General features: G+C 61.8%; 57 protein-coding genes and 2 pseudogenes (2 of these 59 only partly in view). 32 read left to right on the top strand and 27 right to left on the bottom strand.

Translation table 11 applies throughout. The features are described from left to right. Nucleotides 1–383, top strand: the end of a protein-coding gene (locus IB248_RS15510; protein WP_192241183.1) for a S9 family peptidase. Its footprint begins 1726 nt before the window's first position; the window shows 383 of its 2109 coding nt (coding positions 1727–2109); its start codon lies off the left edge, out of view; it ends in the stop codon at nt 381–383. Nucleotides 384–399: 16 nt separating this feature from the next. After that, nucleotides 400–924, top strand: a complete 525-nt coding sequence (locus IB248_RS15505; RefSeq protein WP_192241182.1) for a DUF1697 domain-containing protein — start codon at nt 400–402, stop codon at nt 922–924. A 6-nt stretch (nt 925–930) separates the two neighbouring features. On the opposite strand, the gene IB248_RS15500 is transcribed toward IB248_RS15505, so the two are convergent. Next, nucleotides 931–1554: a TetR/AcrR family transcriptional regulator gene (locus tag IB248_RS15500; protein WP_169682860.1), complete on the bottom strand. Its 624-nt coding sequence runs from the start codon at nt 1552–1554 to the stop codon at nt 931–933. Nucleotides 1555–1754: 200 nt separating this feature from the next. Between IB248_RS15500 and IB248_RS15495 the strand changes: the two genes are divergently transcribed. Next, a complete protein-coding gene (locus tag IB248_RS15495; protein ID WP_192241181.1) occupies nt 1755–2711 on the top strand; it encodes a homocysteine S-methyltransferase family protein in 957 nt (318 codons plus the stop codon). Between the two features lie 25 nt (nt 2712–2736). Here the strand turns inward: IB248_RS15495 and IB248_RS15490 are convergent, their stop codons facing one another. Next, on the bottom strand, nt 2737–4188 hold the full coding sequence (locus tag IB248_RS15490) for a DHA2 family efflux MFS transporter permease subunit (RefSeq protein WP_169682862.1): 1452 nt from the start codon (nt 4186–4188) through the stop codon (nt 2737–2739). A 248-nt stretch (nt 4189–4436) separates the two neighbouring features. On the opposite strand from IB248_RS15490, the gene IB248_RS15485 reads away from it, so the two are divergent. The 4 genes from IB248_RS15485 to IB248_RS15470 all read left to right on the top strand — a co-directional run bounded on the left by IB248_RS15485 (nt 4437) and on the right by IB248_RS15470 (nt 9579). Next, complete coding sequence (locus tag IB248_RS15485; protein ID WP_025661049.1) at nt 4437–5939, top strand: protein adenylyltransferase SelO; 1503 nt, start codon at nt 4437–4439, stop codon at nt 5937–5939. 132 nt (nt 5940–6071) lie between these two features. Then, on the top strand, nt 6072–8411 hold the full coding sequence (locus tag IB248_RS15480; protein ID WP_192241180.1) for a glucose/quinate/shikimate family membrane-bound PQQ-dependent dehydrogenase: 2340 nt from the start codon (nt 6072–6074) through the stop codon (nt 8409–8411). Nucleotides 8412–8526: 115 nt separating this feature from the next. Then, nucleotides 8527–8985 (top strand): hypothetical protein, encoded by a 459-nt coding sequence (locus IB248_RS15475; protein ID WP_192241179.1) that lies wholly within the window; start codon nt 8527–8529, stop codon nt 8983–8985. A gap of 183 nt (nt 8986–9168) precedes the next feature. Beyond that, nucleotides 9169–9579, top strand: coding sequence for a hypothetical protein (locus IB248_RS15470; RefSeq protein WP_192241178.1), 411 nt, complete (start codon nt 9169–9171; stop codon nt 9577–9579). A gap of 198 nt (nt 9580–9777) precedes the next feature. Here the strand turns inward: IB248_RS15470 and bla are convergent, their stop codons facing one another. The 3 genes from bla to dmeR all read right to left on the bottom strand — a co-directional run bounded on the left by bla (nt 9778) and on the right by dmeR (nt 12010). After that, on the bottom strand, nt 9778–10668 hold the full coding sequence (gene bla / locus IB248_RS15465; protein WP_169682871.1) for a class A beta-lactamase: 891 nt from the start codon (nt 10666–10668) through the stop codon (nt 9778–9780). Nucleotides 10669–10735: 67 nt separating this feature from the next. Then, nucleotides 10736–11713: a CDF family Co(II)/Ni(II) efflux transporter DmeF gene (gene dmeF, locus IB248_RS15460; RefSeq protein ID WP_192241177.1), complete on the bottom strand. Its 978-nt coding sequence runs from the start codon at nt 11711–11713 to the stop codon at nt 10736–10738. A 24-nt stretch (nt 11714–11737) separates the two neighbouring features. After that, the gene (gene dmeR, locus IB248_RS15455) at nt 11738–12010 is read right to left on the bottom strand and encodes a Ni(II)/Co(II)-sensing transcriptional repressor DmeR (protein WP_018116571.1); all 273 of its coding nucleotides are present in this window, start codon (nt 12008–12010) and stop codon (nt 11738–11740) included. 51 nt (nt 12011–12061) lie between these two features. On the opposite strand from dmeR, the gene IB248_RS15450 reads away from it, so the two are divergent. Genes IB248_RS15450 through IB248_RS15440 form a run of 3 tightly spaced genes read left to right on the top strand, consistent with a single transcriptional unit; the run spans nt 12062 to nt 13533 of the window. After that, entirely contained in the window at nt 12062–12388 is a 327-nt protein-coding gene (locus tag IB248_RS15450; protein WP_113471771.1) for a hypothetical protein, read from the top strand. A gap of 31 nt (nt 12389–12419) precedes the next feature. Then, the gene (locus IB248_RS15445) at nt 12420–12914 is read left to right on the top strand and encodes a GNAT family N-acetyltransferase (RefSeq protein WP_018116573.1); all 495 of its coding nucleotides are present in this window, start codon (nt 12420–12422) and stop codon (nt 12912–12914) included. A gap of 40 nt (nt 12915–12954) precedes the next feature. Next, complete coding sequence (locus IB248_RS15440) at nt 12955–13533, top strand: type 1 glutamine amidotransferase family protein (RefSeq protein WP_018859477.1); 579 nt, start codon at nt 12955–12957, stop codon at nt 13531–13533. Nucleotides 13534–13551: 18 nt separating this feature from the next. Here the strand turns inward: IB248_RS15440 and IB248_RS15435 are convergent, their stop codons facing one another. From IB248_RS15435 to IB248_RS15420, 4 genes are all read right to left on the bottom strand, one after another. Beyond that, nucleotides 13552–14517: a hypothetical protein gene (locus IB248_RS15435; protein ID WP_192241176.1), complete on the bottom strand. Its 966-nt coding sequence runs from the start codon at nt 14515–14517 to the stop codon at nt 13552–13554. Between the two features lie 128 nt (nt 14518–14645). Beyond that, nucleotides 14646–15563 carry a cytochrome c gene (locus IB248_RS15430; RefSeq protein WP_113471772.1) on the bottom strand — a complete coding sequence of 306 codons (918 nt, stop codon included), beginning with the start codon at nt 15561–15563 and terminating at the stop codon, nt 14646–14648. Nucleotides 15564–15660: 97 nt separating this feature from the next. Next, the gene (locus IB248_RS15425; protein ID WP_018116350.1) at nt 15661–16110 is read right to left on the bottom strand and encodes a cytochrome c; all 450 of its coding nucleotides are present in this window, start codon (nt 16108–16110) and stop codon (nt 15661–15663) included. A gap of 144 nt (nt 16111–16254) precedes the next feature. Continuing rightward, nucleotides 16255–16893, bottom strand: coding sequence for a LysE family translocator (locus IB248_RS15420; RefSeq protein ID WP_018859480.1), 639 nt, complete (start codon nt 16891–16893; stop codon nt 16255–16257). A 130-nt stretch (nt 16894–17023) separates the two neighbouring features. Here IB248_RS15420 and IB248_RS15415 point away from each other — a divergent pair, with 130 nt between their 5' ends. Then, nucleotides 17024–17725 carry a YafY family protein gene (locus IB248_RS15415; RefSeq protein WP_018859481.1) on the top strand — a complete coding sequence of 234 codons (702 nt, stop codon included), beginning with the start codon at nt 17024–17026 and terminating at the stop codon, nt 17723–17725. A gap of 70 nt (nt 17726–17795) precedes the next feature. Here IB248_RS15415 and IB248_RS15410 read toward each other — a convergent pair whose 3' ends face one another. Both IB248_RS15410 and xth read right to left on the bottom strand, forming a co-directional pair. Next, on the bottom strand, nt 17796–18065 hold the full coding sequence (locus IB248_RS15410; RefSeq protein ID WP_113471774.1) for a hypothetical protein: 270 nt from the start codon (nt 18063–18065) through the stop codon (nt 17796–17798). 31 nt (nt 18066–18096) lie between these two features. Beyond that, nucleotides 18097–18891, bottom strand: coding sequence for an exodeoxyribonuclease III (xth, locus tag IB248_RS15405; protein WP_018859483.1), 795 nt, complete (start codon nt 18889–18891; stop codon nt 18097–18099). Nucleotides 18892–19084: 193 nt separating this feature from the next. Here xth and IB248_RS15400 point away from each other — a divergent pair, with 193 nt between their 5' ends. Together IB248_RS15400 and IB248_RS15395 are read left to right on the top strand one after the other, a co-directional pair. Next, nucleotides 19085–19639: a hypothetical protein gene (locus IB248_RS15400; RefSeq protein WP_192241175.1), complete on the top strand. Its 555-nt coding sequence runs from the start codon at nt 19085–19087 to the stop codon at nt 19637–19639. A 145-nt stretch (nt 19640–19784) separates the two neighbouring features. Then, nucleotides 19785–20021 (top strand): hypothetical protein, encoded by a 237-nt coding sequence (locus tag IB248_RS15395; RefSeq protein WP_018859485.1) that lies wholly within the window; start codon nt 19785–19787, stop codon nt 20019–20021. A gap of 47 nt (nt 20022–20068) precedes the next feature. On the opposite strand, the gene IB248_RS15390 is transcribed toward IB248_RS15395, so the two are convergent. Both IB248_RS15390 and IB248_RS15385 read right to left on the bottom strand, forming a co-directional pair. Then, a complete protein-coding gene (locus tag IB248_RS15390) occupies nt 20069–20920 on the bottom strand; it encodes a metallophosphoesterase (protein WP_169682879.1) in 852 nt (283 codons plus the stop codon). Nucleotides 20921–21028: 108 nt separating this feature from the next. Further along, a complete protein-coding gene (locus IB248_RS15385) occupies nt 21029–21631 on the bottom strand; it encodes a superoxide dismutase (protein WP_018116360.1) in 603 nt (200 codons plus the stop codon). Between the two features lie 200 nt (nt 21632–21831). Between IB248_RS15385 and IB248_RS15380 the strand changes: the two genes are divergently transcribed. The 4 genes from IB248_RS15380 to IB248_RS15365 all read left to right on the top strand — a co-directional run bounded on the left by IB248_RS15380 (nt 21832) and on the right by IB248_RS15365 (nt 26158). Beyond that, complete coding sequence (locus IB248_RS15380; protein ID WP_025661062.1) at nt 21832–22161, top strand: hypothetical protein; 330 nt, start codon at nt 21832–21834, stop codon at nt 22159–22161. Nucleotides 22162–22372: 211 nt separating this feature from the next. Continuing rightward, nucleotides 22373–23863 carry a hypothetical protein gene (locus IB248_RS15375; RefSeq protein WP_169682881.1) on the top strand — a complete coding sequence of 497 codons (1491 nt, stop codon included), beginning with the start codon at nt 22373–22375 and terminating at the stop codon, nt 23861–23863. A 193-nt stretch (nt 23864–24056) separates the two neighbouring features. Beyond that, nucleotides 24057–25358 carry a hypothetical protein gene (locus tag IB248_RS15370; protein ID WP_018116222.1) on the top strand — a complete coding sequence of 434 codons (1302 nt, stop codon included), beginning with the start codon at nt 24057–24059 and terminating at the stop codon, nt 25356–25358. Beyond that, nucleotides 25355–26158, top strand: a complete 804-nt coding sequence (locus tag IB248_RS15365; protein WP_113471778.1) for a hypothetical protein — start codon at nt 25355–25357, stop codon at nt 26156–26158. The genes IB248_RS15370 and IB248_RS15365 overlap by 4 nt, the downstream gene beginning before the upstream one ends. A gap of 183 nt (nt 26159–26341) precedes the next feature. Here the strand turns inward: IB248_RS15365 and IB248_RS15360 are convergent, their stop codons facing one another. After that, complete coding sequence (locus tag IB248_RS15360) at nt 26342–27169, bottom strand: oxidoreductase (protein WP_192241174.1); 828 nt, start codon at nt 27167–27169, stop codon at nt 26342–26344. Nucleotides 27170–27247: 78 nt separating this feature from the next. Here IB248_RS15360 and IB248_RS15355 point away from each other — a divergent pair, with 78 nt between their 5' ends. Further along, nucleotides 27248–28192: an AraC family transcriptional regulator gene (locus IB248_RS15355; RefSeq protein WP_169682885.1), complete on the top strand. Its 945-nt coding sequence runs from the start codon at nt 27248–27250 to the stop codon at nt 28190–28192. Nucleotides 28193–28243: 51 nt separating this feature from the next. Here the strand turns inward: IB248_RS15355 and IB248_RS15350 are convergent, their stop codons facing one another. Next, nucleotides 28244–28924 (bottom strand): redoxin domain-containing protein, encoded by a 681-nt coding sequence (locus IB248_RS15350; protein WP_192241173.1) that lies wholly within the window; start codon nt 28922–28924, stop codon nt 28244–28246. Nucleotides 28925–29094: 170 nt separating this feature from the next. After that, nucleotides 29095–30529 (bottom strand): annotated as a pseudogene (locus IB248_RS15345) (amidohydrolase family protein). 168 nt (nt 30530–30697) lie between these two features. Between IB248_RS15345 and eco the strand changes: the two are divergent. Beyond that, nucleotides 30698–31201: a serine protease inhibitor ecotin gene (gene eco / locus IB248_RS15340; protein WP_169682889.1), complete on the top strand. Its 504-nt coding sequence runs from the start codon at nt 30698–30700 to the stop codon at nt 31199–31201. A gap of 130 nt (nt 31202–31331) precedes the next feature. On the opposite strand, the gene IB248_RS15335 is transcribed toward eco, so the two are convergent. Continuing rightward, a complete protein-coding gene (locus tag IB248_RS15335) occupies nt 31332–31676 on the bottom strand; it encodes a nuclear transport factor 2 family protein (RefSeq protein ID WP_169682891.1) in 345 nt (114 codons plus the stop codon). Nucleotides 31677–31844: 168 nt separating this feature from the next. Between IB248_RS15335 and IB248_RS15330 the strand changes: the two genes are divergently transcribed. From IB248_RS15330 to IB248_RS15320, 3 genes are all read left to right on the top strand, one after another. Continuing rightward, entirely contained in the window at nt 31845–32675 is an 831-nt protein-coding gene (locus IB248_RS15330) for a helix-turn-helix domain-containing protein (RefSeq protein ID WP_192241172.1), read from the top strand. 87 nt (nt 32676–32762) lie between these two features. Beyond that, a complete protein-coding gene (locus IB248_RS15325) occupies nt 32763–33440 on the top strand; it encodes a YbhB/YbcL family Raf kinase inhibitor-like protein (RefSeq protein WP_169682893.1) in 678 nt (225 codons plus the stop codon). Beyond that, complete coding sequence (locus IB248_RS15320) at nt 33437–34666, top strand: multidrug efflux MFS transporter (RefSeq protein WP_192241171.1); 1230 nt, start codon at nt 33437–33439, stop codon at nt 34664–34666. Before IB248_RS15325 ends, IB248_RS15320 begins: the two co-directional genes overlap by 4 nt. Before the next feature lie 3 nt (nt 34667–34669). Here the strand turns inward: IB248_RS15320 and IB248_RS15315 are convergent, their stop codons facing one another. Both IB248_RS15315 and IB248_RS15310 read right to left on the bottom strand, forming a co-directional pair. Further along, nucleotides 34670–35596: a bestrophin family protein gene (locus IB248_RS15315; RefSeq protein WP_192241170.1), complete on the bottom strand. Its 927-nt coding sequence runs from the start codon at nt 35594–35596 to the stop codon at nt 34670–34672. Between the two features lie 110 nt (nt 35597–35706). Further along, a complete protein-coding gene (locus IB248_RS15310) occupies nt 35707–36594 on the bottom strand; it encodes a branched-chain amino acid aminotransferase (protein WP_025661077.1) in 888 nt (295 codons plus the stop codon). A gap of 249 nt (nt 36595–36843) precedes the next feature. Here IB248_RS15310 and IB248_RS15305 point away from each other — a divergent pair, with 249 nt between their 5' ends. After that, nucleotides 36844–37884, top strand: a complete 1041-nt coding sequence (locus tag IB248_RS15305) for a zinc-dependent alcohol dehydrogenase family protein (protein WP_192241169.1) — start codon at nt 36844–36846, stop codon at nt 37882–37884. A gap of 56 nt (nt 37885–37940) precedes the next feature. Beyond that, nucleotides 37941–38072 carry a hypothetical protein gene (locus tag IB248_RS32190; protein ID WP_281419717.1) on the top strand — a complete coding sequence of 44 codons (132 nt, stop codon included), beginning with the start codon at nt 37941–37943 and terminating at the stop codon, nt 38070–38072. Between the two features lie 30 nt (nt 38073–38102). On the opposite strand, the pseudogene IB248_RS15300 reads toward IB248_RS32190, so the two are convergent. Beyond that, nucleotides 38103–38315, bottom strand: a pseudogene (locus IB248_RS15300) (cupin domain-containing protein); the annotation flags it as partial. 177 nt (nt 38316–38492) lie between these two features. Between IB248_RS15300 and IB248_RS15295 the strand changes: the two are divergent. From IB248_RS15295 to IB248_RS15275, 4 genes are all read left to right on the top strand, one after another. After that, the gene (locus IB248_RS15295) at nt 38493–38960 is read left to right on the top strand and encodes a cupin domain-containing protein (RefSeq protein ID WP_192241168.1); all 468 of its coding nucleotides are present in this window, start codon (nt 38493–38495) and stop codon (nt 38958–38960) included. A 213-nt stretch (nt 38961–39173) separates the two neighbouring features. Then, nucleotides 39174–39944: a trans-aconitate 2-methyltransferase gene (tam, locus tag IB248_RS15290; protein WP_192241167.1), complete on the top strand. Its 771-nt coding sequence runs from the start codon at nt 39174–39176 to the stop codon at nt 39942–39944. A 139-nt stretch (nt 39945–40083) separates the two neighbouring features. Then, on the top strand, nt 40084–41592 hold the full coding sequence (gene zwf / locus IB248_RS15285; protein ID WP_192241166.1) for a glucose-6-phosphate dehydrogenase: 1509 nt from the start codon (nt 40084–40086) through the stop codon (nt 41590–41592). Nucleotides 41593–42282: 690 nt separating this feature from the next. Beyond that, nucleotides 42283–42714, top strand: coding sequence for a hypothetical protein (locus IB248_RS15275; protein ID WP_113471599.1), 432 nt, complete (start codon nt 42283–42285; stop codon nt 42712–42714). 53 nt (nt 42715–42767) lie between these two features. Here the strand turns inward: IB248_RS15275 and IB248_RS15270 are convergent, their stop codons facing one another. Continuing rightward, nucleotides 42768–43160, bottom strand: a complete 393-nt coding sequence (locus IB248_RS15270; RefSeq protein WP_169682907.1) for a hypothetical protein — start codon at nt 43158–43160, stop codon at nt 42768–42770. Between the two features lie 230 nt (nt 43161–43390). Here IB248_RS15270 and IB248_RS15265 point away from each other — a divergent pair, with 230 nt between their 5' ends. Further along, on the top strand, nt 43391–44950 hold the full coding sequence (locus tag IB248_RS15265) for a helicase HerA-like C-terminal domain-containing protein (protein ID WP_169682909.1): 1560 nt from the start codon (nt 43391–43393) through the stop codon (nt 44948–44950). Nucleotides 44951–45007: 57 nt separating this feature from the next. On the opposite strand, the gene IB248_RS15260 is transcribed toward IB248_RS15265, so the two are convergent. Next, the gene (locus IB248_RS15260; RefSeq protein ID WP_018859604.1) at nt 45008–45310 is read right to left on the bottom strand and encodes an alkylphosphonate utilization protein; all 303 of its coding nucleotides are present in this window, start codon (nt 45308–45310) and stop codon (nt 45008–45010) included. Nucleotides 45311–45714: 404 nt separating this feature from the next. Between IB248_RS15260 and IB248_RS15255 the strand changes: the two genes are divergently transcribed. Both IB248_RS15255 and IB248_RS15250 read left to right on the top strand, forming a co-directional pair. Next, on the top strand, nt 45715–47235 hold the full coding sequence (locus tag IB248_RS15255; RefSeq protein ID WP_192241165.1) for an ABC-F family ATP-binding cassette domain-containing protein: 1521 nt from the start codon (nt 45715–45717) through the stop codon (nt 47233–47235). A gap of 89 nt (nt 47236–47324) precedes the next feature. After that, entirely contained in the window at nt 47325–47765 is a 441-nt protein-coding gene (locus IB248_RS15250; protein WP_169682913.1) for a hypothetical protein, read from the top strand. Nucleotides 47766–47958: 193 nt separating this feature from the next. Here IB248_RS15250 and IB248_RS15245 read toward each other — a convergent pair whose 3' ends face one another. Next, nucleotides 47959–49206 carry a hypothetical protein gene (locus tag IB248_RS15245; RefSeq protein ID WP_169682914.1) on the bottom strand — a complete coding sequence of 416 codons (1248 nt, stop codon included), beginning with the start codon at nt 49204–49206 and terminating at the stop codon, nt 47959–47961. 322 nt (nt 49207–49528) lie between these two features. Between IB248_RS15245 and IB248_RS15240 the strand changes: the two genes are divergently transcribed. Next, the gene (locus IB248_RS15240; RefSeq protein WP_246733752.1) at nt 49529–50392 is read left to right on the top strand and encodes a transglutaminase-like cysteine peptidase; all 864 of its coding nucleotides are present in this window, start codon (nt 49529–49531) and stop codon (nt 50390–50392) included. 69 nt (nt 50393–50461) lie between these two features. On the opposite strand, the gene IB248_RS15235 is transcribed toward IB248_RS15240, so the two are convergent. The 4 genes in view from IB248_RS15235 to IB248_RS15220 are tightly spaced (at most 19 nt apart) and all read right to left on the bottom strand, a layout consistent with a single transcriptional unit that may run on beyond the window. Beyond that, nucleotides 50462–51121: a ribbon-helix-helix domain-containing protein gene (locus IB248_RS15235; RefSeq protein WP_113161963.1), complete on the bottom strand. Its 660-nt coding sequence runs from the start codon at nt 51119–51121 to the stop codon at nt 50462–50464. 1 nt (nt 51122) lies between these two features. After that, entirely contained in the window at nt 51123–52418 is a 1296-nt protein-coding gene (locus IB248_RS15230; protein ID WP_169682918.1) for an HlyD family type I secretion periplasmic adaptor subunit, read from the bottom strand. Beyond that, a complete protein-coding gene (locus IB248_RS15225; RefSeq protein WP_169682920.1) occupies nt 52415–54577 on the bottom strand; it encodes a type I secretion system permease/ATPase in 2163 nt (720 codons plus the stop codon). The genes IB248_RS15230 and IB248_RS15225 overlap by 4 nt, the downstream gene beginning before the upstream one ends. A 19-nt stretch (nt 54578–54596) precedes the next feature. Next, on the bottom strand, nt 54597–54898 hold the 3' portion of the coding sequence (locus tag IB248_RS15220; protein WP_112666360.1) for a TolC family outer membrane protein. 1060 nt of this gene lie beyond the right edge of the window; 302 of the gene's 1362 nt are visible here — the last part of the coding sequence; its start codon lies off the right edge, out of view; its stop codon occupies nt 54597–54599.

The following is a 54898-nucleotide window of genomic DNA, read 5'->3' as shown; positions in this document are numbered from 1 at the left end:
CCGCCGTTCCCTTCGTCGACGTGCTGAACACCATGCTCGACGACACGCTACCGCTGACCCCGCCGGAATGGCCGGAATGGGGCAACCCGATCGAGAGCAAGGAAGACTACGAGCAGATCGCCGCCTATTCGCCCTACGACAATGTCGGCGCCAAGGCCTATCCGCCGATCCTGGCGCTCGGCGGCCTCACCGATCCGCGCGTCACCTATTGGGAGCCGGCAAAGTGGGCGGCGCGGCTGCGCGAAAAGACCACCGGCTCGGCACCGATCCTGTTGAAGACCAACATGGATGCCGGCCATGGCGGCGCTTCGGGGCGCTTCCAGCGCCTCGAGGAGATCGCCTTCGAATATGCTTTCGCGATCAAGGTCGCGGGCAAGATATAATCGGCTGGAGGAGCCCGTGACGGTCTATGTGGCGCTCCTGAGGGCGATCAATGTCGGCGGCACGGGCAAGCTGCCCATGGCGGAGCTGAAGGCGGTCTGCGAAGAGCTCGGCTTCAGCGACGTGAGGACCTACATCCAGAGCGGCAACGTGCTGTTTCGCGCCGATGCAGCAGAGGTCGAGGTCGAGCAGAAGCTGGACGACGCGCTGGGAAAGCTGCTCGGCAAGAAGCCCGGCGTGATGCTGCGCAGCCGCAAGGAGTTGGAAGCGATTGCCGCCAACGCGCCCTTCCCAGATGCCAAGCCCAACTATCTCCTGGTAAGCTTCCTACCGGAAGCGGCGCCTGATGATGCGCTGGACAAGATGGTGGCCCCCGATGGCGAAGAGGCCGTTCTCGCCGGGCGCGAAATCTATGTCCACTTCCCTGTTGGCTCCGGCAAATCGAAGCTCAAGCTGCCGGCCTTGAAACCAGGAACGGCGCGCAATCTCAATACCGTGCGCAAGCTCGCCGAGATGGCGGCTGCCATGGAAGACGACCGCTAGGCCGGATCACTGGCGAACGATCTGCGGCTGAAACAGCAGCTTCACGAAGCTGCGCAGCACGAGAACCTGGTCGGCGAGCCCCTGCGGTTCCTTCAAGGCCTTCGACAGGACGATGCCGCCCTCGAGCACCGTCGAAACCATGTCGGCCAGTTGGTCGATCTCGATCGGTTCGCGCGGCGTGTAGACTACCATGATCTCCTCGAACATGCCGCGGAACCGCCGTCGCCAGGCGAGCACCGCCTGCTTGTTGGTTTCCTGGATGTCGCGGTCGAACAGGCGTTCATAGTAGCAGACCGTGGCCACGAGGCAGCCCGGATGGCCGTTCGGCAGGTCGGACAGCAGTTCGGCAAGCAGCTTCAGACCGAGCATGAAGGATTGCAGCGGATCTTCGGTCAGCTCGCGGGCGCGGGTGAATATCTCGTCGTAGATTCGTTCGTCGTTTTCGATGTACCGCTCGAGCAGCGCCTTGGCGAGCGCGTTCTTGTCCCGGAAGTGGTAGAAGAAGCCGCTCTTGGTGATGCCGGTCTCGGCGATCAGCTCTTCGATCGAGGTGCCGCCGAAGCCCTTCTGCAGGACGGCAGTTTCGGCCACATCCAGGATGCGGGTTCTGGTCTCCTGGCCCTTGCGCATCAAATTCCCTGTACCGCCGGTACGGTTTTTGCCCGCCAGCTCTGGTCTATATGGAGGCCTTTTGTCATCCGCCCCGCGGAAGCGGCTGAAATCAAAGGCAAACATCATGCGATGCCCAACTATACCGCAAGTCGTCTAGTTTCGCAGCCCGGAAGCGGAGAACTTGTTCGTGAGAATTGCTTGCACATAGAGGGATTGTCATGGCCAAGTACAGACACAGTCTGCCGCAACTCAAGGGCGGCGCATTCGTCACCGACGGCGGCATGGAAACGACCTTCATCTTTCATGACGGGCTGCAGCTGCCGCACTTCGCATCCTTCGTGATGATGGCTTCAGAAGAAGGCCGCGACCGGCTGCGCGCCTACTATCGCCGTTACCTCGACATCGCCCGCAAGCATGGCGCCGGCTTCATTCTCGACAGCCCGACATGGAGGGCGAGCCCCGATTGGGCGGAAAAGCTGGGTTACACGCCGGAGGCGCTGCATGACGCAAACGTTCAAAGCATTGCCCTGCTTGCGGGATTGCGCGAGCGGCACGAGGAGCCGGGGCGGCCGATCGTGCTCAGCGGCGCGATGGGGCCACGCGGCGATGGGTACAAGGCCGGCCGGATGAACGCGGCCGAAGCCGAGGATTATCACAGCGTCCAGATCGGCAGCTTTGCCGAGAGCGATGCGGACATGATCTCCGCCGTCACGCTGAACAACATCGACGAGGCAATCGGTATCGCCCGGGCGGCCTCGGCCCGGGATATGCCCTGCGTTATCTCCTTCACGGTCGAGACCGACGGCAAGCTGGTGACCGGGCGCAGCATGCAGGAGGTAATCGAGACGACGGATGCGGCGACGGGCGGTTCGGTGGCCTATTACATGATCAATTGCGCGCATCCGACGCATTTTGCCGAGGCGCTGGATCATCGCGCGGGATGGACAAAACGCATTCATGGGCTGCGGGCAAATGCCTCGCGCATGAGCCATGCCGAACTGGACGACAGCGAAACGCTGGATGCCGGCGATCCGGTCGATCTCGGGCAGCGGTACAGGGAGCTGATGCAGAGAATGCCGCAAATCAGGATCGTCGGCGGCTGCTGCGGCACCGATCACCGGCATGTTGCCGCGATCTGCGAGGCTTGCCTGCCGGCGCTTCCGAGTGCCGCGTGACGGTCAGTTCTCTGCCGCGTCGCGGTCAGTGTTCTGCGGTGTGCGCAGCCTTGCCGGCGTTATGACCGCTGATGTCGGCGCCGGCGCTGCGCGAAAAGCGCAGGTTCCAGAAGGTCGCCGTGATCGAGATCGCGGTGACGAAAAGGAAGGCGGCGGAGAAATCGTGGAGCTCCGGCGTCTCGCTGCCGTTGACCGTCATCGACGTGTGGAGCGCCAGCGCGCCGACGCAGATGCCGAGCGACAGCATCAGCTGCTGGAACGTCGTGTAGAAGCTGGTGGCCGAGCTCATGCGATCGCGGTCGATCTCATCGTAGGCCACCGTGTTGTAGGCCGTGAACTGGAACGACATGAAGAAGCCGCACATGACGAGGATCGCAAAGATCAGCCCCAGCGGCCAGTCGGGCCGGAAGGCGGCGCAGAGGGCATAGCCGCAGGTGGCAATGATGCCGTTCGCGACCAGGCTGCTGCGGAAGCCGAAACGGCGCAGTACGCTGGGTGCGACGGCCTTCATCGCCATCGAGCCGAGGGCCGCTGCGGTGACGAGCTGGCCGGCCTTGGCCGCCGACAGTCCGAAACCGAGCTGGAAATAGAGCGGCAGCAGGAAGGGCTGCGCGCCCTGCGTGATACGGGTCAGCGAACCGGCAATGACCGACGTGCCGAAGCTCGACACCTTCATCAGCGAAAAGTCCATGATCGGCGCCGGGTGGCGGCGGGCATGCTTGAGATAGGCTACGCCGAAGAGCAGACCGACCGCGATGAGGAACAGCGAGAACGCACCCTCGCCCGGACGGCTCGAGCTTTCAAAACCGAACAACAGCGAGCCGAGCGCAATACCGGAGAGAATGAAACCAACCGTATCGAACGGGCGCTTCGCCTCGCCCTTGAAGTCCTCGATGAAGATCGAGACCAGGGTGAAGCCGATGATGCCGATCGGCACGTTGATGTAGAAGATCCAGCGCCAGTCGAGATAGGTGACGATCAGGCCGCCAACCGGAGGGCCGAGGATCGGGCCGATCAGCGCCGGCACCAGCAGCCACGACATGGCGTTGACCATGTCCTTGCGGGAGACGCTGCGGAGCAGCACGAGGCGCCCGACCGGCAGCATCATCGCGCCGCCAAGGCCCTGCAGCAGTCGCGCCAGCACGAGACAGAGGAGATTGGGCGACAGCGCGCAGAAGATGGAGCCTGTCACGAAGACGGCGATCGCCGAGCGGAAAACGGTGCGCGAGCCGAAGCGATCGGCAATCAGGCCGCTTGCCGGAATGAAAATCGCCAGGCTGAGAAGGTAGGAAGTCAGCGCGATGCTCATCGACGGGGCGCTGACGCCGAAATCGCGTGCCATGGTCGGCAGCGCCGTCGCCAGAACGGTGGCGTCGAGCTGCTCCATAAACATGGCGCTCGCCACGATCATCGCTATCACGCGGAAATTAGGCTTGGCGCGCCCGACGGCAGCCGCCTGATAGATCTGATCCGACATCGTCAGGGATCACTCGCAATGGCGTGGCCGGCGCGGAAGCGATGGCCGCGGTATGGTATGGCGTGATGCCAAAAGGGGATTAAAGATCCTTGTATACGCCCGCAAATGTGGCGTCGTTATGCTTATATGGAAAGGCAGCCGTGCCATCCGGGAATGGCTGGGCTACGGAAGCGCCACACGACCAGCCGCAAGCTCGGAGCAAGGGCTCCCGGCTTGCGTCATGCGCGCCGGAGCCCTACCTAAAGCATATGACCCTTGCTCAGAATGCATCCCCTTCGCGGCCCTTCGCCTTCGACAACAGCTATGCGCGGTTGCCACAGCAATTCTTTACGCGCCAGGCGCCCTCGCAGGCCGCCGAGCCGTGGCTGATCAAGCTGAACGAACCGCTTGCGGAAGAACTCGGCCTCGATGTCGAGGCGCTGAAGCGCGACGGCGCGGCGATCTTTTCGGGCAACCTCGTGCCTGAAGGCGCCGATCCGCTGGCGATGGCCTATGCGGGGCACCAGTTCGGCTCCTTCGTGCCATTGCTCGGCGACGGGCGGGCGATCCTGCTTGGCGAGGTGATCGACCGAAACGGCCAGCGCTGGGACATCCAGCTGAAGGGTGCGGGCCAGACCGCCTATTCCCGCCGCGGCGATGGCCGTGCCGCGCTCGGCCCGGTGCTTCGGGAATATATCGTCAGCGAAGCGATGTATGCGCTCGGCGTCCCGGCAACCCGCGCGCTGGCCGCCGTTTCGACCGGGCAGCCCGTTTATCGCGAGAACATTCTGCCAGGTGCAGTGTTTACCCGTGTTGCCGCAAGCCACATTCGCGTCGGCACGTTCCAGTTCTTCACCGCGCGGGGCGATACCGACGGCGTTCGGGCGCTGGCCGATTATGTGATCGACCGGCACTATCCGGAACTCAAGGACAGGGACAATCCCTACCTCGCGCTCTACGAGACCGTCTGCGAGCGGCAGGCGGCCTTGATCGCCAGGTGGCTGCATATCGGCTTCATCCACGGCGTCATGAATACCGACAACATGACCATTTCGGGCGAGACGATCGATTTCGGCCCCTGCGCCTTCATGGACGAATACCATCCCGGCACGGTCTTTTCCTCGATCGACCAGGGCGGCCGCTATGCCTATGCCAATCAGCCCGGCATCGGCCAATGGAACCTGGCACGGCTTGGCGAAACCCTGTTGCCGCTCTTTGATGCGGATGCGGAAAAGGCCGTCGAGCTCGCCAACAGCGTGATCCAGCAATATGGCGAACGCTTCCAGATCCACTGGCTGCGCGGCATGCGCGAGAAGATCGGCCTATCGACCGTCGAAGACGGCGATCTGGACCTTATTCAATCGCTGCTTGCCGCGATGCAGGCAAGCCAGGCCGACCTTACCCTCGCCTTCCGCCGCCTTTCCGACGCCGTCGGTCCAGGAGACGGCGAGGCACTGTTCCTCTCGGCTTTCCGGGAACCGGATGGGGCGCGCGAATGGCTTGCCCGCTGGCGCGACCGCCTGACCCGTGACGAGGGCCGGACCGAGGCCGAGCGCAGGGCGGCCATGCGCTCTGTCAATCCCGCCTTCATTCCGCGCAACCACCGCATCGAGCAGGCGATCAACGCCGCCGTCGAGGATGCCGACTTTTCGCTGTTCGAGGCGTTGCTTGCCGTTCTCGCCAAGCCGTATGACGACCAACCGGACTTTGCGGCCTACATGGAGCCGCCGAAGCCGGAAGAACGTGTGCTGCAGACCTTCTGCGGCACGTGATCGGATGCAAACCTATCCCCTCTGACACCTATGGTCGCAGTTGACGCCCATTGCGACCGCTCTATCTCGCTGATTAGAAGGCATTTTTCGCGCCTGACCGCACCCGGCTAACCTCAGCGGGAGTTCCCCGTAATGGTAGTAATCGTCATTACCTCCGTTCTTTTCATGCTCCTCGGCCTTGCCCTGGTCGGCGGCGGGCTTTGGCTCATCATCCTTGGCGGCAGCTTCTTTTACCTCTTCGCCGGTGCGATGTTTCTCATCACCGCCGTCCTGCTTCTGCTGCGTCGTGCAGCCGCCCTGTGGGTCCACGCGGCTCTGATCATCGTTGCGCTTGTCTGGGCGATCTGGGAGGTCGGTTTCGATTGGTGGCAACTCGGTCCGCGCGGCGGTCTGATCATCCTGCTCGGACCGTGGCTGCTGACGCCCTGGATCCGTCGGCCCCTCGGCTTCCAGAGTCCGACCGGGACGTCCTACGGGGCCAGCCACTGGCCACTTACCATTCCGGTGCTGATCGCCATCGCCGTTGCGAGCTTCTCGATGACGACGGACCCGCATGACCTGCACGGCAACCTGCCGACCGAGGCTTCCGGCACGACGACATTCGGCGGCACCGTTCAGGACGGCGAATGGCACCAGTATGGCCGCACCCCATTCGGCCAGCGCTACTCGCCGCTCGACCAGATCAATGTTAGCAACGTCAAGGATCTCAAGGAGGTCTGGCGTTATCAGACCGGTGACGTGATGCGACCCGATGATGTCGGCGAAACGACCTACCAGGTGACACCTCTCAAAGTGGGCGACACGCTCTACCTCTGCACGCCGCATAACTGGGCGATCGCGCTCGACGCGACGACCGGCAAGGAAAAATGGAAATACGACGCCAATTCCGGCATGAACCCTGACAGGCAGCACCAGACCTGCCGCGGCGTCACCTATTACCACGATACGGCGACGGCCGCCGGCCAGCCCTGCGTCGATCGGGTCTACCTGCCGACCTCGGATGCGCGGCTGATCGCTCTCGATGCGCTCGACGGAAAGGTCTGCACGAGCTTTGCGGATCAGGGTGTGCTGCATCTTGAGCAGGGCATGAAGTACAATCCGGCCGGCTACTACTATTCGACCTCGCCGCCGGTCGCGGTCGCCGGCAAGCTGATCATCGGCGGGGCCGTCAACGACAACTATTCGACGCACGAGCAGTCCGGCGTCATCCGCGCATTCGACATCAATTCAGGTGCTCTGATCTGGAACTGGGACTCCGGCAATCCCGATGTGACAACCCCCCTGCCCCAAGGCCGGACCTATACGACCAACTCTCCGAACAGCTGGTCGGTCTTCAGCGTCGATGACGGGCTCGGCATGGTCTACATCCCGCTCGGCAACCAGGTGCCGGACCAGCTCGGTATGAACAGAAGCGAGAACGTCGAGAAATTCTCCTCCTCGATCGTCGCGCTCGACATCAACACCGGGCAGCTGAAATGGGTTCAACAGTTCGTCCATCACGATCTCTGGGACATGGACGTGCCGGCCCAGCCGGTGCTCTTCGACATGAGGAAGCCCGATGGGACCGTCGTGCCGGCGCTGGTAGGCCCGACCAAGCAGGGCGACATCTACGTGCTTGACCGTCGTACCGGTGAGCCGATCATTCCCTTCAAGGAAATCCCCGCGCCATCAGGTGCCATCCCTGAGGATCATACGTCGCCGATGCAGCCGATCTCCGACCTCACCTTCTCGCCGCCGCCGCTGCAGGAGAACGACATGTGGGGGGTGACTCTGCTCGACCAGCTCGCCTGCCGCATCGATTTCCACCGATTCAAATATGAAGGGCGATATACGCCGCCTTCGCTCGTGGGCTCGATCATCTACCCCGGCAATTTCGGCACCTTCAATTGGGGCAGCGTTGCTGTCGACCCGGAGCGGCAGATCATGTTCGGCATGCCGACCTATCTTGCCTTCACCTCGCGGCTGGTTCCCGCCTCCGACATCCCGCCGAAGGGGCAGGATGAGAAAGGGAGCGAACAGGGCCTCAACCGCAACGACGGCGCACCCTACGGGGTATTCATGGGACCGTTCCTCGGACCGCTCAAGGTCCCCTGCCAGGCGCCGCCATGGGGCTACGTCGCCGGCGTCGATCTCCTCACCGGCAAGATCGCCTACAAGCTGAAGAACGGCACCGTGCACGACATGACGCCGCTGCCGCTGCCGTTCAAGGTCGGCGTACCCGGCATCGGTGGCCCGATGCTAACCAAGGGCGGGGTCGCCTTCCTCGGGGCTGCCGTCGACAACTACCTGCGAGCCTACGATGTCACCAACGGGCAACAACTATGGCAGGCCCGTCTGCCGGCCGGCGGCCAGGCGACGCCGATGACCTATACGACCAGCGACAACAAGCAGTTCGTCGTCATCGTCGCCGGCGGACATGGCTCGGTCGGCACCAAGGCCGGTGACTATGTGATCGGCTACGCCCTGCCCTGACGCCTCGAGACCCATTGGATGGCCGCCACTTGTCCCGGCCATCCGAGCCCGCCGACACAAGCTCCGGGCAGGACTGCCGCGCCATTCTCCGCGCATTGCTCAAAGGAGAATTTTCATGAAGATCGGCAGCAGCATTTCCAGCACCTATGGACTGAGCAACCTCTTCAGCCAATCCGGCCAACGCAACAAGCAACAGACGGGTGATATCGAACTCAGCGTTCGCCAGAGCGGCGCGGCACTGCAGCCAAGCAGCACGCCGACGTCGATCTCCAGCACGATGTGGGCGCTGCAGAGCAGCGGCACCTTGACCATGGACGGCACCGAAGATCCCGCGAAAGCACGCCATGACGCTGTTGTCTCCGAGTTTACCGATCTCGCCGAACAGACTCCGGCGGAGCGGATCCGCGACCAGGTCCTTCAGCGGCTCGGCCTGACCGAGGACGATCTCAAGGCGATGCCGCCAGAACAGCGCGAGGCCATCGAAAAGCAGATTGCCGACGAGCTGAAGCGGCAGCTGACCGGCGACGGCGACAGCAAGGACCAGCCGAGCACCGACACGATCATCGGTGCCTAGATGCGGAGCTGGCGTAGTCGCGCTTTGCCAGCCGGTCGATCCGGCGGACCGTTTCTGACGACCGGAAGGCGGCAGAGCGGGCTCGATGACGGATTGGGGCATTTTTTGCTGTCGGCACTGGAGGGAGGATGATCTAACCGCACAAGCTGGATCCGCATCAATGTCCAGGGAGGGAAGATCGTGATGAAGAAGCAGTTTGCGATCGCGGCAGACGCTGCGCTCCTGCTCGCGAAGAACGCCGCAGAGGTCCCTGACAGCCACGCCTTGGTTGCCCCGACGCTCTTGCGATCCCAGGTATTGGCCCGCCTCTACTCGGCGGTTCGTAATGGCGATCTGGACAAGAGGGAAGCTGACGATCAGCTGGACTATCTTCGCGGCCTGAGAATTCGACTGCTCGGCGACCGCGTGTTGCAGCGGTACGCGTGGAACATCGCCAGCAAACTCGAATGGACGAATACCTATTGTGCCGAATACATCGCCGTCGCGCAGCTCCAGGCGGACGCATTGGTTACTCTGGACCCTGATCTTGCCGCGGCGGCGCAGTCCTTCGTCCGCGTTGCCTCGGTGGAGGATCTGCTCGCAACGATCGCGTGAGTATGGCGATAGGCGACAACAGGGCGGCTGCTTTCGGCGCAAAGCGGTCATGTTGAGTTGCCAAAGGACCAGTGGCGCCACATTTCACGAAACCTGCCTGGCACAACGCTTCAGTTCGGCGATGAAACCTTCACAAACTGACTCAGATCGATGCGACGGAGATTCACGTTTCCGTAGCATTTCTTTGAGAGGAAAGCGCTATCCGACCATATCGGCCACGATCTTTCCGACCTCGGCGAAGACAGGGTTGATCTCGGAGACCGGCGCCTTGGCCTGCGTCAGGTAAGCCGCGACCAGGATCGCACCGTGACCGGGCGGCCAGACGACGGCGATATCGGCAGCGCTGCCGTTGTTTCCGGTGCCCGTCTTGTCGCCGATCTTCCACGTGTCCGGCAGGCCGGCGCGCAGCCGCGCGCCGCCTGTCGTGTTCGCCACCATCCACGCCACCAGCTTGTCACGCGAAGGTTCCGACAGGGCCGAGCCCAGCGTCAGGTTACCGAGTGTGTCGACCATCGCGTCCGGCGTGGTCGTATCCTGCGGGTCGCCGTCCTTGGCTTCGTTGAGCGCCGTTTCCCAGCGGTCGAGCCGCGTCGATCGATCGCCGAGCGTGCGCAGCCATTTGGTCAACTCGGCCGGTCCGCCGAAGCTCTCCAGCAGCAGGTTGCCTGCCGTGTTATCGCTCAGTGTGATCGCCGCCTCGCAGAGTTCGCCGATGCTCATGCCCTCGCCGCCGACGTGCTTTTCCGTTTCCGGCGAATAGGTGACGAGCTCGTCCTGCTCGTAGACGACGCGCCGCTCGAGATTTTCCTGTCCCTTGTCGACACGCGCCAGCACCAACCCCGCAGCCAGGACCTTGAAGGTGCTGCAGAGGGGGAAGCGCTCGGTCTCGCGGTAACCGAAGGAGATGTTGGTCTCCGTGTCGATCGCCGACACGCCGATGCGACCGCCGATCGCCTTTTCGAGCGCGTCCATCCGCCGGTTGATTTCATCGTCGCTGTCTTCCGACCACGCAACGCGCGGCAGGAGCAAGGCAGGTGAAAGCAATGCCGAACCGAGAAGGGTCCGGCGACGGATCGAAAAGCCACGCATGAAAATTCCTCTGCCTCAAATCAACGAACACTTGGCTAGAGACTGATTGTGGCCCCGATGAGTCGCGTCAAGCGGCTGCGGACTGCGTGACCTCGACGGTGACATGCGAGAGGCCGGCAACGGGTCCGAGCTTTGCCTTGTAGAAGGCAGGACTTTCCGCCTGTGGGGTCACCAGAGCGACGATCGCGGCGTGGTGGCCGGGACCGACCTGCCAGACATGGAGATCGGTGATCCGCTCGCCGCCCGTTTCCAGCGCCGAACGGATCTCGTCCTGTAGATCTGCCTCCTGCGGCACGACATCGAGCAGCACGCGGCCGGACGACCGCATCAGGCCCCACGACCACTGGGCGATGATAAGGCCCCCGACGATGCCCATCAGCGGATCAAGCCAGAGCCAACCGTAGAGGCTGCCGAACAGCAGTGCGGCGATGGCAAGTACCGAGGTCAGCGCATCCGCGATGACATGGACGTAGGCGGCGCGCATGTTGTTGTCCGAGGCATGTGCGGAATGTGCATGGTCGCCATGGTGGGCATGATCGCCGTGATGGTGATGCTCGTGATGGTGGGAATGGCCATGGCTGTGGCCATGATGGTCGTCCTTCAGGAGCCAGGCGCTCGCCAGATTGACCAGCAGACCGACGACAGCGACGCCGATCGCCTGGGCGAAACTGATCTGCACGGGATGGGTGATGCGCAGGAAGCTCTCCCAGGCCATCAGGAGCGCAATCAGCATCAGAATGATGGCGCTGGCAAAGCCCGCGAGATCGCCGAGCTTGCCGGTGCCGAAGGTGAAGCGCGGATTGTGCGCCTGACGGCGGGCATAGAGATAGGCAACCGCCGAGATCAGCAGCGCACTCGCGTGGGTCCACATGTGCCAGCCATCGGCGACCAGCGCCATGGAGCCGTAGTAGGTTCCGGCGCCGATCTCGACCACCATCATGACGGCGGTGAGCGCAATGACGAACCAAACGCGCCGGGCGTTGCGGTCGTGGTCGGCACCCAGGAAAACGTGGTCGTGCTCAAGTGTTTGGGTCTGTGCGGCCATCGCACGCTCCTCATGTCGGTTGTCTCAGCGAATGTAGGTTCGCAGAACTTCGGATATTTCCTCGACGGCCTCCATCCGGGCCTTCTCATCGGCGGCATGCAGGACATGCTCGTGAAGGTGGTCGTCCAGCACTTCACCGGTCAGGCCGTTCAGGGCGCCGCGGATCGAGGCAAGCAGCTGCAAGATCTCTCCGCAGGGTCGCTCCGCCTCCAGCGCGCGCTCGACGGCTTCCAGTTGGCCTTTCAGACGGCTGACGCGAGCCAGCAGCTTCTTCTTCTGGTGCGTGGTGTGGGACATAAGCTTATCCATTTAGCATAGGGGGGTACCCTATATACAAATATCCCTGAGATGAAAAGCGACATCAACGGCCTCGCGATTTCGGCGCCAAGAGCGATCAGCGGCGGCGTACAGATCGGCATGACACTTGCCGATCTGGCTCTCGATGTCGGTGACCGAGCGATCGGACGGCTGCGTCAGGCGACGCTGTTCGCTTCCAAGCGCGAGCTCACAAAACCCATTGACAAACACCGCGTTCTGGATGATCTATCAACACATGATCAAGAGCGCGCACATCACCAGCTCGTATTTTTGGCTGTACCTGTAAGGGGCGGCCGGACAGATCATATTGTCAACAAGCCGCCGTCAGGCGGCTTTGTTGTATCGGCAGCGTCCTGACGGCAGAACACCACACAAGGACGCGAAGACCATGCTTGAAATCGAAGACACCGAAATCTCATTGATCCGCCCGCCGGTGATCAATATCCGCGCCGCCAAGCCGCGTGACCTGCCCGAACTCAACGAAATGATCGGCCTGCTCGCCAAGCACCACGGCGATCCGGCCGCCTCGAGCCCGGAGCAGCTCGAGCGTGACCTGTTCGGTCCGGTGCCATGGATCAGCGCCCTGGTTGCCGAAAGCGATGAAGGCCTGATCGGCTACGCCATTCTTGTGCCGCTCTACAGGGCGCAGGACGGTGCTCGCGGCATGGATCTGCATCATCTCTTCGTGCGGGACGGCCATCGCGGCCATGGCGTCGGTCAGCATCTCGTCAACCGCGCCCGCGACACGGCCCGCAGTGCAGGCTGCGGCTACCTCTCAGTCAGCGCCGCCACCGGCAATGTACAGGCCCATCGCTTCTACGAGAATATGGACTTCGTGCCTCGCCCGGTCACCGGCATGCGCTATATGCAAGCTTTGGCATGAGCGGCATTGACCGCCCCGGACAGCCTGCAAGGAGAAACGGATGACCCGACTTGCAATCGTCCTCACCGATGGATTCGCCGACTGGGAGGTCGCCCAACTGACGGCCTCCGCGCGCTCCTATTTCGGCTTCGACGTGGTGATCGCAACGCCCGACGGCGCTGAGGTGCGCTCGATGGGCGGCATGCGCGTTGCGTCCGACACCGTCGCGGAAAACCTGCATGCCAATGCCTTCGACGGGCTGGTGCTGTGTGGGGGCACGATCTGGGAAACGGAAAAGGCACCCGATCTGAAGCCTGTGATCGACGACTTCACTACGCATGGCAAGCTCGTGGCGGGAATCTGCGGCGCGACTCTGGCGCTTGCGCGCGCCGGAGCATTGAATGCGACCGACCATACCAGCAACGCCGCCGACTTCATCGCCAGCGCGCCGGGCTATGCCGGCCAGGCGCACTACAAGGACAGCCCGCAGGCAGTGCGCGCCGGAAAGCTGGTGACGGCGCCGGGATCGGCACCGATGACCTTTGCTGCTGAAATCTACCGCGCCCTCGGGCACGCAGGCGACGACCTCGACCAATATGTCCTGATGTTCGGCGCCGAGCACCAGCCGAAGGCGGCCTAGGCCGACGCGCCGCTTGTCTTATCGAAGGACCGGCTCACCGTGGAAGCGGCGGCGTGAGGGCTTTGAAACACCGAAGCCCACCTCCATCATCAGACGCGGCTTCGTCTTGGCAACCGTGCCCATATGAAAACCGAAGGGATCCTCGGCGAAGCCGAAGCCGGCCGCGCCGGTCAGCGTCATCACGCTCTCCTTGCCGTAGAATTCGAGGATCTCGTGCGCGGGGTGGCCGACCAGAAGGGTCAACTGGTGCTTGAGGCGCCGCTTGTTGTGGCTGCCCCTGACATAGACATGCGGACCGGTGCCCTCGTCGACATCGACGAGATAGAAAAAGAACTTCAGCATCCGCCAGTCATCGAGATCGAAGTGATACTTGTCGAGCGATGCCAGGCTGCGGTCGGCTTCGCTTGCTCTCGTCGGAAAACTCCACCAGGTGCGGGTGGTGATCAGCCGGGCCTGCGCACCGAGATAGCAGCGCGCAATCTCCGACAGAACCGGATCGCGCTGGACAGCACGAACGGCTGGGCAATCAAGCGCTCGCTCGAAATGGTGGCCGCTCAGGATCGGCCGCCCCCATTGCTGCTCCACGGCTCGGCGATCGGACGCCAGGAACTCGATCTTGCGATCGAAATTTCCAAAGCATGGGGTCGCATCTGCAAAGCTGGCGATTTCACGGGTGATCGCCTCGGGTAGGCTCAGGTTCGGAAATATCCCGTCGCGCCGCAGCGCCGCGACGGCATCTGCATGATTCACGCCCTTGAAGAGCGTCGGCAGATTCTCGATCGCACCATTGCTGCGCCGCGCGGTCAGCCAATGCACCTTGCGCGCCGGGACGGTGCGCGCCAGCAGGAACATCGGCAGCCAGGCAGGATTTTCGCGGATGTCGGCCATGTAGGTCGGCAACCGGGCGACAATGCGCCGCAATTTGCCGCCCTTGCGGGCAACAGTTTCGAGATCATCCGCAGAGTTGACCGACGTAACATGCATGCGGCTGTCCTTTCGGAAGACGTTCTTGGGCGTCGTTCGGAAAGCGAACCGGGGTTCGCCACAGGGCATTCCAGTGCGTGCAGCCGAGTGGAGTGCTGCAATGCGGCATTTTTGAGATATCGCTAATATTAATGGCTCGGAACCGCCTTCAGGTAAGCTGCGATCGCCTCGAGCTCCGGCTTCGGCAGACGAGCGAGGTTGCGCTGCACCTCCGCCATCGAGCCCCCTGCCGTATCGAAGTCGGGCGTGAAGCCGGTTTCCAGATAGTTGGCGATATCGTCCTGGCTCCATGAGCCGACGGTCTTCGAGCCTGGCGTAATGTTAGGGATGCGGCCCCGGCCTTCCGGATTCGGTGCTCCCGACAGCCAGGTGTTTGCCACGAAGCCGCCAAGCCGATCGCGCGGCGTGTGGCATTCGCCGCAGTGGCCGGCGCCTTCGACCAGATACTGGCCGCGCTTGACCTTGTCGTCGACATTGGCCGCGAGCACGACGCGCGGCTCGTCGTTGAAATAGAGGAACTTCCAGCCGCCCAATGCCAGCCGGATGTTATAAGGGAAAGGCAAGTCGTGCGGCGGGGCGACGTTCCCGCTCTTCGGCAGCGTCTTCAGATAGCCGAAGAGATCGTTGATGTCCTTGTCGCTGATCCGGGCATAGGAATTGTAGGGAAAGGCCGGATAGAGATGCTGTCCGTTCGGCGAGACGCCACGCTTCATCGCATTGCCGAACTGCGCCAGCGTCCATGTCCCGATACCCGCCTTCTCATCGGGCGAGATGTTGGGCACGTGGAATGTGCCAAAGGGGCTCTTCAACGCCAGGCCGCCCGACAAGGTGAGCTTGGCATCGCCCTCCGATCCCGGCGCGGCGTGGCAACTGACGCAGCCACCCGTCCAGAAGACCATCTCGCCGTTCTTCAGGTCGGGGTCGCCGAGGTTGGCCCAGTGGCTTTCGGGGAGCGCGTTGGGCGCGGTGATGAAATAGAAGACCGCCCCGCCAATGACGAATACACCGACGAGACAGAGCAAATACCGGACGAACCTGCGGATCATTCACCGCTCCTGTTGCCAACCGCTTTGCGGAAAACATAAAACGATCCGCACCGGCGGCAAGGCTGGCACGGATCGTTCGAGCAAAATGCCTGGATCGCTATTCGGTCTTTATGCGGAATTTCTCATGACAGCCGCCGCAGTTGCCGCCAAGCGTCTTCAGAGCGCCGCCGACTCCGGCTGCGTCGGTCGGAAGCTGGGCGAGAACCTTGTCGGCATCCGCTGAAAGCTTCGCCGCACGAGCCTTGAAATCCTCGTGATCTTCCCAGATCTTCGGACTTGCTGCCTTATCCCCGGTTTCGGTGCCTGGCTTGAATTGATCCGGGAAAACCTTTGCCGTTTCCGAGATCGTCATCAGGGCAGCCTTCACCGCTTCCGCATCATAAGGCTTCTCGCCCTTGGCGATCGCTGTCATTGCCCCTGCCGCGCCCCCGACCTTCTTCATCAGCGCAGAACGTGCTTCGTGCGTGCCGTCCTCCGCTGCAATCGCAACGCCTATCACCCCCAGACCGGCGATGAGCACTGCCGCGGTTATAGCTTTCAGTCTCATGTCTGCACTCCTGTTTGATTACCAAAGGTCCTCAAAGCCCCGGCTTCGCTGGACGGGCGGCATCATTGCAAATTTTTCAGACCAAAAAAGTAACAAGTGGGTGAGACATCAGGAAAGATGGACCGTCAGGTGGCGGCGCCCTCCTCATACGGACACGCGCCAGCCATGCCATGCCGTCAGTATTGAGACGGCGATCAGAAGGGCGCCTGCGACCCGTCCGACGAGGATCGTCGCCTTGGGATTGGACACCAGCAAAGTGCGGCTTCGCGCCGCTGTCAGCGCTAGAGTGCCATAGACAGCCGCTTGGGTCGCCATCGTCATAAAGCCCATGACCAGGCCCTGCGCCCAGATCGGTCCATAGATCGGCTTCAGGAATTGCGGGTAGACGGCGATCATGAAGAGATAGGCCTTGGGATTCATCAGGCAGGTCGCCGCGCCCTGGCGGAATGCCCGCCAGCCCGAGCCCAGACCGCCCGCCCCGACGGTCTCCACGGTGATCGAACTGCGAATCAGCGTGAAGCCGATCCAGGCCATGTAAGCGGCGCCGGCAAAGAGCAGCGGGTTGAACAGGGTCGGCAGGAGGACGGCGAGCACACCGACACCGATAGCGCCATAGAGCGAATGCACCGCCCCGCCCGCCACGATGCCGGCGGTCGCAGCAATGCCCGTGCGCCTGCCGCCGCTCAGGGAGTTGGCCAGCACGAACAGCATGTCCATCCCCGGAACAATGATGATGCCGAAGAGAAGGGTGAAGTAGAGCCAGAGATTTTCGCTGTAAGTCATGTCAGTTACCCGCTATCCAATTCAAGGGTCGATTTCCAAGACCGTGTTGATTTTCAATTCGATAGGGAAAGCTATACGACTGCCCAACTGACAGTGTATTGTCAGGAGCCTGGACCAACGGAGGCGAAAAATGCGCAAGGCCTCACGGCTTTTCGAGATCATCCAGATCCTGCGATTGGCGACCAGACCGATGACGGCGGCGGCCATGGCGGAGACGCTTGAGGTGACCGTGCGCTCGATCTATCGCGACATCGCCGCCTTGCAGGCGATGCGGGTTCCGATCGAGGGCGGCCGGGGCATCGGCTACATCATGCGGCCGGGCTTCGACCTGCCGCCGCTGATGTTCTCGGTCGAGGAAATGGAGGCCATCGTCTTGTCGCTGGCTTTGCTCGATCGAACCGGCGACGAGGAACTCAAGCAGGCGGCCAAGGGCGTCAACCAAAAGATAACAGGCGCCGTACCTGCGCCGCTGCGCCAGGCGATGGAACGAAAAGCGCTCTACGCCTGGGGATCGGTTGCCCAATCTCCTGTCGGGCTCGATCTTGGTCTGGTTCGTCGCGCCATCCGCGACGAACAGAAACTGCAACTTTACTACCGCGACGAACTCGGCCGCACGACGGAGCGCAGGATCCAGCCGATCGCCCTCATCTATTACTCGCAGACCGCCAACATTGTCGCCTGGTGTGAGCTGCGTCAGGCAATCCGCAATTTTCGCAGCGATCGTGTGGAGCATTGCGAAGCGGCAGACGCCTATTTCCGAGGCGAAGGCGACCGGTTGCGGCAGCTCTGGACGAGCGAGTGGATGAACACGCCAGCCACTGCAACCACCTGAGTGGATGAAAGGTGCACGCCAGTGCTCTCCGCTTCCGCCCGAGTTTCACCGTCGGTGAAGTTGGCGCGAATCAGGTTTTGAACTCTTCGTCCAGGACCGGTGCGTCGGGCTTCTGCCGATCCAAACTCTCACGATAGCGGACGCAACCTCGGAGGAACTTCGGCCAGGGAGGCACCGCGATGTCGGGATTGAGCTTTTCCGGCAGCATTTCCCAGAGCTGAGGATGATGCCAACAGAGGTCGTGACCTGTGGCGTCGCGGTGTTTTCTGATCGCGTCGCGGAGGCGCTTCGCCTCCGTGATCAATTCGTTCCGCGACATCGTATCGAGGTCGGCATCCATCTTGCGTTCCTTCCAGTTTCATCGCTCGTGTTCACGCGTCGTCTTCGCGCTTGGGAACCTCAAGCTCGATCATCACTGGCGCATGGTCGCTCGTATGTTCCCAGCTCCTGGGCTTCCTGCGCACGCTCGCAGACTTGAGCCATGGGGCGATCATCGGGCTGAGCAGGAAATGGTCGATCCGGAGACCAGCGTCGCGTTCGAAGGAGTTTCGCCAGTACTTCCAGAAGGTATAGATGCGCTCGTTCGGATGCAGGTGCCTTACGGCGTCGGTCCAGCCTTGTGCGACCAGATCGGCATAGGCCTTGCGAACCTCCGGCCGGAACAAGGCGTCATCCAGCCAGCGCTCCGGCTTGTAGACGTCGATTTCCGTCGGCATGACGTTGAAGTCACCAGCCAAAACGGCCGGAATTTCGAGGTCGCGCAATTCGGCTGCATATTCGTGCAGCCGTCGGAACCAACGGAGCTTGTAATCGAACTTCGGGCCAGGGGCCGGATTTCCATTCGGAAGATAGAGGCACCCGACAAGGATGCCGTCGATGGCTGCCTCAATGTAGCGGCTGTGCGTGTCATCAGGATCGCTCCGAAGACCGCGCCGCGTCAGTATCGGCGTCGAGCCCCTGGATAGGACCGCGACGCCGTTCCAGCTCTTTTGTCCGTGCCAGATTGCGCCGTAGCCGGCCCGCTCGAGCGCACCGCGTGGAAACCGGGCGTCTTCCGTCTTCAGTTCCTGCAGGCATACGACGTCGGGCTTGTCCTCCTTCAGCCAGCGAAGAAGGATCTCGAGGCGTCCGTTCACGCCGTTGACGTTGTAGGTCGCAATCTTCAATGGCCGAGGCACGTTTCGATGGGTTTCGATCGAAGGGAAATGGAAAGCCAGACGCTAAAGTCCAGCCTCCAAAAAGTCCGCTTCGGATTGAATGGGCGACGGGATTGTTATCACGACCACGACCGCGCCTCCGTCGCCCACCGTAACAGCAAAATAGGATAGGGTGATGCGGGTCTATTGCGGAGGTTACGCCATGCCAAGTCCGTTCGAAGGCGTCAGTGCGTACTTCCATGCGAAAGACGGGAACCGGCCGTTCCTGATGCGCCACGCCTTCGCCGAGGATATTGCGCTGGAGATGGTGGTCAAGACCGACGCCATCTCCTTTCCAAGTTCAGCCAAGGGCCTGCCTGAGATCGAACAGATTCTCTGCCGGCGTTTCGCGAACGACTTCGAAAATGTCTATACTTTCTGCCTGGCTCGCCCCACAGACGCCAATCGACGCCATTTTCCATGCCATTGGCTCGTCGGCATGTCGGCGAAGAATAACGGAGACATCCGAATTGGCTGCGGCCGCTACGATTGGTACTTTTCCGACATCCAAGGTCTTGTCCAAAGGCTAGTCATTAGCATCGATCGGATGGAGATCATTTCGGCGGATCATTTGGGAGCGGTCATGGATTGGATCACATCGCTCCCCTATCCGTGGTGCCAACCGGAGGACATCGTCCAAAGCATGCCTGGCGTCGTCGAACTGGCGCCAATCGCACATTATCTGCGAGAGATCAGATCAATTCCCCCGGACTTCTGAGGCCAGCGCGTTTGGTGGAGGCCCGCTATGTCTTAATTAATAGCCATGCTGCGTCGCAGGCAGTATTATCCATGATCGGTCGGCATCTGTTGGCAACGGCCGCTTGGGAGTTTCGTGCTTCTGCCTGAGCGGAGCATCGAATGAAATGACAGACCTATCAAACGTGATCTCCTTTACAGATGACATCAATGTCGTGTTCGAGGCTCTTTCGGAGTGGTGCTACCTGCACAAGAAAGACCCGAATAGCCTCGAAGGCTGCCGAGCCGCCTCAACGCTCTTCGATCTTTTCCAAGATGGCTGCGACACAAAGGACGGGCTTTTGGGCGCGATGGATCGAAGCGAGATAGCACAGCAGGTGCAGCAAGCCCTACCGATGGGTTGAAGGCGGCACCCTTTGCCGGCCCTATCCAGGCAACGATTGGCGGCAGCCTAGCGGAGCTTCAGCGTCCGGCTGTCCTCACGGCCGAAACCGTGAACTTCGATGCGATCGGCCCAGATTTCCACGATAGCCAAGGTATTCTCGGTCTCGGTATCGACCATTCCCTTGAAATTGAGGAAATGGCATCCCTCGAGCGTGCCGAAATTGCCGGCGTGGTTGTGGCCGCTGAAGTAGGCCGCGACATGTTCGTGCGCCGTCAGAAGAGTGATGATGCGCTCGCGGTCCCAGCTGTCGTGCGCGTTCGGCGGATAGACGGGGTAATGGTTCATGACGATAACCCGCTCGCCTGCAGCACGGGCTTTGTTAATCTGGTCGGAAAGCCAGGCGACCTGCTCGTCGCTCGGCATGGCGTTCCACTCCTGCGCGTTGATGGCGCCGGCTGCCCTAAGCTCGGCGAGCCGACGGGCGGCTATGTCCCGATAGGGATGCCCTTCCGGCGGCGCAAAGGTGCTGACCTCGTTGCCATCGAGAACGATGAACCGCCACCCCTGCCTGGCGAAGCTGTAGTAAGTCGATGCCAGACCGACGCGGGCGGCGACATCGGCCAACCGATCGGCTGCGACGGAAAAATCATGATTGCCGAGCAGGAAGAAATTTTCGTGTCTCAGGCGGTCGTAGACGGGGAGGATGTCGTCGAAGCTCTCGAAGTCCCGATCGATGATGTCGCCGAGCGTGATGACGAAGCTCAGTTCCTCGCCATTGAAAACCTCGACCGCCGCGGAGAGCTTGGCAAGGCTTCTGGCATAGTGGCGGTTCATTCCGACATGCGGCTCCCTCGCCGCATATTGCGGATCTGCGACGACGCCGAAACGGAGAATGGGAAGATCGGAAAAGGATGTCATGTCAGCGCTTTAGGCGCGCGGCATGACAAGCTTGTGACAGTCATCGAAAACAAAAACACCCGGCGTTTCGAGGCGCCGGGTGCTGACATCTTTTTTTGTGCGAGCCGATTACTTCGCTGCGGCTTCGTAGCGCTCCAGGACGTAGTCCCAGTTGATCAGGCTATCGACGAAAGCTTCCAGGTACTTCGGACGCGCGTTGCGGTAGTCGATGTAATAGGAGTGTTCCCATACGTCGACGCCGAGGATCGGGGTCGCGCCGTGAACGAGCGGGTTTTCGCCGTTCGGGGTCTTGGAGATTTCGAGCTTGCCATTCTTGACGGAAACCCATGCCCAGCCCGAGCCGAACTGGGTCGTGCCGGCAGCGATGAAATCAGCCTTGAACTTGTCGTAGCCGCCGAGGTCGGAATTGATGGCAGCTTCGAGCTTGCTCGGCAGCTTGTTGCCGCCGCCGCCCTTCTTCATCCACTTCCAGAAGTGGACGTGGTTATAGTGCTGGGCAGCATTGTTGAAGAGGCCGGCATTGGTGCCGAACGACTTCTTCACGACGTCTTCGAGGGAGAGATCGGAAAGGCCTGCCTCTGCCGCGAGCTTGTTGCCGTTGTCGACGTAAGCCTTGTGGTGCTTGTCGTGATGGAATTCCAGGGTCTCCTTCGACATGAAGGGCTGAAGCGCTTCGTAGTCATAGGGAAGTTCGGGCAATTCGAAAGCCATTGTGGGTCTCCTCTTGGCAATAGTTTGCGTAATCGGCAGGTGAGGCGGAACATAGGAGCGCAAGCATGGAGAGGCAACCTGCGAAATATCAAAAAAGACGGGCAGAGAGGAAAAATTGCCTTCGCCAAGCACTTGGCTTTGCAGCCCTAAATCGCTGATCATGGGCGAGTTTTACAACAGCTGGAAGACGGGCTTTTCAGATGCAGAGGAATAAAATCCGCTTTTGCATACTTGCCATGGCAATCGCTGCGGCGGGAACCGCCCGCGCCTCCTCAGGCGACGCCTGGCAGGAGTTTGCGTCCGAGGTTGAAGCCAAGTGCAAACAGGCGGCGCGCGCCTCGATCGAGTTTCCACATGCAGTCGTCGATCCGTTCGGCAGCGAGCACTACGGCATCGCCCTTGTAACCGGCAAACCGAAGGGCGCGAACGGCTTCGTTAGCTACTTTTGCGTCTACGACAAGCAGACGAAAAGTGTCGAACTCGGTAGCGAGCTTGAGACGGACGGCATGCGGATTCTCCCTGAGGAATAAGGTCGCCAGGCGGCTGTTGCGCGAATGTCACAGGTCAGCCCCTCAAACCTGTTGATTGTCATCTTGCGTATTTTGACAGCGACCGCGCCGCCGTTTCTAGATGCACGCACAGCATGCGGGTACGGAATCAAGGCAATTTTCGATAGGTCGCTTAATTAGCTGAAATCCATATTTCGCCGGCGTTTTGACAGGTACTTTTGGGGCATAAGTCATGGTCATGAGTTTTTTTCGTCGCGCAGAAGACGGCGGCAAGTCGCTGTCGACAACAGGATACCGACCCGCTTCGATAACGGATCAACGCCCGGCCGCCGAAGAGCCGCTGCGCTATGCTATCCCTGACGTCAACGATTTCGCTGCTTTCGGTTCGGCACTGGAGGAAAACCAGCGGACGTCGGAAGACCTGCTGTCGAGCCTCACATCGCTACAGGAGCGCGTTTCCTCACTGCTCGGCACTCACAGCCAGTCGCTGAACGAGACCGGTGCGCTCCGCGCCGAATGCGCGCGCATCAGCTCGCTTCTCGACTACGAAAGCCATGCGCGTCAAAAGGCGGACCAGGACAATCTTCGCCTGACTGCCGAGAACAAGGCTTTTTACGCCGACAACGCGCAGCTTCGCTCCGGGATCGACGCCTTCCGCGACGAGCTGACAAAGCTGCAGAGCGTGCATCAGGTCACGCGCGAAGAATTCACGATCATCGAAAACCGGCTGCTCGATGCCGAACGTGAACTGACGGATCGCGCCATCCAGTTCGATGAAGCCTCGACACTCCTAAAGCGCGCCCAGACGGAGCTCGACCAGCGCAGCCGCGAACTCTCGGCCACCCGCGAAAAGCTCGACAACGAGACGATGGCGCACCAGCTGCTCATCGAAACCTCGCGCCGCGAAAACGGCACCCAGGCGCGCGAAATGGCCCGTCTCAACGAGGAACGCAGCCATCTGAAATCCAGCCTCATCGAACAGGAAGCCCAGGTGCGCAACCTGCAGATGGCCGTTGCGAGCCTGAAGCAGGACCTCGCCCTCTTCGAGGAGCGCCACAAGCGGCTCGAAGTCGAGCACGAGACCCTGCAGGCCTCCTCGGCGCTCGAGATCGCCCACCTGACGACGAAGCACGAGGCGATCGGCTCCAAGGCCGAACTCGTGGAGAAGCTGCTCGTCACGGCAAACGGCCGCAACAAGATGACGGATGAGGAACTGCAGGCAGCCCGCGCCGATCTCAAGCGCGTCAAATCGGAACTCGTCACCGCCCTCTCCCGCTCGGAGCGCCTTGCCGAGGAACTGCAGCGCGCACGCACGACCGGCGCCGAGAGCGAGTCCGCCCGCCGCGAACTCGCCACGCAGACCAACGAGCTGACGCTGAAGCTGCGTGAGGCGGAGAGCCTGCGCGTGCGCCGCGACCGGGATGCCGATGCGCTGCGCCGCGACATCGATACGCGCATGGATTCCGATCGCTACGAAATCGGCCAGCTGCGCACCAGCCTGGAGATTGCCAAGTCGGAGATCCGGCAGTTGCGCGCCGAGCGCGCCATCCTGACTGGCCAGCTCGAAGTCGCACGCAGCGAACGGCCGGGCGTCGTGGTCCCCACCGCCGCCCTCGAGGACCGCGACGAAGTCCGCATGCCGGCGGCAGGCTTCACACCGATGATCGACATCTCCGAAAAGTCGTTGCGTGCGCCGTCGGCCGACAGCACGCCCGCCGAATAAGGCTTGACGGCGTCAGGCTTCGGCCTGATGCCAAGCCTTCCTTTTGCCGGTATTATATTGGTTTCTTAAGGGGCTAAGGCCGATCGCGTGAACAAAGACTTACGCGACCTGCCTTAGGTCTTTGTTCATGTGCATGTCCTTGCCCCGAACGGCTGCGCGCTTTCGGAAGGCATGCATTGGCCCGGAGGAGACCATGGCGCTCGGCACGTCGCATCGCTTGCAGGAAGGCATCGAATCCGTCGAGACCATGACCCGGTTCGCATTCGCGATCCTGGCGCTCGCCTCGGGCGTCTACACCTATCTCGGCGTGCGGAGCATCCTCGACGGATCGGCAACCGCCGTGTTCTTCGCGGCGCTCATCTATTCCAGCGCCGTCTCGGTGGCGATCTACGCCTTCTGGACCTACATGGCCCGTTTTTATCCGCACGTGACCAGTACAGGCGGGCGGACGGCCATGCTCGGTGTCATGGCGCTCGGCTGCGCGATGATCATCGCCATGTCGAGCTGGCTCAACGCGGCCGCGCTGGCGGGTTCCGCGGCGCTCGAACAGCATCTGGCCGAAACGCTGGAAGACTACACGGCCGATCTCGACCAGGCGCATCAGAACGCCCTCGCTGCCCAGAGCCTGCTGCCCGACATCCAGCGCACGCAGGAACGGTTCCAGCGCCTCGCCGACCAGGAACGCGAGACCGGCGCGCTGACCGGTACGACCGGGGCCGGCAGCGTCGTGCAGCTCCTGTCGCAGATGGCCTCGCAGCTGACCGAGCTCGAAAACGGCATCAACGCCTCGCGCGAACGGGTGACGACGCTCTTCGACGCGGGCCGCAAGCATCTCGAGACGATGCGGACGCTGGTGTCGGCGCCGGGCGCGATCAATCCGCGCGCCGATCAGTTCGCTGCCGAAGTCGTCGGGCTTTCCGGCGTCATCACCTCGCTGGAGCAGACCTCGATCGCGCCGTCGGTCAAGCGCGCGGCGGAAGACCTGTCGCTCGGCTTCATCGCTCCGGTGGCGGATGGACGCGAGGCGGATCTTGTCACCCGGCAAGACCAGGTGATGGAAACGATCCGATCCTCCGTCGCGGCACAATCGAAGGTGCTCTCACAGGCAGCCGACCAGATCCTCGAGCGCAAGCCGGTGTCCGAACGGCGGTTCGTTCCACTCTCCTCGGCCGAAGCGGTGCTGCGCTACGCCGGCGACTTCATCCCCAGCTGGGCCGGCGCCATCTCGATCGATATCTTGCCGGCGGTGCTGATCTTCATGCTGTCGATCGTCCACTCGACGCTGCGCCAGCAGGAGCAGCGCCTGCCCTTCGCCGAACGGATTACCGCAGCCGAACTGTTGCAGGCGCTGGAAGTGAGGCGTGAGATCCAGCAGCAGGGTGCCGACGTCGAGGCCGCCATGGATGCTGCAGAGCGCAGTGAAGCGGCGGACCAGTCGAATGTCGCAAGCTTCGACCTGTCAGGCAAAGGACCACGCAAAGGACCGCCGGCATGAGACTGGAAACGGCGGGGCAAAGGTTGAAGGACTACGTGCTCTCCGCCGATGACGGCACGCTGATGCGGCATGCCTTCCACGCTCTCCTCGCCGCAGCCGCCGTCTTCGTGGTGATAGACTGGCATGAGATCAGCTCCGCCAGTCCCAACAGTCCGGCCTCCGATCCACTTACGCCGGGTGCCCTGCCCATGCTTCCGCCGGCTCTCACGCAGGGCAAACCCCAAAACGCACCTGCCGAGATCACCGCGGACCCCGAGGTCCTGATGAGGCCGATCCGCTTCGAACTGCGGGCGGACGGCGTGCTCCTTGCGCAGGGCACGATCGAACCCGGCGCGGCCGCACGCTTTGACGCCGAAATCCGGGCCCGTGGCGAGTACGTCAAAACAGTCGCGCTCGATTCGCCAGGCGGATCGATTGGCGACGCGATCGCCATCTCCACGGTTATCCGCGAACGCAAGATCGCGACCAGCGTCGCCAGCGGCGCGCTTTGTGTTTCCTCCTGCCCGATCGTCATGGCCGGCGGCGTCGTCCGTACGGCCGACAAGGATGCTGTCATCGGCGTACATCAGGTCTTCAACGCCACCAGGGAGAAGCTGTCGCCTGATCTCGCCATGTCCGAAGCCCAACGCACCACCGCCGATATCACCCGACATCTCGACGACATGGGAATCAAGCCGGACCTCTGGATCCACGCCATGGAAACGCCCCCCGACAGGCTCTACTACCTGTCTCCCGACGAGATGAAGGAATTCGCGCTGGTGGCGCCGGCTGTGGGGGTGGTGTCCAGGAAGACGAAATAGGCAGCCTGCCAATGCCCTAAAGCACGTGGCGATCTTCCGATTCTCTTGCCGCGCCTTGTTCTCGGCAACACGCAACGAGTGCCAACAACGACTGCTTACGGCTCGAAACGCTCCTCAGTATGAGGAGAGCGGCAGACCGCGTGATCGGAAATCCGAACCGCGGCCACCTTTGTCATTGCGCTATTACCCGTCGGTCGAGACCGTGACGGATTTCCAAGCCTCAATCTCCTGCTGCAGGCGCTCGATCCTGTCAGACACGAGTTTGAGCGCATCGCTTCCAAGCAGGAGTTGCGGTGGAGGATTGGCAGCCTCGATGAGGCTAAGCACGGCTGCCGCGAGTTTGTTGGGATCGCCAAGCTGCTTGCCGCTTTTTGCTTGCCGCGCTTCTCGGATCGGATCGAACAGCGCGTCGTAGTTGTCGATGGACCGCTCAGTCCTTACCATCGAGCGGCCGGCCCAGTCGGTCCGGAACGAGCCGGGGCAGAGTGCGGTGATGTGGACACCGAACGGCGCCATTTCCGCACGCATCACCTCCGATATTCCCTGAAGCGCGAACTTGCTGCCGCAGTAATAGGCGATGCCGGGCATGGTGATCATGCCGCCCATCGACGTGACATTGACGATGAACCCGCGGCGCCTCTCGCGAAACCGCGGCAGGAAAGCCTTGGCAACAGCAACAGCGCCGAAGACGTTCACGTCGAACTGACGACGCATTTCGTCGAGCGGCGACTCCTCGAGGAGCCCTTCGTGACCGTAACCGGCATTGTTGATCAGGACGTCGACCGGGCCGTGGTCTTTCTCAGCCTGCTCGACGACGTCCGGTATCCTGTCGAATTCGGTCACGTCGCAAAGGACGGAACGGACCGCCGGCAGGCGTTCCGCAAGCCTTGCTTGCGAGGCTTCGGAGCGGACGGTGCCAATGACGGTATGTCCCTGTTCGCTGGCTGCCGTCGCGACTGCCAGGCCGAACCCGGAATTCGCGCCTGTGATGAAGAAAGTCTTCTGTGACATGGTGGACAATCTCTTCTTGATTGGTGATATTCATTTGACTGATAATCTTTCCCTACAGGTTCATCGATTGCGGAAACTATGAATGTCTTGCCAAATCCTATAAATGCGAAGGGTGCGCCATCAAGGCGCCGGGAGCTTGTGGAACTGGCCGGACGCCTCGCCCCGCGTCACGGCTACAATCCGACGGGGCTTCACGGTGTCCGCATCCTCAGGACCGAAGAGGTCCTCCACGACATCCCCGTCCTCTACAAGCCTGGTGCGGTTTTCGTGCTGCAGGGTCGCAAGCAGGGAATGCTTGAAGACGAGGTCTATCTCTACGACGAAGAGCATTATCTGGCGGTCTCGGTCCCGGTTCCGTTCCGGATGGAATCCGTAGCCAGCGCAGAATGCCCCCTGCTCGCGGTCTATTTCGAATTCGACATGCAGCTCGCGGCCGAGATCGCCTCGCACGTCGAGGCACGGCGTTCCGGACCGGCGGGCACCGCGGCGAGAAGTCTTATGTCCAGCAGAATGGAACCCGACATCGAGGATGTCGTGCTACGCCTGTTGCGAGTGCTCAACGATCCCATGGAGATTGTGGTTCTGGGCGCAGGCATCCTGCGCGAGTTGCACTATCGCATCCTCGTCGGCCCGCAGGGCGCACACATGATTGCGGCGCTACAGCAGAAAGGCACCTCCGGCAAGATCGTCCAAAGCCTCGCCCGATTGCGCGAAACCTACAGCTCGGAAATTTCAGTGACTGCGCTCGCGCAGGAAGCGGGCATGAGCGTCCCCTCCTATCACGCACATTTCAAGGCGCTGACAGGCAGCAGCCCGATGCAATACGTCAAAGCGATGCGGCTTCACGAAGCAAGGCTGATCATGGCGCGCCAGGAAAAAACGATCGCAGAGGCCGCGCTGTCGGTTGGTTACCTCAGCCCAGCCCAATTCAGCCGCGACTTCAAAAGGCACTTCCGCCGCACCGCCTCAGAGGAGGTGAAATGGGTCCGCAGTCACCTCGGCGAGCTTGCCTCGCGACCATGAGGTGTCCGGTAGCGGCGCAAATGCGTGACGAATGTCGGAGATGCAACGCCTTCAGCGTCGGAGGCTGCTGGCAGCGGCAAGCATTTCCGCCGCGTTTGGAAAGATGCAGAGGCTGTCAGGCCCGTCGCGCGCTTCAATCTGCACCCAGCGAACGATGCCATCGCCGTCGATGAGGAAGTGCCCGACAAGCTGTGTGGGGTGGCTTGCGAAGATGGCATGATCGACGTCAGTAAGCTCGAAGTCGTCTTTGGCGTTGAGTAAGGCGTTGGCCGCCATCGGGTGTAACGCTTCCGGCAATTCACCCGTCGGGTTAATGCGAGCGGCCTCGAATTGCTCCATGCTTGCCCGATAGGGCCATACTGGTTTCTCGCCGCTGTCCTCGGGCAGGAACTCACCGTGCGGCACGCCGAAGGCCTGGTGCGTGGAGCAAGCCTCGTCACACAGGAGCACGGCCGGCGTCGGCCGGTGCTCGAAATAAATGCGGGCGCGCTCTACCGGCGTGTTGATCACGGCAACTGTTTCCACCCCCGCGGCGCGCAGGGCAGGCTGTAGACTACCGAGTTGCCCCACCTGACGCCGGCAGAACGGGCAGTGCAACCCGCGGAAGAAGGCGATCAGAAAAGGTTGACCGTGGAGGCTCGCGAGTGAGACCGTTCCTTTTTGATTTGCCGAGGGAAGTGCGAAGGCGGGAGCGTATTCCCCTGGTTGGAGCGGGCGCTTCTGGTCTCCCATGGCATTTGTCCTTTGCTAGGAGTTCAGGTGAATGCTGGGCTTGATCCAAGTCCAACACCTATCACGCCACGGCACCACTCGCTATGTTCACGGTGCAATCGGGTGGAGTGCGAGGCTTGGGATAAGAGGGCAGCGAAACGCGCAAGCTTTCCGCCGCCGACGTGGCGTGACTACAGCACGTTCTTGTGGACGCGGCCATCCTTGATGATGACGGACAAATTCTTTTCCGGTGCTTCGATCAATCGAATATCGTCAAGCGGATTTCCGTTCCATACCAGCACATCCGCGAGTGCCCCTTCTTCGATAACCCCGAGTTTCCCCGTATAGGGTGTTCGCAAATTTGAAAGAGCGAGCAGCTCGGCATTAACCGAGGTTGCCATCTTCAGCGCGTCGGCATTGCTGAACCAGTTGGACAAATGGGTCAGCATGATGTTTTGACGGGGCGTCAGCTGCGGCGAGAAGAGGACATCCGATCCCCAGGCAAGCTTGATGCCGTACTTCTTGGCGTAGTCGTACACCTTCGGCGTGCTGGCAAACAGCTGCTTGACGCGCTCGACACCCGGACCCGTTTGCGACGCGGCGTCTTCCATGCTCAGAAACGGCTGGGTGCTCAGCCAGACGTTCTTGTCCGCGAACATTCTTGCCGTGTCCTCATCCATCAAACGGGCATGCTCGACGCAGGCGACGCCCCCCGCGATAGCGCGCTGCACGGTATGGGGAGCGTAAGCGTGGATCGTGACATAGGTGTTCCAATCCCTGGCCACCTCGACGGCGGCCCGGATTTCATCTTCACTGAACGTCGTCATGTCGAGAGGGCTGCGAGGCGAGGAGACACCGCCGCCTCCCACCAGTTTGATATGGGACGCGCCCTGCAAGAGTTGCTCGCGGACGCGCCGCTTCAGTGAGCCGATGTCATCGACGATCGCCGAGGCGCCAAGCAATTCGCCGACACTGAGTTGGCCATCTTTCGCGGGTATTTCCGACGGCATCCTGAGGTCGCCGTGCCCCCCGGACGTGGTGATCATTGCCCCCGCAGGAAAGATGCGGGGACCCGGAATGATGCCGGTGTCGATTGCCTGTTTGAAGGTGAAGACGGGCCCGCCCAGGTCTCTCACGGTGGTGAACCCGCGCATGAGGGTCCGCTCTGCTTCGGCAGTCGACGCGGCGTAAATTATGCCGGGATCACCTGCAAGAAGAACGTTCAATGGCACCGCGGCAAAGATCGAATGCCAATGGGCATCGATCAGGCCCGGCATCACGACCCTGCCAGCGCAGTCAATAACCGTCGCGTCGGCGGGCGGAGGATTGCCGTTCGCGTCAATGGACGACACCACATTGCCTTCGATCAGTATCTGGACCGAGTTTCGCAGGGTAGTTGTCTTGCCGTCAAACAGACGAGCCTGTCGCAGCATCAGCTTTTGCGGGGGCGAAGACTGCGCGCTTGCCAGACCTGGCAGGCCTGCCGCGATCGCGGCCCGACAGTCTTCAGAAACTTCTGCGAGAGTAATCCGCGAGGTGGTTTGAGACCCTGTGGAGCTCCGGGTTTGCACATCCGCAGCTCGCCGTTGACGCTAAGCGATTATACTTCCGGCCTAAACGAAGCATTGCTTTTTCCATCTCAAGGCGCTGAACTACAACCCGACGCTAACATGGCCTTTCTGGATAATCTACGGGCACTTGGTCTGGGTATGCAAGCTGGACGGGCGTCACGTGAAAGCGATAGCTGTATCGGCAACCCAACCTCGACCACCATTGCGGGTAGAAGGGTGAAAAATGGCAACTTCATTTTGGGCGGGTAAAGCTGCGAAATACTCAATTTCAGTTCTGGTTTTTCTGTCGCTTGCGGTGAGTGGGGCTTCTGCGGCGGAGCCCCGTCAGGCGCGGGACGAGTTGAAGGCATTTCCCGAGGCGCCAGCGGGCCAGCAACGACACGTTATCTTCCTGCCGAAGCGTTCCGACGAAGATGCGCGCCGGGTTGGCGTGATCGTCGGTCGAACCGAGTTGGTGGATTGCAATCGACATACCATCGGCTCCCAGCTGGAGAAGCGCACGGTCGATGGCTGGGGATATGACTACTACGTCGTTACCGGAGTTGGCGCGGTCGCGAGTACGCGGATGGCGTGCCCGGACAATACCAAGAAGAAAACGTTCGTGCGGAGCTCGGACGAGCCGCTCTTGCGATACAACAGCAGGCTTCCCCTCGTGGTGTTTGCACCCGTCGACGTGGAAATCCGGTACCGGATTTGGAGAGCGGGCCGAGAGAGAACGACAGACTGACGAAACTCGTCGCGCATCGCTAATATCGTGTTCGGCGGCAAGTCCGGGACGCCTGGCGCGGGCCCGCTACCGAGTTCCGTTTTCCCTTTCGCCTATGTCTCGGGCCTGCTCCCGTTTCGAGGGACATGTTCTAGACGTTGCGACCGAAATAGACGTCCACCGAGGCGATCCTGTCGCCCCTGAAGAGCATGACCTCCATGTTGCGGAATGCCCTGCCGTCATGCTTTTCGGCCCGGTAGCGTACCACGGCCTCGTCGTCCGCGATCTCAAGGTGCTCGATCTCGATCTCGCGAAATGGCGGCGGCTCGGGCCAGCAACGGCTGAAATAGGCAACGCGATCAATGTGATCGTCGCGCGGGCTGGAGAAGGTGAAGTCCTCCGTCAGCATCCCGGCCGCGATCTCCTTGCGGCCCTGAAGATAGGCATCGTAGAGCCCGCGAACGGTCTGCTCGCGCGATGTTTGCAGGGTGTCCATGGCACAAATCCTTTCGGCGTCAGTGGCCTCGCCCCAAAATCCGATTGCATTTTGCAATCGGATTTATAGCATCTCAAGCCCATTGCGGCAACTGCGGCACCACTGGCGGCTTGGAAAGTCTGCGGCGATGGTTCAAGATCATCGCCATCATCGATGACGGACGATCGCATGTCGGAAGCGCAAACCATGTTGGAGCGGCTGCAGAAGCTTGCCGCCAAGGACAACCGCCCGCGGGCGTTGCCTGAGGTGGCGGAGCAGTTCTCCGCGCTCTTTACCTTCGTGACCCGAGAGCGCGAACGCATCGCCGGCTGCGCCTTTCCGCGCGCTTCGATCGTGGTCATCGTCGAGGGTTCGAAGGAACTCGTGACAATGGGACGGCAGATGCGCTTTGGCGCGGGCACCGTTCTGGTCCTGCCCGGCGGTTGGCGCGGCGATGTCGTCAATGACCCTGATCCTGCCAGCGGCGTCTACCGGGCGATCTTCATCGGCTTCCCCGACGAACTTGTCGCGCGGGCGGCGCGTTCGTTCCCGCCGCAGCGGGCGGTTCGGCCGATCGATTTGCCGCTCGACACGGTTCTTGTTGCCGCGATCCACCATGCCGGCGAGGGCCTGACGAGCGGGACGCTGCCTGCCCTGCTGATCGAACATCGCGTGATGGAGGTGTTGACGGTGCTTGGCATGCGCGGCGTCCTGCCGGTCAAGCCGAAGACAACGAGCGACGCGGTGCGCTCGCTCATCCGCTGGCAGCCGGACAAGTCCTGGACCGCCCATGCGATCGCCGCCGAGCTCGGCACCAGCAACGCGACGTTGCGGCGCCGGCTGACGGCGGAATCGACGTCCTTGCGCGACCTGCTGACGGAGGTGCGTGTGGACCTTGCGGCAACGCTGCTCTCGGAGGAAGGGATCTCGCTCCGCGAGGCGGCGCTTGCGGCCGGCTATCGTTCGCCGCGACGCTTCGCCGAGCGCATGCGAGCCAGGCAGCACGTCGCAAATGTTTGAGCTTTTCCGACAATTCTTTGAGCGTTTCTGCGCATCAGGCGATCATCACGATTGTTAGAGCTGTCTCATCGAAAAGGAGACACGCTCATGCGTAAAACGATAACGGCAGCGACCCTCATTCTTGCTCTCGGCGCGTTGCCGACCCTCGCCTCGGATTTGACGGTCACCTTCGAAAAGAGCGGCAAGGGCGGCACCTTGCCGGAGCAGAACGCTTCCTGCATCGCGGCCGACGGCAAGGCGGCGGCTGGCAAGAACAAGAGCCCAGCCTTGTCCTGGTCGAAGGGACCGGCAGGCACGCGGTCCTATGCGCTTGCCATGACCGATCCGGATGTGCCGCAAGACCTCTCGCTGCTCAACAAGGACGGAACGGTGATCGCGCACGACCTGCCCCGGACGGAATTCACGCACTGGATCCTTGCTGACATCCCGGCCACGGTCACAAAGCTCGCCGAAGGAGCCGATGGCGACGGCTTGCCGCCGGGCGGATTGCCACTGGAGATGACCGATCATGGCCGCCGCGGCCAGAATGGCTTCGCTGGGTTCTTGAAGGATGGTCCCTACGGCGGCTATATGGGCGCGTGCCCACCGTGGAACGATCTCCGCATCCATCGCTACCGCGTAACGGTCTATGCGCTCGACACCGAAAGGCTCCCGCTTCCCGACGCCTTCACCCGCGCCGATTTTCTTGCCGCCGCAAAGGGACATGTCCTTGCCTCCGGCGCGGCTGAACTGACCTATACGATCAATGCAAAGGCCACGAAATGACCGATACCAAATGGGACGCAGCCGTTGTCGAGAGCGGCTCGATCTACTGGAAGCGCAATCTGGTCATTTCCTTGCTCGGCTCCTTCACGACGATTGTCGCGATGACGCTGCTGCTGCCCTTCCTGCCCCTCTATGTCGAGGAGCTTGGGGTCAGTAACCACGCGGCGATCGTGCAGTGGTCGGGCATCGCCTATGGCGCGACCTTTCTGGCCGCCGCCTTCGTGGCGCCGCTCTGGGGCCGGCTTGGCGATATCTACGGGCGCAAGTTGATGCTGGTGCGCGCCAGCGCCGGGATGACGGTCGCGATCTCGCTGATGGGCATGGCTGACAACGTCTGGCAGCTGGTGGCGTTGCGCCTGTTCGTCGGCCTTGCGGGCGGCTATTCGTCCGGCTCGATGGTGCTGGTTGCGACGCAGACGCCGAAGGATCGATCCGCATGGGCGCTCGGTGTACTCGCTTCCGGCATCATGGCCGGCAACCTCGTCGGGCCGCTGATCGGCGGCGCGCTGCCGCCGTTGATCGGCATCCGCAACACCTTCCTCGCCGCCGGTGGGATGATTTTCCTGGCGTTCCTTGCAACCACCTTCCTGATCAAGGAAGAGAAGTCCCCTGCCCGCAAGCAGGCCGCGAAGGCAAGCGGCGGCTGGGCCTCGATCCCCGACAAGGGTCCCGTCATTGCGATGCTCGCCACCGGCATGCTGCTGATGCTCGCCAACATGTCGATCGAGCCGATCATCACCGTCTACGTCGCGCAGCTGGCGGAAGATCCCGGCAGGGTGACGATGATAGCAGGCATCGTCATGTCGGCGGCAGCGCTCGGGAGCATCCTGTCGGCCTCGCGTCTCGGCAAGCTTGCCGACCGGATCGGCCACTGGCCGGTCATTGCGGGTGCCCTTGCCGTCGCCGGCCTGCTGCTGATCCCGCAGGCATTCGTGACCAGCTCCTGGCAGCTGATCATCCTGCGCTTCCTGATGGGGATCGCGCTCGGCGGGCTTCTGCCCTGCATCTCCGCGGTCATCCGCCATAATGTCCCGGACAGTGCGGCCGGCAGCATCCTCGGGCTGTCGGTCTCCTCGCAATATGTCGGTCAGGTCGCCGGTCCGGTGCTCGGCGGCTTCGTCGGCGGCCATATCGGCATGCGGTCGGTGTTCCTCGGAACCTGCGTGCTTTTGATTGCCGGCGCTGCCTACGCGTGGCTCGTGCGGCCAAAACAGATGGCGAGGTAGCCGCTACATCAGCAGGTAGTCGACCGGCACTGGGAGCGGCGGCAGGTCCGTCTCTCCCAGCGCTTCGCGCAGATTGATCTCGATCGTGTCGGCAAGGGCGCCGATCGGCAGCGCGTTCGGCTGGTTGCCGAAGGGCGCTTCCAGCTCGTCGCCCAGCGCATCGAGGCCGAAGAAGGTGTAGGCGACCAGCGCCGTCGCAAACGGCATGAACCAGCCGAGAACGTCGTCGAAGCCGAACGGCAGCAGCAGGCAGAAGAGATGCGCCGTGCGGTGGAGCAGAAGCGTGTAGCCGAACGGCACCGGTGTCCAGCGGATGCGCTCGCAGGAGGCCTGCGCCAGCGTCAGCTCTCCCAGCGTCTTGTCGAGTATCTGATAGGAGATGTCTGACAGCATGTCCTTGGCACGCAGATCGGCAAGCTCCCGGGAAATTTCCAGCGAAATCGCCTCCGGCGGCGTGCGGCTCGCGTGATAGCGGGCCTTCAGCTCAGGCGACAGCAGGCACTCGACCTTTTCGCGGCCGCTGCCAGCACGCAGATGCGGCACCAGCGACTGGATGAAGGCGATGACGAGCGTGACCAGGCGTCTGCGCGCTTCGGCCCCGGCCTCGCCATGCGCCGTTTCGAGGATCAGCGTCTGCCGCGCGAAGTGACGCGCCGAGAAGATCATCTGTCCCCACTGCTTGCGCGCCTCCCACCAGCGGTCATAGCAGGCGTTGTTGCGGAAGCCGAGGAAGATGGAGATCGCGATGCCGAGAAGCGCGAAAGGCGCGCCGCTGAAGACCGGCAGAACACCCGGCCAGACGCTGTGAACGAGAACCACGAGCGAGGACAGGAAGCCGGTCAGCAGGATCTGCGGAAAAACCTGCTTGATGATCGAGCCGCGGATAATGAAGAACAGTTTGAGCAGGCTGGGACGGGGGCGCACGATCATGACGCGGGCTTCTCGGTCGTTCGAACAAAGAGATGTCGGCTCTCCTCCCTACAGCCGAGCGAATGGCCGCGGCAAGCGCGGCCATTGTATTCAGATCCGAGGCAACAGACTTAGCTGTCGCTTTCGCTGCGGCCGAAGGCCCAATCCATATAAAGTTCGAGCGCCTTGCGCGTGACCGGCCCTTGCTGGAAGTCGCGGCCATCGAGGCGGTTGACGCCAACGACCTTGGAGTAATTGCCCGTCGTGAAGATCTCGTCGGCGTTCATGAAATCCTCGACCGAGAGCGTCACTTCGCGAACCTCGAAGCCCGCCTTGCGCAGCAGGCCGATGACGCGGGCGCGGGTGATGCCGGCAAGGAAGGTGCGGTTGGCGATCGGCGTCGAGACGATGCCGTCCTTGACCATGAAGATGTTGGAGGACGCCGTTTCCGCAACGTTGCCGTTCATGTCGCGCATCAGCGCATTGTCGAAACCACGGCTTTTGGCCTCGGCAATGGCGCGGCCGCTGTTCGGATAGAGCGAGCCGGCCTTGGCATCCGTCATCGCCGTTTCCGGCGACGGGCGGCGGTATGGCGAGACGGTCAGCGAATTCGGCGCATTGTTGCCAAGCGGGGCTTCGAACAGGCAAAGCGCGAAGCGGGTGGATTCACCGTCGACCGTGACGACGCTGCCGGCCGAACCATGCTCGCCCCAATACATCGGCTTGATGTAAACAGGCGTCTTGCCGTCGAACCTCTTGATGCCTTCCCAGGCAAGCGCCTCGATCTCCTCAGCGGTCTTGACGGGCTTCAGGCCCATGTTGATCGCCGAGCGATTGACGCGCTGGCAATGCCGGTCGAGATCCGGCGCGATGCCGTCGAACCAACGCGCCCCATCGAAGACCGTCGAGGCCAGCCACATGGCATGCGAGGTCGGCCCGATCAGCGGCGGATTGCCGGTGAGCCACTCTCCCTCGACGTAGGTCCAGGTGGTTGAACGGGGCGATGTGTCGACGGCCATGGGCATTCTCCTTGAAAAGTCCGAAGAGCAAAATCCCCGCGCGAAGAGCCGGTCAAGCGGAAATCCGCGGCCTGGAACCCTACGCAAGAAAATGGCGACGAGGCTTTCCAGGGCGTAATATTCGTGCGCGATCCCTTGCACGCCATCGATGGGTATATCACGGAAAATCATGGATGGCGCGATTGGATGCGACACCGACGGCGTGGCATCATCCGTCGGAATCGCTGCGGCTGATAGGGAGTAAAATCGATGAAAGCCATGTTCTACGACGCCTTTGAGAAGGCTCCCGAAATTCGCGCCCTACCCGATCCGACGCCCAGCGAGGATGGTGTGGTCATTGCCGTCGGCGCGTCCGGGCTCTGCCGCAGCGACTGGCACGGCTGGATGGGCCATGATCCTGATATCAAGCTGCCGCATGTTCCGGGCCATGAACTGGCCGGCAAGGTCGTCGCAACGGGCAAGGGCGTGGTGCGCTTCAAGGTCGGCGACCGCGTGACCGTACCCTTCGTGTCCGGCTGCGGCCATTGCAGCGAATGCCATTCCGGCAACCAGCAGGTCTGCCCGAACCAGTTCCAGCCGGGCTTCACGCACTGGGGCTCGTTTGCGGAATACGTGGCGATCGATTATGCCGACACCAACCTCGTGCACCTTCCAGACAGCATCGACGATGCGACGGCGGCAAGCCTCGGCTGCCGCTTTGCGACGTCGTTTCGCGCCGTCGCCGACCAGGCGCGCACCGGTCCCGGCGAATGGATCGCCGTTCACGGCTGCGGGGGCGTCGGCCTATCGGCGATCATGATCGCAACGGCGCTTGGCGCCAACGCCATCGGCATCGATCTCTCCGACGAGAAGCTCGCCTTCGCGCACGAGTGCGGCGCGGTGGCGACGATCAATGCGACGAGCGTCGCCGATGTGGCGGAAGCGGTTCGCGAGATCACCAAGGGTGGCGCGCATGTCTCCATCGACGCGCTCGGCCATCCCGTCACCTGCTTCAACTCGATCAAGAACCTGCGCCGGCGCGGGCGGCATGTGCAGGTCGGCCTCATGCTCGGCGAGTATGCGACACCGCAGATCCCGATGGCGCAGGTGATCGGCCACGAGCTGGAGATCTACGGCAGCCACGGCATGCAGGCCTGGCGCTACGATGCGATGCTGTCGATGCTGTCGTCAGGCAAGATCGCGCCACAGAAGCTAATCGGCCGGCGCATCACGCTTGAAGAGGCGATCCCGGGCTTGATGACGCTGGATCAGGCCGAAGGAGTCGGGATCAGTGTCATCACGCAGTTCTGACGGCTCGACCGCAACCGACTTCAATCAAGACGAGTGCTGCAGTTTATAGCGTTACTGTGGTTGTGCATATTGCAGCGCTGCAGGCCATCGCGGCGTCCATCGCCAAGGACAATGCAAAGGCTTTGGGGGAAGTCGCCAAACGCATTCTGGCGGCGCAGAGCGAGGGCCAGGAGAGTGCTGCAGCCTGAAACGGTAGGCGCCAATGCGGTGCCGGTAACCTATCCTTGATTCACGCTCGCCAGATTGAGGGCCAGCGTGACATCGTTGATGATCCCCAGGCGCGCCTCGATAACTGCAGTTTTCTCGGGCGTATCGGCATTGAGTGCTTCGATGTCTATGAACAGCTGCTCGCAGCCTCCAGGTGTGACGGTCCCGAACATCTGGCCCGGCTCGTCGCTGATATTCCGCCAGCTGTGCTGGACATGCGGCGGCTCTCGGACGAAGAGAGCCGCAAAGGGGCGATACGCCGCACCGTCTTGATGCCGACAGGATCATTGCCCATATGCCGGCCGACGCTGAAAACGCCAACCACGACGGACTTGGAGCCAGTTGCCATTGACCTTGGAAAGGTCTAACGGGCTCGCCGCCAAGAAAAAGAAAAGCGAGACATGATGCCCAACTCATTTGCAAAGGCGCCTGCCCAGGCGAGCGCGAGGGTGTTTTTCGTGCTGGGCGATCGGATCGAGCGACGGGCTCGTCTGCAAGGAGCCTGGCTCAACATCTTCGACATTACCGTGCCGGCGGGCAGCCGGACGCCGCTGCACCGCCACGCCAGTCCCGAGGTCTTCAGGATCATCGAGGGTCAGCTGACGATCCGCCGCGCGACGGAGAACGGCATCGACGAGTTCGAGGCGACTGCCGGCGACATCGTCCGCATCGAGGCGAACCAGCCCCACGCCTACTCCAATCCCGGCCCTCAGCCCGCCGTCTTCTCGGCTATCGTCGACAGCGACATGGTGGAATTCCTGGAGGCAACTGGCTCGAAGGAACCGCCGGAGGCGGCGCCGTCAGCGGAAACGCTGGACCGCATGAATGCCGCAGCCAACGCCCATGGGATCACCATATTGGCGGCCTGAGTCCTTTTTGGTCTCCGCCCGAGACTATAGCTCGGGCGAGCCTCACCCGCTCCCTTAATAAATACTGTCATACAAAGACGATGGGCGATTTCGTACGCGGCCTCTTGCGTTCGCCGCCGTTCGTCGACTGTATTTGAGCTCGACGCCGACCGGTCGCGACGTAGGCGCGATGCGAGCGCGCACCCTGGAAGCTAATTTGTAAGGGAGATGGTCATGGCATGGTCTGCCAGCCAGTATGTCAAATTCGAGGATGAACGCACACGCCCGGCGCGGGATCTGTTGGCGCAGGTGCCGCTTGAACGCGTCCGCCACGCCGTGGACCTCGGCTGCGGGCCGGGCAATTCGACGGAGCTGATTGTCGAGCGTTTCGGTGCCAAAGGCGTTTCCGGCCTGGACAGCGACCTGAACATGCTGGAAGCGGCTCGCAAGCGCATGCCCGGCACGCCCTTTGTCGAGGCCGACCTTGCCACCTGGCGGCCGAGCGAACCGGCGGACCTCCTCTTTGCGAATGCCGTCTTCCAGTGGTTGCCTGAGCACCTCGACATTTTCGATCGCTTGATGGACGGACTTGCGCCGAGCGGCGTGCTGGCGGTGCAAATGCCCGATAATCTGACCGAGCCGACGCATCTGCTGATGGAGGAGACGGCGCATGCCGGCCCGTGGAAAGCAGCGTTCGAGGCGCGGAGCGTTCGCCGCAAAACCCTGCCGCCGGCCTCCACCTATTACAGCCGGCTCATCGGCAAGGCCGCCCGCGTCGACATCTGGCATACAGCCTACAACCATCCAATGGCTGACGCCGCGGCAATCATCGAATGGGTCAAAGGAACGGGCCTGCGGCCCTATCTCGATCACGCAGGCGAAGAGCATCGCGAGGCGTTCCTGGCGGACTATCTCGGTCGCGTTGAAAAGGTCTACCCGAAGATGTCGGACGGGCGCGTGCTGTTGCGCTTCCCGCGGATCTTCATGGTGGCGGTCAAGGGCTGACACGCCCTGACGGATTGACGGCTCCGATTGGTCAGTCGACGGGCAAGACAGGATGCGATGACATTGCCGTGCAGGCGGCATCCTGCTTGCCGCCGCACAAGCGAGCACTATAGTCGATGGAAACAGCGAGGAAACCTTCATGGACGCCGCCCCCATTCCGTCAGCCACACTCGTCATCTTCGGCGCTACCGGCGACCTGACGCGACGCCTGCTGATACCGGCGATCATCAATCTGACGCGAAGCGGATTGGTCGGCGACGATCTGGAGATCCTCGGCGTCGGCATAGAAGCTGGCGACGACGCCTCACTGGTTGCGAGGCTGGACAGCTTCCTAGCCGGATTGAGCGACCCGATCCGCCCGGAGACCGACGACGCCTGGCGGAGTCTGCGGCAGCGTATCTCCTACATTTCAGGCGATTTCACGCAAGACGGCATATTCGTCGAGATCAAGAAGCACCTGACCAACTGTAACGCGGCCTTCTACTTCGCGGTACCGCCGCAGTTCTTCGGCCCGCTGGTCGAAAAGCTGGCCCAGCACGGCCTCACCAGCGAGACTGACGGATGCTTCCGGCGGATTGCCATCGAGAAGCCTTTCGGCACCGACCTCGCCTCGGCCCGCGCGCTGAACGCCCGCATCCTCGCCAATGTCTCCGAGAGCCAGGTCTACCGCCTCGACCACTTCCTGGGGAAGGAGACGGTACAGAATATTCTGACCGCCCGCTTTGCCAACATGATGATCGAGGCGCTCTGGAACAACAACTATATCGACCACGTGCAGATCAGCGCCGCCGAAACAGTCGACGTCGGCACGCGCGGCAAATTCTACGACGCGACCGGCGCAATGCGCGATATGATCCCCAATCATCTGTTCCAACTGCTGGCGATGATCGCGATGGAGGCCCCGAACGGATTTGGCGCCGAAGCGATCCGTACGGAAAAGAGCAAGGCGCTGAGCGCGTTGCGCATCTATACGCCGGAGGAAGCCGAAGCACATGCCGTCCGCGGCGCCTACACATCAGGCAAGCTCGACGGAAACGACATTACCGCGTTCCGGGAAACCAAGGACGTCTCGCCCGACAGCAATACCGAAACCTTCGTCGCGATGAAGCTCTACGTCGATTCCTGGCGTTGGGCCGGCGTGCCCTTCTATCTCAGGACCGGCAAGGCGCTGAAGGCGCGCGATACGGAAGTCGTCATCACCTTCCAGCAGGTGCCCTTCGCGCAGTTTCGGAAAACGGATGTCAACCGTCACCTGCCGCCGAACAAGATGGTCATCCAGGTCCAGCCCGACGAAGGGCTGAGCGTCGAGATCTCCATCAAGTCGCCCGGCCTATCTGTCGACACCGTCCCGGTCTCGCTCGACTTCCGCTATGCCGACGAGTTCGACATCGGCAAGATGACCGGGTACGAGTCGCTGCTCTACGATCTTTTCACCGGTGACCAGACGCTGTTCCAGCGCGCCGACGGCATCGAGGCCGGTTGGGCGACGGTGCAACCCTTCCTGGATATATGGGCGAAAAGCAGCGAAACGCCGGAGTCGTACGCGCCTGGAAGCAGTGGTCCATCCTGCGCCGACGAACTGATCCGCCGCGATGGCCGGGAGTGGCATGAACTGGGCGCAGCCACCCGCAACCACGATCCAAAGTAAAGTCCGGAAATACACGCTTAACTAAAGTAAAACCGAATAGAATTTCCCGGCGACTCGCGCATGGCGAGCATAGATATTGTACCATCTCGTATGGACGAGACCCATCGCAACACATTTATGGTGTGCTATACAAAATATGGATGTGTTGACCCTTTCGCCTAGTATAGCGAAGATTCTCCGGCTGACCGCGTTGCTTTTTTTGTGCGACAAAGAAGGCGGGGCTCGTCCAACCCCGACGGGCCCTTCTTGTATTTTTCTAGTATTTGGCGAATAAAGTATATATTAGTCGAAATTGTTAAAGCTCGATTAATATATTTACTTGCGCTCTCTCTCCGCCTTGCTAAATCTATCTCGAGGGTTTTGGGGTATTGACATGGTAGATAGTCAATTGGCTAAGAATCGTTCGACTTCCGATCAGCGTATGGAAACCTGCAGGTCGGAGTTCGAACCCCTCCTTTTCGAGCTCATTCGCAATGGCGAGAAAAGGGGATGGAAGGCAGCCGAAATCGCGATGGCTCTGGCCGACGCTGCCGACGACGTCATCCTTAAGCTGGCAAGAGAAACGAAGAGCAAGCATTAAACCGGCTGCCTTGCCGGCTTTGATGCCATGACGCTTCAGAAGTGCCTCCCTAACACGCAAGAGAAGCTGTAGCTTGTCTCCAGTGATTCTCTTGCCGGTTAAGAGGCCCGATGTCGCAGTTGATTGCAGCCGTTCTTCTTGCCTGTGGATGCGTCAGCCTCGCTGAGGTTGCCGACTGGCCACCCGCGGACAGCTATGTTCCGAAGATCGGTTGCCAGCAAAGCGACGCTGCCGAGCGCTGCGAACAGATCCGTGCTGATTGGACCGGCCTTTACGCGGATGCCATCGCCGGTCGCATCGAAAGTCAGAGGAAAATTTCTTTCTGCCTGAGCACCGGCTGCAACGAGGGCATCGTTGTCGAGCCCGTCCTTGGCTGTGCCTGGCGTCAGGTTATTGCGGCATCGCACAACCCAGAGATCAACGACACCGACCGAACCAACATCGACCGTTATTGCGGCCCCCGTGTGCTTGACGATGCCGGACGCAAGGCTGCCGGCGACCAGTCGCAAGCTTGGCTGGCCTTGCTTGGCGTCACGCCGTAACAAAAGCGAACGGGCGGGAACAAGCCCGCCCGCCAAAAGTCTCGTTTTGCCGCTTAGACGAACTGGCTGAGGCCCGGAACCGAGCCGACAACCTCGTCCACGACTTCCTTGCCGGCGTGCTGCTCGGCAATCGCGATGGTTTCCTTGGCGAGCGTGGTGATCTCGCCCATGCCGAGGCCTTCCGACATCAGCTGCTGGCCGAGCGCCATAATGCCGCCGCCGCCGAGCGCGCCCATGATGCTGCCGAGGATCCCGCCGCCGTTCGCGCCTTCGCCGTTGTACTTGGCAACGAGGTCGGAAGCGCCCGGAATGGCTTCGATCATCTTGGCGACCGGACCGTCTGCCGCCTCGCGCTGCAGGAAGCCGAGCATCATGCCCACCGCCTTTTCGGCCAGTTCCGGAGTGATGCCCACACGCGCGGCGATCTGGTCTACGATTTCATTCATTGTCAGCCTCCTATTTTTGACGTTAACGTCAACGTTAGTCGAACTTTCCGGGCAACTCAAGCCGCCGGCCGCAAAAGCACGCTTTATCCTACTTTTCCTTTTAATGCAGACAGTTGTCCGCACCGGGCTCCCTGCTTATAACAGGGAAGCGATATTACAATGACCATGCGGAAACGACGCTCCGCATTTTGACGCAATCGGCGCCGACAGCCGCAGGGAGAATTTTCGAAATGCTCGAGGATGGCAAGATTTTCGTCGGCGTCAGCCGCAATTCGGATGACAGCATCAACAAGCCGGAATATCTCGACCTGAAATTCGGAAACCGCCACGGCCTGGTAACGGGCGCAACCGGCACCGGCAAGACGGTAACGCTGCAGGTGCTGGCCGAGGGCTTCTCGAGGGCCGGCGTGCCCGTCTTCTGCTCCGACATCAAGGGTGATCTTTCCGGTATCGCCGCCAAGGGCGAACCGAAGGATTTTCTCACCAAGCGCGCCGAGCAGATCGGCTTCGACGATTACGAGTTCGACCAGTTCCCGGTCATCTTCTGGGACCTCTTCGGCGAGAAGGGCCATCGCGTCCGCACCACCATTGCCGAAATGGGGCCGCTGCTCCTCGCGCGGCTGATGGATGCCTCCGAGCCGCAGGAAGGCGTCATCAACATCGCCTTCAAGCTCGCCGACCAGGGCGGCCTCCCTCTGCTCGACCTCAAGGACTTTTCCTCGCTGCTGAATTACATGGCGGAGAACGCAACCGAGCTTTCCAGCCAGTTCGGTCTGATCTCGAAGGCGTCGGTCGCCTCGATCCAGCGTGGTCTCCTTGTGCTGGAACAGCAGGGTGCCGAGCACTTCTTCGGCGAACCCGCGCTCAAGATCACCGACATCATGCGGACCAACAACCGCGGCTATGGCCAGATTTCCGTGCTCGCCGCCGACAAGTTGATGATGAACCCGCGGCTCTATGCGACTTTCCTGCTGTGGCTGCTGTCCGAGCTCTTCGAGGAACTGCCGGAAGTCGGCGATCCCGAGAAGCCGAACCTCGTCTTCTTTTTCGACGAGGCGCATCTGCTCTTCAACGACGCGCCGAAGGTACTGATCGAGCGCGTCGAACAGGTCGTGCGTCTTATCCGCTCGAAGGGGGTCGGCGTCTATTTCGTGACGCAGAACCCGCTCGATGTGCCGGAAACCGTGCTCGCTCAGCTCGGCAACCGGGTGCAACATGCGCTGCGCGCCTATTCGCCGCGCGAGCAGAAGGCTGTGAGGACAGCGGCGGACACCTTCCGTCCCAACCCTGCCTTCGACTGCGCCACCGTCATCACTACGCTCGGCACTGGCGAAGCGCTGGTGTCGACACTGGAGGCGAAGGGCTCACCCTCGATCGTCGAGCGGACGCTGATCCGCCCGCCGTCCGGACGCGTCGGCCCGTTGACCGATCCGGAGCGCCAGCAGGTCATGGATAAGAGCCCGGTGCTCGGGGTCTACGACGAAGATCTCGATCGTGAATCCGCCTTCGAGATTCTGGCGGCGCGCGCCAAGAAGGCATCCGACTCCGATGCAGCCAAGCAGGTGCAGCCGACCGAGCCGACCGAGGGCAGCGCCTCGGGCCGCTGGACACTGCCGGGCTTCGGCGATGATGAGACCGAACCGCAGGCCAAGAGCCAGGGCCGCGCCCGCTCCTCCGGCTACCAGCGCGAAACGGTCGTGGAAGCGGCGATGAAGAGCGTGGCCCGTACGGTGGCGACACAGGTCGGCCGGGCCCTGGTGCGCGGCATCCTCGGAAGTTTGAAGCGCTGAGCGGAAGGGGGTTATCGCCCTCGTTCCGCCCCGCGAAATCTTCTGCCCGTCACGCGCTCAACGCTTGCGGACGAACTCCGTGCGCAAGACAAGGCCCTTGATGGTGTCGTGGCGGCAGTCGATCTCTTCCGGGTTATCCGTCAGCCGGATCGAGCGGATGACCGTGCCCTGCTTTAGGGTCTGATTGGCGCCCTTCACCTTCAGATCCTTGATGAGGGTGACGGAATCGCCGTCCTTGAGGACGTTTCCGGCAGCATCCCGGACCTCAGCGGCCTGCGCGGCCGCGGCAGCCATTTCCGAAGCCGGACGCCATTCGCCCGTCACTTCATCATAAACGTAATCGTCGTCACCGCCTGCCATGGCGTCTCTCCTGGAAATTTAAGAATACCTGTCGAGCCGCTTACAGCAACCACGCTGCCCAATGCAAGTTCGGGAGCGCGACCGCGCAGCACAAGCGCTTTGGTTGCATTCCTGGGTCCGCAATGCTATTTCTCCTATGCACTCAAAGAGAAAGGAGGGTCGCGTGCAAAATTTCTATTTCCGGTTCAACCGGCAACGTGGCCCCGTCAACGCCCTGCAAATGCGTTTGCAGGGCTGACCAGAGACCGTTTCTCACAAACTCTCTTCCCTGGTCTGCCCTTCGTGGCAGCAGTTTGGGCATTCGCCCGTCTGCAATACTCATCCACCGAGCTCGAAGCACACGCACGCGATGAAGGCTGCATGCCCTCGCCCGTGTGATCGCTCGGCAAGACCAGAGCAAGATCATGACCCTTATCAATATCCGCAATCTCGGCGTCACCCTCAGCGCACCGCTTTTTGCCAAGCTTGACCTCGTCATCAATGCCGGCGACCGTCTGGGGCTCGTCGCCGCCAACGGCCGCGGCAAGTCCACACTGCTCCGCTGCATTTCAGGAGCGCTCGAGGCAACCCACGGCGACATCACGCGCTCGCGCGGGCTGACGATCGGCTATGTCGAACAGGACGTGCCGGCCAAGCTGCTTGACGTGCCGTTCCACGATGCTGTCCTGCAGGCGCTGCCTGCCGATCAGCAGGCGAACGAAAGCTGGCGCGTGGACATCGTGCTGGATTCGCTGGACGTGCCCGAAGCCTTGCGCAGCCGCCCGGTCGGGCGGCTCAGCGGCGGCTGGCAACGGCTGGCGATGCTGGCGCGCACCTGGGTGATGGAGCCGGACGCGCTGCTGCTCGACGAGCCGACCAACCACCTCGATCTCGGCAAGATCGCGGCGCTTGAGGATTGGTTGAACGCGCTGCCCCGCGATGTGCCTGTGATCATCTCCAGCCACGACCGTGCCTTCCTCGATGCCGTCACCAATCGTACGCTGTTCCTGCGGCCGGAGCAGTCGCAGGTCTTCTCCCTGCCCTACAGCCGGGCGCGGGCAGCGCTTGATGAGGCGGATGCGGCCGACAGGAGACGCTACGAACGCGACATGAAGACGGCCGAGCAATTGCGCAAGCAGGCGGCGAAACTCAACAATATCGGCATCAACTCCGGCAGCGACCTGCTGGTTGTCAAGACAAAGCAGCTGAAGCAACGCGCCGACAAGCTCGAGGATGCGGCCAAGCCCGCCCATCTCGAGCGATCGGCCGGTGCGATCAAGCTCGCCAACCGCGGCACGCATGCCAAGGTGCTTGTGACACTCGACGACGCGGAGGTCCGTACCCCTGAAGGCACGACGCTCTACCGGACCGGCAAGCAGTTCATCTGCCAGGGTGACCGGATCGTATTGCTCGGGGAGAACGGCGCCGGCAAATCGCGGCTGATCGCGATGCTTCGAAAGGCAATCGGCAACGCGGAGACGGCGCAGGATGGCATCAAGGCCACCCCTTCGCTGGTGCTCGGCTATCGTGACCAGGCGCTGGCCGACTTGAAGGACGGCGATACGCCGATGGAGACGATCATCCGCCGCTTCGACGTTGGCGACCAGCGAGCGCGGGCGCTGCTCGCGGGGGCCGGCATGACCATCGACATGCAGTCGCGTCCGGTCGGGCGGCTGTCGGGCGGGCAGAAGGCACGGCTCGGCATGCTGGTTTTGCGGCTGGCGGAGCCGAACTTCTATCTGCTCGACGAGCCGACCAACCACCTCGATATCGACGGGCAGGAAGCGCTGGAGGGCGAACTCATGGCCCACCAGGCGAGCTGCCTTGTTGTTTCCCACGACCGCAGCTTCGTGCGCGCCATCGGCAACCGGTTCTGGCAGATCGAGCGCCGGCGGCTGATCGAAGTGGAGAGTCCGGAGCCCTTCTTTGCGGCTGCACGGCCTTAGGGTCCGGACTTTGGCGAGCCGGCGGCGAGGCATGGCAACCCTAGCCCAAGCAGCGAATTGCGAGGAGAGGAGATAGCGAGGACTAGGCAATGAGCAGACTGTTGATCCTGTCGGCTGGCGCCATCCTGGCACTAGCTTCCGTGGCGGCCGCCGCACCGGCTATGCAACCGCTGAAGATCTCCAAGGAGTGCAGCCAGTACACCGGCGAGGCGCCGAGCTTCTGCACGATTACGGAATCGAACCTCGCGGCGATCCCGGCGGGCACCAAGATCTTGTACTATGGGCCGGTGACCGGCAGTCCCCTTTTCGGCAGTAGCACGACGGTTATTGCCGTAGGAAACGGAGATACGGCGGTGGGGTACTGCGTCACCTACGACACCGCCAGCCCGATGCAGGGAACCTGTGCGTTTCATGCCGGCAGCGGGACGCTCGCCGGATTCCAGGCGGTCGTCAAGGTCACGGTCGACGACAAGCAGATCTATCACTGGGACGGAGGCTACCTACTTGGCACCGACAAGGCCGCCAAGTGAGAGCAAAAAGAATGCTGCCTGGCCGTTTGACGTGAATTCGTGCCCTGACTCCTGATTAGCAGGAGACAATGGCGGCGCGGCAACTACCCTTCCGTTTGCCGGGCGAAGCACCTGCCGGCCGGGTCTCTAAGCGCCTAGCACGGCGCTTGGTGAAGGCGGACCCATACGGTCCGATGTCCAAGTGTGTGGGTTATCAGAACGAGGCCGGCGTGGCGCCGAGCAGGCTGAGCTTGCCGCCGTTAAGGGAATAAAGGCTCATCTTGCGCTCCACGGTACCCGCCGGCGTCATCCGGAAGAGACCGGTCACGCCGCGGAAGCCGACCTTGCTGGTCAGGTTCTGTGCGTTCATTCCCTCCGGTCCCTTTGTCCGGACAATGCCCGAGGCAACGGCAACAGCATCGTAGCTGTAAGCCGCGTCGGTGGAGAGTGCGCGCTTGTAGTGCCGCTGGTAGCGCTCGGCGATCATCGTCGCGCCTTCGGGCTCGACCATGGCAATCACCGTGCCTGCCACCGAGGGATCCGTATACGTTTGCGGCGGCCAGGCGCTTGTGCCGACGAAGGTGACGTTCGTCTTGCCGCTGGCCTTCACGGCGCCGGCGATGGTCGTGGTGATCACCGTTTTCCCGAGAACGAGCACGGTATCGGCATTCTGCAGATTGGCGCCCGCCCTCTTGACCGCATCAGCGGCGGCAGCGTCCGTCAGATCGTAGCGGGCAAGGCCGAGATACGTGCCGCCGCCGGCGTGGATGGCGCTTGCCAACCGGGCCTCGTCAGCAGCGGGAAAGTCGTTTTGGGCGAAAACCAGCACCTTCTTGTGGCCGCTGGCGGCGGCTACCTGCACGCCTTCAATGGCGCTGTCGATTTCATCGGAAACGAAGTTGTAGACATTGCCCGATGTTGGCGGCACAGGGGCGCCCAGATTGAGCAAAGCCGGCCGCTGGTCAGCCGGCACCGCAGCGATAGCCGAGGTGACGGCAGGCAATGCGTAGCTCACGAGGAGAACGGAACCGCGCGCCCTCGCCTCGCTGACCGCGGTCGCGGCGGCTGGAGCGCCGGAGGCCACGTCGACAACCTTCACGAAGACCTGGTTGCCGCCGAGTTCGCCGACGCCGAGGCCGGCACCGTCGCGCACGTCACGCGCAGCACCCTCATAGATGCCGGTCGCGCCCTTGGGCAGCAGCAGCGTGATCTCCGCTCCCGTTTCTCCGAAGCTTTCCTCGACCTCGCTCGAAGGTGCCTTGATATCGTTGGTTTTCACATTCTTGGCGATGCCATCGACGTCGGACTGGCAGCCCATGAGCGCACCGCAGGCGACGACGATCGACATTGCGAGAACGAATTTGATGAGTTTGAGGGGACCGGCGCCTTCCGAAGGCGACACTTGCCGTGTCGAGCGTAAACCATGCGAGCCTTGCACCGGCTCGATTGACTGCACTGTCACCTGTTCCCCCACCACTCGCAATCGCGGCCTTTTCCGGCCCTTTGACAGGATTTCATATCTGCACAGGCAACACCGGAAAGCAAACCCTTCGCCCAAACTTGGTTTACGGGCACACTAAACTTTTATGTTCTTTTGAAGAGATAATTTATACCAACCTTATCCACGCTTAAATACCTGATTTTTATAGATGTTTTGTACGTTTCTCGCAGCCAACGAGAGACAACCATCGATGAAGCGCAGTATAAAAACAAGCAATATCGCTGCTTTTACTTTGTCTGCATTTTCAGCCGCATTTGCACCGAATATTTCGGCGGCATCCGTATTGCCGTCTTCGCAAATGTCAGGCGGGATCTACTCCGTTGACCTGGCGGCTGAAACGGCCCGCGCCCTGACGCTCGGCGGCGTCGCCAACCTCCTCAGCCTTGCGACGAAAAGCATCGGCACCATCGACGTTGCCGCGCTGACGCGCTCGCTACAGCCCGAGCCGGCCGGCTGGGTGAACGAGAGCGTCGCTCCAGCCCAACCGGTTGCGCGTCCGGCGATCGCCGCGCCGGCAGGTGGCGCCGCTTTCGGGACGGTTGCCATTCCTTTCAAACGACTGGCTGCCCTGAAGAAGCTCGAACCGTCCCTGTCGGAAATGACGGATGGAACCGCAATTGACTGCAGCGCAGGCAAGTGCTCCGGGGCCGCGACCGCGATCAAAGTTGCCTTCAGCAAGACGTCGCAGTCCTCGATCCGCGACAAGCTGAACGCGGTCAACATCACGATCAATCACACGATCCGCTACAGCCGCGACATCGACACCTACAAGGTGGCCGACTACTGGGCGACGCCCGCCGAAACGCTCTCGCGCCAGCAGGGCGATTGCGAGGACTTCGCGATCCTGAAGATGGCCGCGCTGCACGCCGAAGGCGTCGAGCTCAAGGACATGTCCGTCATTGTCCTGTTCGATCAGAAGCGCCATTTCTACCACGCCGTGCTTTCTGTTGCGGTGAACGGCAACCGCTTCATTCTCGACAACATGCGTGACGAGGTTCTGCCGGATACCAAGCTGCCCGACTATGTGCCACTCTACTCGATCGCGGACGGCAAGGGCTACCTGCACGGAACACGCACCGGCGCCAAGCAGGTTGCCTCGGCATTGCCACTCGAAAAGGTCGCTCCAGGCGAAGGCACGACGTTCTGAAAATCGCCGGCAAGATGCAGAAAAAGCGGCTGAATCTCGGCCGCTTTTTTCATGTCTGGGATTTTCTGGTCAGTAACGAGAGACATAGCCGATCAGCATCGGCTTCTCATGCGTTGGCGCCAAAGCCAGATTGATCTGGCCCTTCATCGAGGCCGAGCCGACGGCTATGGTGAAGCCGGTGTTCAGCGTCTTGCCCCTGTTGCGATAGAGCGTGGCGATCGCCTCATCGATCTGCGTGTCGATCGAGAAGCGCAAGCTCTTCGTCAACTGCGCCGCATCACCAAGCGGAAGACGCTGGCGCAGCATGGTCAGGAAGGGATCGTTGAAGAGCTGGATCTTTTTTTCCTGTGTCAGCAGGATCGTCGGCGACGGCGACGCCTGGATGATGGCATTGACGTTTGCCATGGACGAGGCGTCCTCGACGGTATCCAGCCTCCGCAGCGCCCACTTGAAGCTGAGCACACGCAGCAGCGAGGCCAGGTTGCCGGACTCCGGCATCTGCGAGGCCGTATAGTGCACGAGGTCGGCCGTGCTCATCTTGCCGGCCGACGACATGCGCCCGAGGCCATCCCAGTAGATCCGCTCGAGGCGGATACCGCGGCGCTCGCCGCCTCGACCGACGACCGCACGGAAGCGCGGCTCGATCTCCTCGGCGCCGATGGCCGGCAAAGGCTCCTCGATCGGCTCGAGTTCGGTGAGTGCGTTGCTGCCTGGCTTGACGATCAGCATCCTATCGCTCCGTCAGCGCTTCGCTGCGCGCCTTGTTGATCGGCTTCATCAGGTAGCTCAGCACGGTCTTGTTGCCGGTCATGATCTCGACCGAGGCAACCATGCCGGGGATGATCGGATAGGACTTGCCGTTGCGCTCCAGCGCGGACTTGTCGGTCTTGACCTGTACCAGATAGTAGGTCTCGCCCTTTTCCTTCTCCACGAGACTGTCTGCGGAGATATTCTCGACGACGCCCTCAAGGCCGCCGAAGATCGAGAAGTCGTAGGCGGTGACCTTGACGACGGCAGGCTGGCCGCGGCGCACGAAGGCGACATCGCGCGGCGAGATCTTGGCTTCGACCAGCAGCGTGTCAGCGGTCGGAACGATGCCGGCGATGACACGGCCCGGATCGACATAGGCGCCGATGGTGTTGACCTCGAGCGTGTTGACGATGCCGTCGACAGGCGAGCGGATGTCGGTGCGCTTGACGCGGTCGGACGCGCCGCGGATGGTCTCGTCGACGACCGAAAGCTCGGCCAGCGCCTGCGCCTTGTCCGTCAGCGCCTGCTGACGCAGTTCGAGGGCAAGATCGCCGAGCTGCAGCTTGGCTTCCTGCACGGCAGCCTGCAGGCGGTCGATGCTTTCCTGGTAAACCTTGAGCTGGCCCTTCTGGTCGGTGAGATCCCGCTCGGTCTTCAGCACTTCCGTCTGCGCCACCAGCTTCTTCTGTGCCAGCGGGAAAATTAGGTCGTACTGGCGCTGGGCACCTTCGATATTCTGCTGCAGGCGATCGATGTTGGCGTGGGCTTCGCTGAGCTCGTTCTCGCGCTGGCGCACGCGCTCCTGCAAGACGCCAAGCTTGTTCTGGTAGCTGGCGCGATCGGCAGCGAAAAGCTGCTCCTCGTTTGCGCACACATCGTTCGCGACGGCCAGGATCTCTTCCGGGCAAATGAACGGCGTATCGTATTGACCAGCTTCCTCGAGCTTCAGGCGCGCAACCTTGGCACCGAGCGCACGCGCCTTGGCAACGGATTCGCCAAGGGTGGAGGTCGTCGTTGTATTATCGAGCTGGACGAGTAGCTGACCTTTGCGGACGACCTGACCGAGGACGACGGCGATCTGCTGGACGACCCCGGGCTCCGACGACTGGATGATCTGCGTCTTCGAGACCGGAATGACCTTGCCCTCGCCGCGGGCGATCTCGTTGATGTCGGCAATAGCCGCCCAGGCGACGAAGCTCGCAATGACGAGCGCCACCAATGCCAGAATGCCGCGGGCGAGAAGCGGAGGATTGTCGTGACGATTGCTGAGGCTCATGACTGCGCCCCTGCTGGTTTACGCTGCATGGCCTCGATGACCGCACCCTTCGGACCGTCGGCGATGATGCGTCCTTTATCGATGACGATCAGGCGATCGACGAGTTCAAGCATGCTGTAGCGGTGGGTGGCGATCAACAGCGTCGTGTCACGGCTGATAGCCTTCGACAGGCGCGCGATCAGATTGCGCTCGGTCGCCAGATCCATGGCGCCCGAAGGCTCGTCGAGAAACACGATCTTCGGTTTCGTCAGCAACAGGCGCGCAATCGTCAGCGCCTGCTTCTGGCCGCTCGACAGGTTGGTGCCGCGTTCGCCGACGGGCATGTCGAAGCCGCGAGGATGATTGCCGACGAACTCGTCGACACCGGTCATGCGGGCGACCTCGAGCAGCTCCTCGTCGGTCGCATCGGCGCGTCCGATCAGCAGGTTTTCCTTCACCGTTCCCGAGAAGAGATCGGAGGACTGGCCGGCCACGGCGACCGCCGAGCGAACCTCGGCCATGTGGTACTGGCGGATATCGACGCCATCGATCAGCACGCGACCACCCGAAGGGCAAAAGAGTCCGTCGAGCAAGCGGCCGAGCGTCGTCTTGCCCGAGCCGATGCGGCCGATGATGCCGACGCGCTCGCCGGGCTTCACGGTAAAGGACAGCTTGTTGATGACGGGATAGTCCGATCCCGGATACTGGAAAGACACATCCTGGAAGCTGAAAGCGCCGCGGGTGATCTCGCGATTGACGAAGCCGACCGTGGACGGACGGTCGTCGGGCTGCTCCATGATCTTGTCGAGAATGCGAAGCGACATGGTCGCCTGACGGAACCGCGCCAGCGTCATGGCGATCTGGCCGAGCGGCGCGCCGGCGCGGCTTGCCAGCATGACCGTCGCGACGATCGCGCCCATGGCAATGCGGCCTTCGGAGAACTCGTAGGTGCCGGCAATCACGATCAGGACGCTCACCATCTGCTGGATGAACATCGTCATGTTGATGGCGTTCGTCGAGATGTGCTTGATATCCTCGCTGGTGCGGCTCGAATACTTTGTCAGTTCCTGCCAGCGGCGCAGCATAGTGGCTTCGGCGCGCAGGCTCTTCAGCGTTTCGATCGTCGAGATCGTTTCCACCAGCAGAGACTGGCGACGCGACGCCTCGTTGGCGGCCGTCGCCATGCGCTTGCCGATCGCGGCCTGCGCCCACAAGCCGATTGCGACCGACAGGACGAAGGCGACCGCCGGGATCACGACGAGCCAGCCGGAAATCAGATAAATGACGCCGAGGAAGATGAAGACGAACAGGCTGTCGATCAGGACGCCGATCGTGTTCGACGTGAAGAACTCGCGAACGAATTCATACTGCGTCACGCGGTTGGCATATTCGCCCGTCGACATCGGCCGCGAGGCGAGCGTCGAATTCAGCACCTTGTCGAACAGCAGCTGCGACAGGCGCAGATCCGCCTTGCGTCCGGCATAGTCGATCAGCGACGAGCGAGCGGTCTTCAGCAGGAAATCGAAGACATAGGCAAGCGAGATACCCGCGGCCAGAACCCAGAGCGTCGGGATCGCCTTGTTCGGCAGCACCCGGTCATAGACGTTCATCGTGAACAGCGGCGAGCCGAGCGCGATCAGGTTGATGAAGAGTGCCGCGACCATGACGCGGACATAGGTGCGCCAGTAAGGCGCAAGCGTCGTTGCCAGCCAGTGCCGCTTCTCGATCTCGACGGCATTGCCGACCAGCGCCTCTTCCGAGGCGTTCTGATAGTAAAGCGTAAAGGCAAAGGCCAGTTGCGGCTTCAGCGCCAGGAATTCTTCCCGCGTCAGACGGATCGCGTTGCCGGCAATCGGAACGATATCAGTGACATAGGAGCCGTCCTCGGCGACCTCGAGCAGCGGCAACACGCTGCCGTCGGCAAACGCGACGATCGCCGGGCAATCGAAATTGCTCTGGCGGCACTCGCGCTCCTGATGCTTGATCACCTGCAGGCCGATGCGCTCGGCCATGCGCTCGACATCGTCGATCTCAAGCGACTCGGTCACCTCATCCGGGAGACCGGAGAAGAGGACCGTGTCGGAGCTTGGTCGGCCATAGAACGCAGCCACGGATTTGAATGCGGCTTTGAATGTCTGCAGCGGTGTGCTGCTGGAGGTCCCGAGCGCTACGTTCAGCATTGTTCCATGGCCACGTCGACTATTGCTGTCGAATTGGCGCTAGAAGGTCCAGGGGCATACCGGCCTTCTGATGTGAATCAAGCTCGACATATCCAGGATTCGCGACGCCCGCGGGGACAACAAACTCTTCCCGCGCATAAGGTTTGGACTGATCGACCGGCTTCAGCTTCATCGTCTGAAGCAGATTGCCCGACGCCGCCAGGATCTTGTACTCGGCAAACTGCGACGCAACGCGCGCGGTATCAGCGAGAACCTGAGTGTTGAACTTCGTGTTCTGCGCATCGAGCACATCGAGCAGCGAGCGCTGGCCAACCTTGAACT

It is taken from the genome of Rhizobium sp. RHZ01 (assembly GCF_014851595.1).
GTDB lineage: Bacteria > Pseudomonadota > Alphaproteobacteria > Rhizobiales > Rhizobiaceae > Rhizobium > Rhizobium altiplani.
This window is presented reverse-complemented; position numbering and strand designations above follow the sequence as displayed.

What these genes read in the sequence shown, in the direction of transcription:
- IB248_RS15500 (WP_169682860.1), bottom strand. Translation starts at nt 1,554, where the DNA reads ATGCGCAAGGGCCAGGAGACCAGAACCCGCATCCTGGATGTGGCCGAA.
- IB248_RS15495 (WP_192241181.1), top strand. Translation starts at nt 1,755, where the DNA reads ATGGCCAAGTACAGACACAGTCTGCCGCAACTCAAGGGCGGCGCATTC.
- IB248_RS15490 (WP_169682862.1), bottom strand. Translation starts at nt 4,188, where the DNA reads ATGTCGGATCAGATCTATCAGGCGGCTGCCGTCGGGCGCGCCAAGCCT.
- IB248_RS15485 (WP_025661049.1), top strand. Translation starts at nt 4,437, where the DNA reads ATGACCCTTGCTCAGAATGCATCCCCTTCGCGGCCCTTCGCCTTCGAC.
- IB248_RS15480 (WP_192241180.1), top strand. Translation starts at nt 6,072, where the DNA reads ATGGTAGTAATCGTCATTACCTCCGTTCTTTTCATGCTCCTCGGCCTT.
- IB248_RS15475 (WP_192241179.1), top strand. Translation starts at nt 8,527, where the DNA reads ATGAAGATCGGCAGCAGCATTTCCAGCACCTATGGACTGAGCAACCTC.
- IB248_RS15470 (WP_192241178.1), top strand. Translation starts at nt 9,169, where the DNA reads ATGAAGAAGCAGTTTGCGATCGCGGCAGACGCTGCGCTCCTGCTCGCG.
- bla (WP_169682871.1), bottom strand. Translation starts at nt 10,668, where the DNA reads ATGCGTGGCTTTTCGATCCGTCGCCGGACCCTTCTCGGTTCGGCATTG.
- dmeF (WP_192241177.1), bottom strand. Translation starts at nt 11,713, where the DNA reads ATGGCCGCACAGACCCAAACACTTGAGCACGACCACGTTTTCCTGGGT.
- dmeR (WP_018116571.1), bottom strand. Translation starts at nt 12,010, where the DNA reads ATGTCCCACACCACGCACCAGAAGAAGAAGCTGCTGGCTCGCGTCAGC.
- IB248_RS15450 (WP_113471771.1), top strand. Translation starts at nt 12,062, where the DNA reads ATGAAAAGCGACATCAACGGCCTCGCGATTTCGGCGCCAAGAGCGATC.
- IB248_RS15445 (WP_018116573.1), top strand. Translation starts at nt 12,420, where the DNA reads ATGCTTGAAATCGAAGACACCGAAATCTCATTGATCCGCCCGCCGGTG.
- IB248_RS15440 (WP_018859477.1), top strand. Translation starts at nt 12,955, where the DNA reads ATGACCCGACTTGCAATCGTCCTCACCGATGGATTCGCCGACTGGGAG.
- IB248_RS15435 (WP_192241176.1), bottom strand. Translation starts at nt 14,517, where the DNA reads ATGCATGTTACGTCGGTCAACTCTGCGGATGATCTCGAAACTGTTGCC.
- IB248_RS15430 (WP_113471772.1), bottom strand. Translation starts at nt 15,563, where the DNA reads ATGATCCGCAGGTTCGTCCGGTATTTGCTCTGTCTCGTCGGTGTATTC.
- IB248_RS15425 (WP_018116350.1), bottom strand. Translation starts at nt 16,110, where the DNA reads ATGAGACTGAAAGCTATAACCGCGGCAGTGCTCATCGCCGGTCTGGGG.
- IB248_RS15420 (WP_018859480.1), bottom strand. Translation starts at nt 16,893, where the DNA reads ATGACTTACAGCGAAAATCTCTGGCTCTACTTCACCCTTCTCTTCGGC.
- IB248_RS15415 (WP_018859481.1), top strand. Translation starts at nt 17,024, where the DNA reads ATGCGCAAGGCCTCACGGCTTTTCGAGATCATCCAGATCCTGCGATTG.
- IB248_RS15410 (WP_113471774.1), bottom strand. Translation starts at nt 18,065, where the DNA reads ATGGATGCCGACCTCGATACGATGTCGCGGAACGAATTGATCACGGAG.
- IB248_RS15400 (WP_192241175.1), top strand. Translation starts at nt 19,085, where the DNA reads ATGCCAAGTCCGTTCGAAGGCGTCAGTGCGTACTTCCATGCGAAAGAC.
- IB248_RS15395 (WP_018859485.1), top strand. Translation starts at nt 19,785, where the DNA reads ATGACAGACCTATCAAACGTGATCTCCTTTACAGATGACATCAATGTC.
- IB248_RS15390 (WP_169682879.1), bottom strand. Translation starts at nt 20,920, where the DNA reads ATGACATCCTTTTCCGATCTTCCCATTCTCCGTTTCGGCGTCGTCGCA.
- IB248_RS15385 (WP_018116360.1), bottom strand. Translation starts at nt 21,631, where the DNA reads ATGGCTTTCGAATTGCCCGAACTTCCCTATGACTACGAAGCGCTTCAG.
- IB248_RS15380 (WP_025661062.1), top strand. Translation starts at nt 21,832, where the DNA reads ATGCAGAGGAATAAAATCCGCTTTTGCATACTTGCCATGGCAATCGCT.
- IB248_RS15375 (WP_169682881.1), top strand. Translation starts at nt 22,373, where the DNA reads ATGGTCATGAGTTTTTTTCGTCGCGCAGAAGACGGCGGCAAGTCGCTG.
- IB248_RS15370 (WP_018116222.1), top strand. Translation starts at nt 24,057, where the DNA reads ATGGCGCTCGGCACGTCGCATCGCTTGCAGGAAGGCATCGAATCCGTC.
- IB248_RS15365 (WP_113471778.1), top strand. Translation starts at nt 25,355, where the DNA reads ATGAGACTGGAAACGGCGGGGCAAAGGTTGAAGGACTACGTGCTCTCC.
- IB248_RS15360 (WP_192241174.1), bottom strand. Translation starts at nt 27,169, where the DNA reads ATGTCACAGAAGACTTTCTTCATCACAGGCGCGAATTCCGGGTTCGGC.
- IB248_RS15355 (WP_169682885.1), top strand. Translation starts at nt 27,248, where the DNA reads ATGAATGTCTTGCCAAATCCTATAAATGCGAAGGGTGCGCCATCAAGG.
- IB248_RS15350 (WP_192241173.1), bottom strand. Translation starts at nt 28,924, where the DNA reads ATGGGAGACCAGAAGCGCCCGCTCCAACCAGGGGAATACGCTCCCGCC.
- eco (WP_169682889.1), top strand. Translation starts at nt 30,698, where the DNA reads ATGGCAACTTCATTTTGGGCGGGTAAAGCTGCGAAATACTCAATTTCA.
- IB248_RS15335 (WP_169682891.1), bottom strand. Translation starts at nt 31,676, where the DNA reads ATGGACACCCTGCAAACATCGCGCGAGCAGACCGTTCGCGGGCTCTAC.
- IB248_RS15330 (WP_192241172.1), top strand. Translation starts at nt 31,845, where the DNA reads ATGTCGGAAGCGCAAACCATGTTGGAGCGGCTGCAGAAGCTTGCCGCC.
- IB248_RS15325 (WP_169682893.1), top strand. Translation starts at nt 32,763, where the DNA reads ATGCGTAAAACGATAACGGCAGCGACCCTCATTCTTGCTCTCGGCGCG.
- IB248_RS15320 (WP_192241171.1), top strand. Translation starts at nt 33,437, where the DNA reads ATGACCGATACCAAATGGGACGCAGCCGTTGTCGAGAGCGGCTCGATC.
- IB248_RS15315 (WP_192241170.1), bottom strand. Translation starts at nt 35,596, where the DNA reads ATGATCGTGCGCCCCCGTCCCAGCCTGCTCAAACTGTTCTTCATTATC.
- IB248_RS15310 (WP_025661077.1), bottom strand. Translation starts at nt 36,594, where the DNA reads ATGGCCGTCGACACATCGCCCCGTTCAACCACCTGGACCTACGTCGAG.
- IB248_RS15305 (WP_192241169.1), top strand. Translation starts at nt 36,844, where the DNA reads ATGAAAGCCATGTTCTACGACGCCTTTGAGAAGGCTCCCGAAATTCGC.
- IB248_RS15295 (WP_192241168.1), top strand. Translation starts at nt 38,493, where the DNA reads ATGATGCCCAACTCATTTGCAAAGGCGCCTGCCCAGGCGAGCGCGAGG.
- tam (WP_192241167.1), top strand. Translation starts at nt 39,174, where the DNA reads ATGGCATGGTCTGCCAGCCAGTATGTCAAATTCGAGGATGAACGCACA.
- zwf (WP_192241166.1), top strand. Translation starts at nt 40,084, where the DNA reads ATGGACGCCGCCCCCATTCCGTCAGCCACACTCGTCATCTTCGGCGCT.
- IB248_RS15275 (WP_113471599.1), top strand. Translation starts at nt 42,283, where the DNA reads ATGTCGCAGTTGATTGCAGCCGTTCTTCTTGCCTGTGGATGCGTCAGC.
- IB248_RS15270 (WP_169682907.1), bottom strand. Translation starts at nt 43,160, where the DNA reads ATGAATGAAATCGTAGACCAGATCGCCGCGCGTGTGGGCATCACTCCG.
- IB248_RS15265 (WP_169682909.1), top strand. Translation starts at nt 43,391, where the DNA reads ATGCTCGAGGATGGCAAGATTTTCGTCGGCGTCAGCCGCAATTCGGAT.
- IB248_RS15260 (WP_018859604.1), bottom strand. Translation starts at nt 45,310, where the DNA reads ATGGCAGGCGGTGACGACGATTACGTTTATGATGAAGTGACGGGCGAA.
- IB248_RS15255 (WP_192241165.1), top strand. Translation starts at nt 45,715, where the DNA reads ATGACCCTTATCAATATCCGCAATCTCGGCGTCACCCTCAGCGCACCG.
- IB248_RS15250 (WP_169682913.1), top strand. Translation starts at nt 47,325, where the DNA reads ATGAGCAGACTGTTGATCCTGTCGGCTGGCGCCATCCTGGCACTAGCT.
- IB248_RS15235 (WP_113161963.1), bottom strand. Translation starts at nt 51,121, where the DNA reads ATGCTGATCGTCAAGCCAGGCAGCAACGCACTCACCGAACTCGAGCCG.
- IB248_RS15230 (WP_169682918.1), bottom strand. Translation starts at nt 52,418, where the DNA reads ATGAGCCTCAGCAATCGTCACGACAATCCTCCGCTTCTCGCCCGCGGC.
- IB248_RS15225 (WP_169682920.1), bottom strand. Translation starts at nt 54,577, where the DNA reads ATGCTGAACGTAGCGCTCGGGACCTCCAGCAGCACACCGCTGCAGACA.